Below are 56,974 nucleotides of genomic sequence, written 5' to 3' on the forward strand. Positions count from 1 at the left end.
TCCGGCCCCGGCCCGCCCCGGGGGGGGGGGGGGGGGCCCCGGGGGGGGGGGGGGGGCGCCCCCCCCCCCCCCCACCCCTCGGGCGGTGCCTACCCGTCCCGGAGGATGGCGGCGATGCCCCGGCGGGCGAGTTCCTCCTCGTGGCGGTAGCCCAGCCGGGGGGCCAACTCGAGGGCCTGCCGGTGGAGTCGCAGGGCCTCCTCGGGCAGGCCGGCGAGCCGGCAGGTCTCGGCGTAGGCGTTCAGGAAGCGGATCTTCCAGTGCTCCTCGAAGAGTTCGTCCAGCAGGGCGAACGCCTCCCGGTGGCGGGCCAGAGCCTCCTCGTAGCGGCCCATCTGCCGCAGCGCGACGCCGAGGCAGTTGAGGCACCACGCCTCGTTGTGCAGGTGCCGGTCCTCGCGGGACAGCTCCAGCGCCCGGTGCAGGTGCTCCACCGCCTCGTCGGGCGCCTCCCGGGCGACGGCCACCCCGAGGATGATCCGGGCCGTCAGGGTGGGCGGCCATGCGGGGTCGGTGTGGGGGATGTCCAGCACCTCCCGGGCCCGCTGCGCCGCCTCCTCGCGGTGCCCCAGCTGCAGCAGCGCCCACGCCTCCGCCGCGGCCGCATGGGCGGCACCCGCAGGGCAGCCGTCCTGCTCGTACAACTTCCCTGCCATCCGGAAGAGTTCGAGCGGTTCCTCGACGTGCCCCTCGTCCCATCGCAGATACCCGCGCCGCACGGCCAGTTCGGCCTCGGAGCGGACGTCCCCGCCCCGGGACAGCTGCGGCAGTGCGGCCTCGTACGCCGCGCCGGCCTCCGCCATCCGGCCCGCGTTGTAGCGGGCGAAGCCCAAGTCGCTGTGGGCCTCGCCCAGTTGCCGCGGATCGCCGAGCCGTTCGGCGGCGGCCAGCGACCGTTCGAAGAGGACGTTGAGGTGCGTGGTGCCGCAGCGCCGCGCGAAGTACGCCCGCAGGAACCGCGGCAGCTCGCAGACGTGCACGTCGGCCCCGACGGCGGCCGCCGTCTCGAAGGCGGCGATCATGTTCTCGTACTCCGAGGCGAGCCACCCGAGGGCCGCGTGCTTGTCCGCGAACCGCGGCAGTGCGGCCGGGGGCCGGCCCGCGGAGGGCGACCGGCCGGAGGACAGGAACGGCATCGCGGAGTCGGCGGCGGCCGCCGCGTGCACGTAGAAGTCGAGCACCCGGCCCAGCGCCCGCTCCAGCTCGGCCGGCCGGTCCTGCTGCCCGCAGGCCCGGCGCGCGTACCCGCGGACCAGGTCGTGCAGGCGGTAGCGGCCGGCCGTGGGCTGCTCCACGAGGTGGGCGTCGAGCAGGTCCTCCAGCACCGCCCGGGCGCTGTTCAGCGGCACGTCCGCGGCGGCGGCCGCCACGTACTCGTCGAAGGACGCCCCGGGCAGCAGGCCCAGCAGCCGGAACAGCCTGGCCTGGGCCCGGTCCAGCTGCCGTACGGACATGGCGCATGCGGCGTCGAACTCGTCCACGCCCTGCGACATCCGCTCGACCAGGATGCCCACCGTCCAGCCCGGCCGGTGCCGCAGCCGGGCCGCGGCCAGCCGCAGGGCCAGCGGCAGGCGGCCGCACAGCCGCAGCACCTCGGCGGCGGACTCCGGGTCGCGGCCCAGCCGGCTGTCGGGGCCGCCGGGGTCGCCGCTGGCCCGGGCCAGCAGCTCCGCGCTCTCCTGCGGGCTCAGGACGTCCAGTGACACCGGCGGCACCTCGTCGAGGCCCACCAGCCGGTTGCGGCTCGTGACCAGGGCGACGGACGGCCCGGCGCCCGGCAGCAGCGGGCGGACCTGCTCCGCGTCGGCGGCGTTGTCGAGGACGACGACGGCCCGCCGGCCGGCCAGCTCCGACCGCCAGCACGCCGCCAGCTGCTCGACACCCTCCTGCGGGACCCGCTCGGACGGGACGTCCAGCGCGCCCAGCAGCATCCGCAGGGCGGAGCCGGGGTCGAGCGGCTCCCGGCCCTCGGTGAACCCGTGCAGGTTCACGTACAGCTGGGCGTCCGGGAACCGGTCGGCGAGCCGGTGCGCGGCGTGCACCGCGAGGGAGCTCTTGCCGACGCCGGCCATGCCGTCGACGGCGACCACCCCGTGGCTCTCCACCGCGTCGAACACGGCGGCCAGTTCGGCCTCGCGCCCGGTGAAGTCTGGCAGGTCGCGCGGCAGATCGTTGCGGGGCCGCGGCTGCACCTGGCGGCTGCTCTTCGGCGGCGCCGGCAGGGGGTTCGAGGACCGCTCCCACAGCGGGCGCAGCGGGCGCGGGTCGCGCTTGACGATCCGGCAGAGGGCGACCACCGCGGGCCACGGCGGCACCGTCCGGCCGTTGAGGTACCGCGACAGGGACGACGAGCTCAGGCCGGTGTCCCGCGCCAGGGCCCGCACCCCGAGCCCGGACAACTCCTGGAGCAGCCGCAGCCGTTCGGCCAGCTCCTCCAGTGGTCCTGCCTGCGCAGCCCGATCCTGCATGTCCATCGGCCCCCCGTCTCGCACTGTCCCGTCCCGGCAGAAGTCTCCCCGGCCGGGTCGCCGCTGATCAAGGCCGTTCCGGGTGTCCCACGGTGTCCCACGGCCCTCGCCGGGGCGGCCCGGCCCGGCTGGAATGTACTCACACCCCGCAAGGACGGGGCACCGAAGCGAAGAGGAGCAGACCGAGATGCAGTCCCGCATGCAGAACCCCGCCGCCGTGCTGCCGGGCGCGATGCAGTCCATCCAGGAGCTGTTCAAGGCCGTGCACTCGGGCGGCGTGGACGGACAGACGCTCGAGCTGGTGCACTTGAGGATCAGCCAGATCAACGGCTGCAGCGCCTGCGTCGACGGCGGCGCCAAGTCGGCCCGCAGGGCCGGGGTGAGCGACGAGCGCCTGGCCGCGGTCGCCGCCTGGCGGGAGGCCCCGTACTTCACCGACGCGGAGCGGGCGGCCCTCGCCCTGGCCGAGGCGGCGACGCGGCTGGCCGACCGTCCCGACGCGGTGGGCGACGAGGTCTGGGACGCGGCCGCCACCCACTACGACGAGAAGCAGCTCGCCGCGATCGTCCTGATGACCGGCGTCACCAACCTGTTCAACCGGCTCAACGCCACGACGCGCCAGATCGCCGGCGCCTGGGGCTGACGGGCCCGCACCGCAGCACGTCCCTAGCATGAGAATCCTGCCCGCCCACGACCTGCACCCCGACCCGGAAGGACACCAGCCATGAACGACACCGAGAAGACCGAGGGCACCTTCGACGGCTTCACCGCCGAGGAGCGGCAGGCCATGAAGGAGCACGCCAAGGAGCTGAAGGCGGCCGCCCGCCGCGGCTCGCGTGCCGACAAGGCGGCGGAGGCGGAGGCCGCCGTGCTCGAGAAGATCGCCGAGATGCAGGAGTCGGACCGCACCATGGCCGAACGCATCCACGCCGTCGTCAAGGCCAACGCACCGGAGCTCGCGCCGAAGCTCTGGTACGGGATGCCCGCGTACGCCAAGGACGGCAAGGTGGTCTGCTTCTTCCAGAGCGCCCAGAAGTTCAAGACCCGGTACGCGACCTTCGGCTTCAGCGACCTGGCCAACCTCGACGACGGCACCATGTGGCCGGCCGCCTACGCCCTGGCCGACCTCACCCCCGCCGACGAGGCCAGGCTCGCCGACCTCGTCAAGCGCGCGGTCTCCTGAAGCCGTACGCGCCGGGGGTGCCCCCGGTGGTGCCCCGCCCGGTGCGTCCGGCGCACCCCGTCAGGGTTCGACGACGCGGAGGGTGGCCACGGCCGGGTCGGCGGCGCCGCGGACGTGGCCGGTGGGGGCCGCCGCCACGCTCTGCAGGAAGTCGACCAGGTCGGCGGTGATCTCCTCGCCGGGCAGCACGTTCGGAATCCCCGGCGGGTAGGCGGAGAGGGTGTCGGCGGAAACCCGACCGACCGCCTCGGCGGCGGGCACCGACCGGCCGGGGGCGAGGAAGGCCTCGCGGGCGGTCATCCGCACCGGCCCCGGCTCCGGCAGCACGAGGTCCAGCGGACGCCCCGAGGCCCCGGCCTCCGCCGGCAGCGCGTGCAGCGCCGCGGCGAACCGCTCGGCGTCCGGCCCCGCGCCGGCCCCGACCACGGCGACCACGGCGGCGTCGGTGGCGACCTCCACCAGCACGCCGTGCTCCTGCATCAGCCGGCGCCGTGCCTCGTGCCCGGTGATGCCGCCCGCCCGGACGTCCACGGACACCCGCAGCGGGTCGGCGGCCACGATGTCCCGGAAGCGTCCGAAGCCGTCGCTGACCACCTCGAACCGCCCGCCGGCGCGGACCGCCGCCCGCATGTCCTCGGCGGCCGCCAGCGAGGCCGAGATGCCGTCGCGTCCGCGGACCAGCGCCCGCCGGGCCTCGTCCAGCGAGGCGAGCAGCAGCGCGCTCGCGCTGGTCGACTGGGTCAGGTGGAACACCCGCTCCACCAGCGGCTCCAGCCGGTCCGCGAACGGGCCTTCGCCGAGGTGCAGCATGGCCGCCTGGGTGAGCGCCCCGCCGAGCTTGTGGGTGCTGGACACCACCAGGTCGGCGCCCCGGGCGAGGGCGTTCGCGGGCAGGTCGGGGTGGAAGCCGAAGTGCGAGCCCCAGGCCTCGTCCACGATCAGCGGCACCCCGGCCGTGTGCGCGACCCGGGCGAGGGCGGCGACGTCGGCGACCGCACCGAAGTAGCTCGGGGTGACCACGTAGGCGGCCGCGGCCTGCGGGTGCCGGGCGAGCGCGACCGCGAGGTCCCCGGCCGACACGCCGTGCGCGATGCCGGTCCGCCGGTCGACCGACGGCTGCACGAAGGCCGCGCCGAGGCCGGACAGCACCAGGCCGTCCACGACGCTGGAGTGCACGCTGCGCTGGACGACCAGCGTCCGGCCGAGGGCCTGCGCGACCAGCGCGGCGATCCGGTTGCCCTGCGAGGCGCCGTTGGTCAGGAACCACGTCCGCCGGGCACCCCACGCGGCGGCGGCCAGCCGCAGCGCCTGCTCCATCGGGTTGTCCGGGCCCAGGTCGATGCCCTCCAGCAGCGGCGGCACGTCCAGGCGCAGCACCTGTTCGCCGAGGTGGCCGGCCAGCCCGGAGAAGCGGGCGGGATCGGCGGCGTGGCCGGGGACGTTCAGCCGCAGCCAGTCGCCGGCGGTGCTGCGCCGCACGGCCTCGGCGTACGGGGCGTGCAGCTGCGCCGGGTCGGCGGAGGCCGCGGAGGCGGCGGAGACGGGAAGGGTCATGGTGCTCACCCCTCGACCGTCGCACCGCGCCGGCCATCGAGGAACCCGGTAGTTTTCTGGACATCTCCAGAAGACGTCGATAGCCGAGGCCCCGCCGTGCTCGAACTCCGGCACCTCCAGGTGCTCCGCGCGATCGCCCGCGAGGGCTCGCTCGCCGCCGCCGGCCGCGCCCTGCGGCACAGCCAGCCCACGGTCAGCCACCACCTGGCCACGCTGGAGGCGCACTTCCGCACCCCGCTGGTGCACCGAGGCGCCCGCGGAGCCGTCCTCACCGAGGCCGGCCTCGCCCTGCTGCCGCACGCCGAGGCGGTGCTGGGCCGGATCAGGGTCGCCGAGCGGGAGATCGCCGACCTGGTGGAGCACGGCACGTCGACGCTCCGCGTGGGCACCTTCCCGACCGCGGGCGCCCTGCTGCTGCCGCCGGCCGTCCGCACCCTGCACCGCAGCGGCGTGCACCTGGCCCTCACCGAGGGCGAGCTGCCGGCCCTGCTCGCGGGCCTGCGCAGCCACCAACTGCAGCTCGCGCTGGTCTACTCGCGGCCGGACGGCGGCCTCGACCTCGGCGACGAGTTCGTCGTCCACCCGCTGCTGGAGGACCCGCTGCAGCTCGTGCTGCCCGCCGACCACCCGCAGGCCGCCCGCGCCCGGGTGCCGCTGGCCGCGCTCCGCGACGAGGGCTGGATCCTCGGCGTCAGCGAGTCGGACCCGGTGGACCGGGTGCTGGTCCGGGCCTGCGCCGAGGACGGCTTCGAGCCCGTCCCGGTGCTGCGCACCGACGACTACGGCGTCCTCCAGGGCTTCGTGGCCGCCGGGATCGGCGTCGCCCTGCTGCCCCGGCTCGGCCTCGGCCCGCACCGGGACGACCTCGCGGTGCGCCCCGTCGACGGCCCGCAGCTCGCCCGGCGGATCGGGGTCGCCGCCCTGCGCACCAGCGATTCCGCCAATGCCCGCGCCCTGCTGGAAGCCCTGCGTGACGAGGCGGAACGACTGCGTCACCGCTGGTCCGAGGCCGATCGGGCCGCGGGCGGCGGGGGATGATGCCCCGTCAGCTCGGGTGGACTATGGTGCGACCATGGCACTGGAGTGGGAGCAGGTCGTCGTCGACTCCGCCGATCCGGTGGCGCTGGGCCGCTGGTGGGCCTCGGCCTTCGGCCGGGTGGTGGTCAGCGACGACGCCGACGAGTTCGAGCTCCGCCCGTCCGCGGACCCCCTGCCCGGCCTGGTCTTCCTCCCGGTGCCCGAACGCAAGCAGCTGAAGAACCGCCTCCACCTGGACTTCCGGCCGGACGACCAGGCCGCCGAGGTCGAGCGACTGCTCGCCCTCGGCGCCCGCCGCGCCGACGTCGGACAGGGCGGGGCACCCTGGGTCGTCCTCGCAGACCCGGAGGGCAACGAGTTCTGCGTACTCGGCCAACGAAGCGACCCCTGACGGGAGAACGAGCGATGCGATTCGGGATCATCGGCACGGGCACGGTGGGCCGCACCCTGGCCACCAAACTCGTCGCGCTGGGCCACGAGGTCACCCTCGGCTCGCGCACCAAGGACAACACGGCGGCGCTCGCCTGGGCGGACCAGTCCGGCCCGCACGGCCACGCCGGCACCTTCGCCGACGCCGCGGAGTTCGGCGAGGTGGTCGTCAACGCCACCGCCGGCACGGTGTCGCTGGACGCGCTGCGCCTGGCCGGCGCCGAGCGCCTCGCGGGCAAGGTGCTGATCGACGTCTCCAACCCGCTGGTCTTCTCGCCCACCGGCGAGGTCACCCTCGCCCCGGTGAACACCGACAGCGTCGGCGAACAGCTCCAGCGGGAGTTCCCCGAGACCCGGGTGGTGAAGGCGCTCAACACCCTCTCCGCCCCGCTGATGGTCGACCCGGGCCGGGTGCCCGGCCCGCACCAGCTGTTCGTGGCGGGCGACGACGCCGAGGCGAAGACCCTGGTGCGCGGCGTGCTGGAGCAGTTCGGCTGGCCCGGCGAGGACGTCGTCGACCTCGGCGACATCACCGCGGCCCGCGGCGTCGAGATGCTCATGCCGTTCTGGCTGAGGCTGATGCGGCACTACGGCCACACCGACTTCAACTACTCGATCAGGAGCGCCGACTGATCATGGCGGACCAGGCACCACCCCCGTTCGAGCCGGTCGTCGAGGACTGGCACACCGCGCTCGCCGTCGTCGCCCACCCGGACGACATGGAGTACGGCGCCGCGGCGGCCGTCGCCCGCTGGACGTCCCAGGGCAAGCGCGTCGTCTACGCGATGGCCACCAGCGGCGAGGCCGGCATCGACTCCATGGACCCGGAGACCTGCCGCGGCGTCCGCGAGGCCGAGCAGATCGCCTCGGCGAAGCTGGTCGGCGTCGAGGTGGTCGACTTCCTCGGCCACCCGGACGGCGTCGTCGAGTACGGCCTGCCGCTGCGCCGGGACATCGCCCGGGCGGTCCGGCGGCACCGGCCGGAGATCGTGATCACCACCAACTTCCGTGAGACCTACGGCGGGACGTGGCCCAACCAGGCGGACCACATCGCGGTCGGCCGGGCCACCCTGGACGCCGTCCGGGACGCGGGCAACCGCTGGGTCTTCCGGGAGCTGGTCGACGAGGGCCTCGAACCGTGGAACGGCGTCCGGCAGCTGTGGGCGGCCGCCTCGCCGGACGCGCGGCACGCGGTGGACACCACCGACTTCTTCGAGGCCGGTGTGGCGTCGCTGAAGGCCCACCGGGCCTACCTGGAGGGGCTCGGCGGCGACATGGCGGACGCCCGCGGCACGCTGGAGACCTTCGGCGCGATGGCCGGCGAGCGGCTCGGGACGCGCTACGCGTCGCCCTTCGAGGTCATCCCGCTGGGCTGACCGCCGCCCGATCCGCTGCTGTCCGACCCGCCCCCGCACGACCGGCCCCTGCCGGGTCCGTGCGGGGGCGGGTCGCCGTCCGCGGGGGAGCCGGCCGCAGGACCGTCGGCGCGGTGTCCGTCCGCGCCCGGGCCCGCCGTGTCCCGAGCGCTCGTGTCGGGACCGTCGGTACCCGGGCCGTTGATGTGTCGGCCGTCCGCGGGCCCGGCCGCCTGCTCGCGGCGCCGCCGCCGCAGCGCCCGCAGCACCATGAGGCCGGCGACCGCGCCCAGTGCGGCCAGCAGGTACACCTGGTAGCGCAGGGCGCGTTCGTAGACGGTGCCGATGTCGGTGCCCAGGACGTAGCCGAGGGTGGCCCAGACGCCCACCCAGAGCACGGCGCCGGCGATGTTGGCGGGCAGGAAGCGCCGCCAGGCCATCCCGGTGGTGCCGGCGATGATGCCGTTGGTCTGGCGCAGGCCGTCGACGAACCGGGCGACGGTCACCACCTTGCCGCCGTTGCGCTCGAAGAAGCCCTCGGCGCGTGCCATCCGGGCCGGGGTGAGCGCGACGTAGCGGCCCCACCGGTGGACGAAGGCGTGTCCGCCGGTGCGGCCGATCAGGTAGCCGAGGCAGTCGCCGACGACGGCCGCCGCGATCGCGATCGCGACCACCGCGGCGATGGACATCCGCCCGGTGCCCGCGTAGACGGCGGCGAGCACCAGGACGGTCTGGCCGGGGACGGGGATGCCGCAGTTGTCGAGCAGCACCAGCAGGCCCACTGCCAGATACCCGTAGTCGTCCAGCAGTGGGGCCAGGTAGGCCAGCGGGCCCGGCAGCGGGGGCGGGGGCAATCCCTTAGCGGCGTTCCTGCTGGTGCTCGATGACGCAGTCGGGGCCGGGGTAGACCAACCCGTCGTGGCCGTCCTCGAAGTGGACCAGGTACGGGGGCTCGCCGTCGACGCCGCGGACTTCGATGATCTCGCCCTTGCGGTCCACCATGCCGACGGACTTGCTGTGGATGTGGAGCCGGTCGCCTACGGTGGCTTGCATGATCATGCTCCTCGGTGACTCTCGGCACTGAACTGTGCTTCCACTCTGCGGCGCGCTCCGGACGCACGCAATGGGGGCAGATCGGGCCCAACCTTCCAGGTCTCACCGCTGATCACTTCCTTGCCGCCATGTCGCATCGAAATTGCAGGCTTCGATCGGCTTTTTGCGCACAGGTATGGACTTCCTGCGCTGCTGCCTCGTAGTCTCACCACGCCCGGCGGGAAGCCGCGGGCTGCGCCGACACGACGTCAACGCGGCGCGGCAGCCGGGAACTTGCCCCCACCCGGAGCACCCCCACGACCGGCAAGGATGTGCAGCCGCAGATGCAGCAACCACCACCCACTCCGCGCGGACGCCGTACCGTCGCGGCCCTGACCGCGACCGCCCTCGGCACCGTCGGCCTGCTGACCGCCGTTCTGGCGAACGCCGGTGCCGCGCACGCCGCCGCCGTGCCCGCCCTCTCCCCGACGAACGTCCCGGGCCGCGGTGCCACCGTGCCGTTCGTCGAGCAGGAGGCGGAGTACGCCGCCACCAACGGCACCGTGATCGGCCCGGACCGCAAGTACGGCAACCTGCCCTCCGAGGCGTCCGGCCGCCAGGCCGTCACCCTCAACGGGGTCGGCCAGTATGTCGAGTTCACCCTGACCGAGCCGGCCAACTCGATCGACTTCCGCTACAGCCTCCCGGACTCGCCGGACGGCAAGGGCCGCGACGCCTCGATCGACCTGCTGGTCGACGGCGCCAAGCTGAAGAGCGTCCCGGTCACCTCGAAGTACAGCTGGTACTACGGTGGTTACCCGTTCAACAACAACCCGGGCGACACCAACCCGCACCACTTCTACGACGAGACCCGTACGCTGCTCGGCCAGACCTACCCGGTCGGCACCAAGATCCGCCTGCAGGTCGCGTCGACCGCCCAGTCGCCGACCTTCACCGTCGACCTGGCGGACTTCGAGGAGGTCGCCGCGCCGATCGGCAAGCCGGCCGGCGCGCTGGACGTGGTCGCCGACTTCGGCGCCGACCCGACCGGCGCCACCGACTCCACCGCCGAGTTCCAGGCGGCGGTCAACGCGGGCGCCGCACAGGGCAGGACGGTCTACATCCCGCAGGGCAACTTCACCCTGTACAGCCACGTGGTCGTCGACCGGGTCACCCTGGTCGGTGCCGGCCCCTGGTACTCGGTGCTCGGCGGCCGCGACCCGATCAACCGCGCCAATGCGGCGGGCATCTACGGCAAGTGGGTGAACCAGGGCGGCAGCACCAACGTCAACCTCAAGGACTTCGCCGTCATCGGCGACATCCGCGAGCGGGTCGACGAGGACCAGGTCAACGCCATCGGCGGCGCCATGTCCAACTCCACCGTCGACAACCTGTGGCTGCAGCACACCAAGGTCGGCGCCTGGATGGACGGCCCGATGGACCGCCTCACCATCAAGAACAGCCGCATCCTCGACCAGACCGCGGACGGCGTGAACTTCCACACCGGGGTCACCAACTCGACGGTCACCAACACCTTCGTCCGCAACACCGGTGACGACGGCCTCGCGTCCTGGCCGCAGGACAAGCCCAACACCAACGACAGCTTCACCCACAACACCGTGGTGCTGCCGATCCTGGCGAACAACATCGTCACCTACGGCGGCCGCGACTTCACCATCTCCGACAACGTCATGTCGGACACCGTCTCCAACGGCGGCGGCCTGCACATCGCCAACCGCTACCCGGGAGTCAACTCCGGCAGCGGCACCGCCGTGGCGGGCACCGTCACCGCCGCCCGCAACACCCTGATCCGCACCGGCAACAGCGACTACAACTGGAACTTCGGCGTCGGCGCGGTCTGGTTCAGCGGCCTCAACGAGCCGATCAACGGCGCCACCATCAACATCACCGACACCGACATCCTGGACAGCTCGTACGAGGCCGTCCAGACGATCGAGGGCCCGGCGAACGGCATCAACTTCACCAACGTGAACATCAACGGTGCGGGCACCTACGCCGTCCAGGCGCAGGCCGCTGCCACCATGAAGTTCACCAATGTGAAGGCCACCAACATCGCGCAGTCCGCCACCCCGATCCACAACTGCGTGGGCAGCGGCTTCGTGATCACCGACGGCGGCGGCAACTCCGGCCTCACCGGCTCCACCTGCAGCGGCACCTGGCCCACCCCGGTGTGGACGTACAACGGCGTGCCCTCGAACCCGGGCACCTCCAGCCCCTCGCCGAGCCCTTCGCAGTCCTCGTCCCCGTCGCCCGGTCCGTCCACCTCTCCGACGCCGACCTGCCCGACCGGCACCGGCAACATCGCCCAGGGCAAGGCCGCCACCGCCTCCAGCTCGAACCAGAGCTACGGTGCGGGCAACGCGGTGGACGGTGACGCCGACAGTTACTGGGAGAGCGCCAACAACGCCTTCCCGCAGTGGGTGCAGGTGGACCTCGGCTGTGCGGTGGGCCTGTCCAAGGTCACCCTGAAGCTGCCGCCGGCCTCGGCGTGGAACACCCGGACGCAGACCCTCGCGGTCTCCGGCTCCACCGACGGCTCGTCCTTCACCACCCTGGCCGCCTCGGCGGGCCGCACCTTCGACCCGGCCACCGGTAACACGGTGACGATCGACCTCCCGGCCAACTCCGTCCGCCACCTGCGGATCACGGTGACCGGGAACACCGGCTGGCCCGCAGGCCAGCTGTCCGAACTCCAGGCCTTCGCTTCCTGACACCCGGAGACCTGGCAGCGGATGCCCGCCTCGCCGGAGGTGGGCATCCGCCCTTTCCGCTCCAGGAGCGGCCGTTCAGACTGCGGGGCGTTCGGCGAGGTAGCCGCGCAGCATCCGCTTGCACTCGCCGATGAGCGCCGGATCCCCCTCCGGGTCCACCCGGAAGGCCACCTTCAGGACGGCGTCCGCGCACTCCAGTGCCACCCGCAGTGACAGGGCGAAGCCCGGGTAGGCGAAGAGGTCGCCGCCCAGGGCGCCGATCCGTTCCGCCACCGCCGCGTTGTTGTCCAGGTCGCGGTCGAGCAGGTGCTCGTCGTCCCGCAGGTCGCCCGGCACCGCGCCGACCAGCCCGAAGTCCAGGTGCCCGAAGCCGGCCACGGTGCGCTTCATGGCCACGAACTCGTCCACCGCCAGGTCGACGAAGGCCGCGACACCCACCGGTGCGGCCCCCTCGATCCGGGCGGAGAGCCGGGCGAGGAAGCTCTCCAGGTTCCGTTCGGCCAGCGCGCCCAGCAGGCTCTCCTTGCCGGAGAAGAACTGGTAGAGCGTCCCGATCGGCACGTGCGCCCGGTGGGCGACCTCCTTGGTGGTGAGCGCGGTCGGGCCGACCTCGTCGAGCAGGCCTGCGCAGGCGTCCAGCAGCCGCTCGTACCGCTCCAGGCTGCGTTGCTGGACGGGCCGCCGCCGGACGGCCGTGGTCGGTGGCCGCTGGTCCGTCCCCGTCTGCGCCTTCATGGGATCACTGTGCCGCATCCGGCGGTACAGGCGCGAATCGCCAATAAGGGACAGGGGTACGGGGCGGACGGGCAGTCACACCGGGTGCGGGCCCGGGCCCGGGGAGTGCGTGCACGCCCGGGCCCGCACCCGCGGTTGCGGCGGAGGTCAGCCGCAGTGCTCCCAGTCGCTGAAGTACGAGCTCTGGTCGGACTCGCTGAACCAGCCGCCCCACCGCACGCACTTGCCCGCGGCGTACGCGTACACCGGGCCGGCGTACTTGGTGTAGGAGCCGGTGTCGTACTTCTCGGCGCTGCCCTGGACCTGGAGGCGGGCCGACATCTTCACCGCGGGGCCGCTCTCGCCGCGAACGGTGACGACGCAGTTGTAGCCGTTGGAGCTGTTGTAGAGCAGGTAGGTCCACACCTCCCGGTTGATCAGCTTCTCCGAGTCGACGACGCTGTAGCCGGAGCCGCAGAGCGCGGTCGGCGACGCGGCGAGGGCGGAGGCCTGCGGCGCGGACATCACGGAGACGGCACCGGCCATCGCCACGGCACCGAGGACTGCGGTCAGTTTCTTGAGCAAGGGAAGGTTCCTTTCGAGGACCGGAATTCCAGCCTGTTCACCCGCGGAATCCGGCAGCGGTAACTCCTGCCCGTTTCCTGCGGATCCACAGCCCGGATGCTAGGCAGCCCGGCAGCGGTCGTGCCAAGCGAAGCCCCTGATGAGGGCGGTCGGCGCGCCCTTTCGGTCAATCGTCGGAAATGGCGCGGCGCGGGCGGGAGTTCCGCGATCAATGCGGCTTCGGGACATGGTCGGCCGGGCTGCCGTGCCCCCTTGTCCCCGTTGATTCCGATGTAGCGGCGGAGTATCGCGCCGCAATTCCGGTATTGACGGAATGCCGTGCGTGTGGTGCCGGGGTTCCGGCAGCCGTTCCGGGCTGCCGGTTCCGCGCGGACATTGGCGTGAATCGGATGTCCGGGCGCCCCGGCCGCGGAGGCCTCAGTCGTTATGGGGGAGTCCGGCCTCGGTCAGTTCGGCGCGCAGCCGCGGCCAGGTGGCGGCGAATCCGGGGTGGAGGCGGAGCGCGTCGATGCCGGCGGGGAGGAACCACCGGTGGGCGCTGCCCTCGCCGTCGCCGCGGCGCGGGCGGAACGGCTCGGCGACGGCCGCGACGACGGTGCGGTACGCCCAGCCGCCGTGGTCGTCCACGAAGGTGTGCAGGTGCTGCAGGGCCGGGACGCCGCCGAGTTCCTCGGCGCATTCGCGGCGGGCGCCGTCCCAGGGGCTCTCACCCGCTCGCAGCGCGCCGCCGGGAATGCTCCAGGTGCGGCCGTGGTGGACCCGCCAGGAGCGGCGCTGCAGCAGCAACCGGGGCCCGTCGCAGAGGAGGAGGCCCGCGGCGCCGTACCGGCCCCAGTGCCGACAACCGCGCCGGTCCCGGACGAACCCCTCGCCGCTGTCGGCCATCCTGTCCCCCCGTCCGGTGTGCCTTCGGACATTCTTCACCCGTCCTGCCCGGGCAGGACGGGCCGTCCCGTCCAGGTGCGGCGCCCGTACCGGACGGAGCGGCTACGCCGCGCCCGGCGTCGGTCGGCCCATGGGCGGCCGGGTGTCGACCGGGTACCAGGCGGTATTGCCGGGTGCCGGGTTGAAGTCGTAGCGGATCCCGTTGCGGCCGAGTCCGACCAGTGCGAGCGAGGTGGTCGCCCAGATCCGCCCGGTGCCGAAGTCGCGGTGCTGGACGAGGGCGGCCGGATCGGTGCGGTCCAGCCCGTCGCCGTCCGCGATCGCCGGCCAGTCGCCCCACGCCTCGGCGGTCGGGGCGTCGGCGCCGTCGACGGGGGCGGTCGGCGGCTCCGGCCGGCGGACGGCCGCCAGCCGGGGCCGGAAGTGCGCGAGCCGGGCGGCCATCATCCGCGAGGCGCGCTGCGAGGACGTGCGGTGCGCGGCGAGGCCCTCCATCCCGTCGTTGATGACGGCGTGCAGCCCCGGCTCCAGCGCCCGGCGGGTCAGCTCGGTGCCGCTCCACCCCAGCATGGACACCGCGTCCGGCCCGGCGGTGATCAGGTGGAACGGGTCGTAGCGCGCCCAGTCGCGGTCGGCGAGGTCGTCGCCCTCCGCGGCCAGCAGCGGCAGTTCACCGCGCGAGAGCCGGTGCGCCGGGTCGGCGGGGAGCCCGAAACCGTTCAGGATGCAGGACAGGCGGGGGGTGCGGCCGGCGCCGCCGGGATCGACCGCCAGCCAGGTGCCGCCCGCCAGCAGGTCGAGGCCGCCCAGCAGCCGCGGCCGGTCCGGCCAGTGCCGGGCGGGCGGCAGCCAGGCCCGGTCGGCGTACTCGTCCCGTGCGGCGAGGACGACGACCGGCACCGGCGAGCCGGGATCGAAGCTGACGAACACGGTGCACACGGCGCATCCCCTCTCCTCGGCGGTCTCCTGCCTGCGATCCTCGCACGGGACCGGGCCGTCCCGTCCTGCTGTCGGGATCTGACGTGCAGTCCGGGCGGCCGAGCCCTCGCCGGCGCGGAGCGGCACGTCCGGGCGGCGGGCGGTGGTCACCGATGCGACGCGCCGGTGCGGCGGAGGACGGTCACGCCGCCGAGGTCGGCGGGTTCGAGTTCGATCGCGCGGCGGAGCTGTTCCATGCGTTCCGGCATCGGCTCCCAGCCGGGTTCGCCGGCCATGTCGATGTTCAGGCTCCGGATCTCGCGGACGTAGGCCCGGGCCAGGCCCCGGAAGTGCAGCGGCAGCCCGGGCCGGCTGTGCCCGCTGGGGGCGACGCTCACCCACAGGGCGTCGGTGGTCTCGTTCTTCCGGCTTGCGGGCTTCGCGGCGTCCCGCACGACCAGGCGGCTGCGGACGGTCAGCCAGTGCCGCATCGCGGCCTGTGTCGGACCGGACAGCGCGACGGTCTCGGTGGCCGGTACGGCCTGTGGATCGCGGTGCTGGGGAAGCCGGGTGACGCGGATTCTGCCCCGGCGGGCGTCGACGTCGCCCACGCGCAGGTGGCACAGCTCGCCGGCGCGGCAGCCGGTGTCCATCACCGTACCGATGATCGCGAGAATCCGGCTCCGGGCCTCGGACCGGCCCGGCCGGACCGCCCGCTCCAGGTGGCCCAGGAGGATGCCGCGGGGGCGGGCGGCCACCACCGGCCGGAGCACCACCTGCACGTCGCGTTCCGGAAGCACGACGGCGATCCCCGCCCCGGCACCGATGATCTGCAGGCAGACCTCCCGCACGCTCATGGACGCGGGGGAGGGCCGGTCCGGCCGGGCGGTCGGCTTGCGCCGCAGGAGGCCGAGTTCGGCTGCCGTCAGGTAGGCGGCGAGGGTGTCCGGCGCCAGCAGTTCCGTGAGGGAGCCGGCCGCCGCCGGTGGGAGCTCGCCCCGTTCCAGCGCGGTGCGGAGTTCACCGGCGACCCACCGCAGTTGCTTCGCCCGGGACTTGCCCGTGGGCGGTTCGCAGGCGCGCTCCACCACGGCGTCCAGCGCCCCGAGCGAGGGCGCTGCTTCCACCGGGACGTCTGCCATGCGGGCCACCTTAGTGCTGAGGGCGGGGCTTTTGTGATGATCGGCCAATAACTGGCCTGAAGCAAGATCATCGGGGGTCGGGTCGGCGGGGTCGGCCGTCCGCTTCGAACGATCCGTTCCGGCGTGGTGGCCGTCCTTCGGCGTCTGTCCGGGATTCCCGCGTCGCGACACCTGTCGCATGCCTCTGGTGTGCCTCATCGGCACCGGATTAACATGAGGTCGACTCATGTTCTTGTGTCGTGTTCTCTTGCCCCGTCCGTCGCCACCGTGATGCAGGGAGTCAGGCTGTGCCGAACCGACTCGACCTCCCGTCCGACTTCCGCTGGGGGGCCTCCACCGCGGCGTACCAGATCGAAGGGGCGGTGGACGAGGACGGGCGCGGCCCGTCCGTCTGGGACGTGTTCGCCGCCCGGCCGGGCGCCGTCCGGGACGGCCACACCGGGGCGGTGGCCTGCGACCACTACCACCGCCATCCCGAGGACATCGCCCTGATGCGGGGCCTCGGCCTGGACGGCTACCGCTTCTCGATCGCCTGGCCGCGCATCCGGCCCACCGGCGCCGGGCCGGTCAACCCGGCAGGGCTGGACTTCTACGAGCGCCTGGTCGACGCCCTGCTGGAGGCCGGCATCGCGCCGCTCCCCACCCTCTTCCACTGGGACCTCCCGCAGGCCCTGGAAGACGCAGGAGGCTGGCTGAACCGCGACACCGCACACCGCTTCGCCGAGTACGCCTCGGCGGTGGTGGACCGCCTGGGCGACCGCGTGCCCACCTGGATCACCCTCAACGAGCCCTTCGTGCACATGGTCTACGGCTACGCCCTCGGCATCCACGCCCCCGGCCGTGCGCTGATGCTCGACGCGCTGCCCGCCGCCCACCACCAGCTGCTGGGCCATGGCCTGGCGGCTGCGGTGCTGCGCGAGCACGGCCTGGGCGTGATGATCGCCAACAACCTCACTCCCGTGCGCCCGGCCACCGACGACCCCGCCGACATCGAGGCCGCCACGGCCTACGACGCCCTGCACAACCGGCTGTTCACCGACCCGCTGCTGCTCGGGCACTACCCCGACCTGTCGGCGTTCGGCCTCACCGAGGACCTCGACGGCACCGTGCGCCCCGGCGACCTGAAGCTCATCGCAGCCCCCGGCCTCGACGGCCTCGGCGTCAACTACTACAACCCCACCCGCATCGCCGCCCCCACCGACCCCGGTCTCCCCTTCTCCGAAGCCCCGATCGAGGGCGTCCCCCGCACCGCCTTCGACTGGCCGGTCGTCCCGGACGGCCTGCGCGAACTCCTCGTCGGCCTCCGCGACCGCTACGGCGCCGCACTCCCGCCCGTCACCATCACCGAGAACGGCTGCTCCGTCGCCGACCGGCCCGCCCCCGACGGCAGCGTCGACGACCCCGACCGGATCAGCTATCTCGCCGGCCACCTCGACGCCCTCGCCGCCGCCGTCGCCGAAGGCGTCGACGTCCGCGGCTACTACACCTGGTCCCTCCTCGACAACTACGAGTGGGCCGAGGGGTATCACCAGCGTTTCGGCCTGGTGCACGTCGACTTCGAGACGCAGCGGCGCATCCCGAAGGCGTCCTACGCGTGGTACCGCGACCTGATCACCGCCCATCGGGCAGGGCATTCGTAGGAGGTCGGGCACCTTCCCGGACAGGACGTGGTCGCCGTCGGCCGACGTGGGGTGACGGTGGATCGGGATTCCGGCCGCACCGAACGACGGCTCCGCCACGCGCTCGTCAGGGCTCCACCCCGCCGCTCGTGGGGAAGGGGCGCGCCTGCCGGGCGATGTTCGTGGGGCCGGCGGGCTGATCCGCCGTCCTACTTCGTCGCTCGGTCGCGGTTGGTGATCGAGTTCTCGATCGTGGCGGCGGTGGCTATGAAGGACTCGATGGCCTCTGCGTCCAGGTGCCGGGTGGAGATCTCCTCCAGGGCGGCCCACATGGCCTCGATGGGTTCGCTCATCGCCCTGCCCCGGTCGGTGAGCCAGACGTCCTGCGCCCGCCGGTCGTGCTCGTTGGGGCGGCGGGTGATCAGTCCGGCCTCCTGCATTCGGCGCAGGGATTTGGAGACGGTCGAGTGGTCCAGGCCGACGCTGTCCAGGAGTTCGGACTGGGTCTGGCCGTCCTTGTCGAACAGCTGCATGAGCAGCAGCTCCTGGCCCGGATGCAGGCCGAGGCTCCGTAGCATTCCGGCCGCGACGGAGCGGTGAACCCGCGCGAGGGCGAACACGGCGTAACTCAGGCGTCCGCCGTGTGCGGTGCGCGGAGGCTTCGAGGTTGACATGGGTTCGACCCGGCTTTCGTGGAGGGTTCGGGAAGATCGGGGCACGGCCCGGGCGGACCGGTGCCTGATCGACGAGAAGCGCGCCAAGGGGCGCCGTGCGCCTGCGGCACCCGGACGTGCGGCGTTCCACGGGCGTTCCGTCATGCCGTTCCCCGGATTCAGTGGCCAGCCACGTAAATGTAGCACGGAGCCGTATGGCGGGCCAGGCGCGCCTGCGGCGCCGCTTCAACTTTTATGTTGCCGGCCACATGAATTCGGGGTACGTTTATGTGGTCAGCCACATAAACGGCTGGATCGACACCACCAAGGAGTGCACCGTGACCGCGTCACCGATCTCCCGCGCGCCGGCCCGTCCGCCGTACGACCCGGAGCTCGACGTGCTGCTCGCCAACAGCCCGCTGCCCACCACCATCACGGCGGAGATGATCGAGCCGCTACGCGCTGCTCCGTTCACCACGCCGATCGAGGACGTGCTCAGCACTCGCAACCTGGAGCACGAGGTCGTCACCGTCCCGGGTCCCGACGGCGCTCTGACCGCCTCTGTGTTCACCCCGCGCGGCAAGACCGCCCCGGGGGCGGGCATCTACTTCCTCCATGGCGGCGGCATGATCATCGGTGACCGGTTCACCGGTATCGCCAACATCCTCGATTGGGCCGAGGAGCACTGCGCCGTGGTCGTCTCCCTCGACTACCGGCTCGCTCCCGAGCATCCGGATCCGGCTCCGGTGGAGGATGCCTACGCCGGGTTCGTGTGGACTGCGGCCAATGCCGCCGAGTTCGGTATCGACCCGGACCGCATCCTGCTCGCCGGCACCTCCGCCGGCGGCGGGCTGGCCGCCGGCGTGGCCCTGCTGGCCCGGGACCGCCAGGGGCCCACCGCCCTGGCTCAGTTGCTGATGAGTCCGATGCTCGACGACCGGGACGAGACAGTATCCAGCGGCCAGTACTCCGGCACCGGCTCGTGGAGCCGCGAGAGCAACGACACCGGGTGGAACGCCCTGCTCGGCGAGCGGCGCAAGACCGACGCCGTGAGCATCTACGCCGCACCCGCCCGCGCCACCGACCTCTCCGGGCTGCCCCCGGCCTTCATCGACGTCGGCTCCGCCGAGGTGTTCCGCGACGAGGACGTTGCCTACGCCTCCCGCCTGTGGGCTTCCGGCGTCCAGGCCGAACTCCACGTCTGGGCGGGCGGCTTCCACATCTTCGACGGAGCCGCACCCACCGCGGCCGTGTCCGTCGCCGCGCTGGGCGTGCGGACCGCCTGGGTGCGGCGCACTCTCGTCGCCTGACACGGCGGAAGTGGGCCGAGGACGGTGATGCCGGGAACTTGCGGACCTCATCGTCCGGCCCTCACCGCCCGTACGGAAAGGGAACAACCCCATGAGCCTGGCCTATCTGGCCCAGCGCGACCAACAGCAGAGACTCGAGTGGATCGACGGAGGAATCTTCTCCGTGCTGCTCGACAAAGACGCGACGGAGGGGCGGCTGACCGTCGGCCGATTCGACGTGGTCAGGGGCGAGGCGCCGCCGTTCCACCTGCATACCCGCGAGGACGAGGTGTTCATGCTCATCAAGGGCACCGCCCTGGTGTGGTCCGGCGACGAGGAGACCGAGCTGCGCGAAGGAGGCATCGTCTACCTGCCGCGCAACGTCCCCCACTCCTACCGCATCACCTCCGACCGCGCGGACCTCCTCATGATCGCCACCCCGGGTGGCATCGAGGGCATGTTCCGCCACGCCGGTCGCGACCTCAGCTCCCCCCGGCCCGAAGGCTTCCGGATTCCCACGTCGCTCCTGGCCGAAGCGTCGGAGCTGTACGGCGGTGTCATCCTCGGGCCGCCGCGCTGACCGGCACCCACCGCGGCCCCGACGCACCGTCCACAACATCCCGAGCCGGGCACGCTCCGCAGCCTTCGAACACGTCAAACTCCGGGCTGCGCACCGGTGCCGACCTGAACACCGCCGATCCGGCCCTGGCGCCGTCGGCCGACGTGCCCGGTCGCGCGACGATCCAGGGCCGGTCCGGGCCCGGCGCGCCGTCTGTGCCCGGCGCCTGCCATAGCCCCCTCCGAACAGTAAAAAGGAGACAAACCGCCATGGAGACCATCGCTTTCGACCGCTTCGGTGGCCCCGAGGTCCTGCACCAGGGCGAGACGAGCATTCCCGAGCCCGGCCCCGGGCAGGTCCGCATCCGCGTCAAGGCTGCCGGGGTCAACCCGCTCGACGGAAAGATCCGTTCCGGCGCCCTCGAAGCCGTCTTCCCCACCACTCTGCCCGCCGTCCCCGGACTGGAGATCGCCGGCGTGGTGGACGCCCTGGGCGAAGGAGTGGACCACGTGGCGGTCGGCGACCACGTGCTGGGGTGGGCCGACACCGGTGGGTATGCCGAGTACGCCCTGGCCGCCACGGTCGCGCCCAAGCCCGCAACGCTCACCTGGGAACAGGCGGCCACCCTCCCCGTGGCGGGCGAGGCCGCCGAGCGCGTGCTGCGCATGCTCGACGTTGCGCCGGGGGAGACCGTGCTGATCCACGGCGCGGCCGGCGCCGTCGGCACTCTTGCGGTGCAGCTGGCCGCAGCCCGCGGTGCCCGCGTCATCGCCACCGCCGGGCCCGGTAACCAGGCATACCTGGCCTCGCTCGGCGCTGTCCCCACCGTCTACGGAGACGGCCTGGTCGAGAGGGTCCGGGCCCTGGCTCCCGAAGGGATCGACGCCGTATTCGACGTCGCGGGCAGGGGCGCGCTCCAGGACTCGATCGAACTGCGCGGCGGCACCGACCGCATCGTCACGATCGCCGACTTCTCGGCCGGGCAATTGGGGATCGCCTTCGCCGCCGGACCCCAGGAACGGTCCTCCGCCCACCTCGCGGCCCTGGCCGAGCAGGCCGCCGAGGGCGACCTCGTCACTACGGTCGCCGCCACCTACCCGCTGGCCGAGGCCGTCGCCGCGCAGCGGATCAGCGACGCGGGCCACGTGCGCGGCAAGATCGTTCTGACCGTCGCCTGAACGGGGCGGCACACCATGCCGGTTACACGCTGCGGCCGCCGCGCTCGCGCTCCATGGCGGGGCAAGTCCTGGAGGGGGCAGGTGCTCGACCGGTTGGCGGCCGGAGGCGCCTGATGAGCGGTCGGTGTCCTCGGGGGTCTCGGTCGGACGAACCCGCCACCGCCCGGCATCCCGCTCGGCACCAACCGCTCAACGATCGCCGCCGCCTGCGGGTGCGCGCCGGCAGGCCGCCAGCTACCGCCCGCGCGAGCGCGGACGCAGAGCGTCCGGACCTACCCGGCACCGCGCCCGGAGCAGAGACCGGACAGGTGTCCAAGCCGGCGGGGCGGCCGATGCCGCCCCGGGCGCGTCACGTTCGTGCCCGTTCCAGTCCCGTGCCGTGGGCATCGGACATCTCAAGTGCCCAGCCGGCCCCGCCGGGCATCTGCCGGCTCACTCGTCCGGGTGAGTCGCGGAACTATGTGAGGTTCTCATGCGCATTCTGTTTTCCGGTACCCCGGCCTTCGGGCACCTGCTGCCCATGCTGCCCCTGGCGAGGGCTGCTCGACGGGCCGGTCACGACACGGCATTCCTGACGCACCCGTCGATGGCCCGGGCGGTGGCCCCGGCGCCGGTCCTTCCGGCAGGGCCGACCGTCGATGCCGTCCTTGCCGAGGTGGTCCGCCGAACGGGGGCGGACGCCACCACCGACATGACTCCTGCGACCCCTGCCGAGTTCTTCGGCAGGGCCCGGGTCGACCTGGGAGCCGACGAGGCGCTGGCCGTGACGGCGGCATTCGGTCCCGACCTCGTCATCGTAGAGACGGCCGACTACCTGGGCCGCCTCGCCGCCGCCGCGAACGGCGTCCCGTGGGTGTCCCACGGTGTGGGGATCGCACTCGACCACGTGCTGGCCCGCGCCATGGATGAGGCCGCTGCGGGCCGATTCGCCGCACGTGGCCTCAGGGCGACGGAGCGTATCGCATCCATCGACCCGTGGCCGGACAGCCTCCAGCGGGATGACTGGAAGCCGTCACCCGACCGCATCGTCATTCGTCCCGAACCGTACGACAGCGATGATGCCGCCTCCTGGTCGACGCCTCGCTTTCCCGGCCGTGAGGACCGCCCCCGCGTCCTGGTCACCCTGGGGACGATCGTCGACGACGACGAAGTCCTCGCCACCATCGTGGCCTCCCTCGAGCCGCACGACGTCAATGTCGTCGTTGCAGTCAATCCCGCTGCCGACGTCGAAACCCTGCGGGTGGACCGCACCCGGGTGCGTCCCGTCGGCTTCGTTCCGATGAGGCGGCTCCTGGACGGGGTGGACGTCGTGGTCTCCGCCGGTGGCGCCGGCACCGTGTTGTCAGCACTGCGCACCGCCGTACCGATGGTGCTGCTCCCCATGGGTCTGGACAAGCCCTTGAACGCCGAGCGCGTGGCCAATGTGGGGGCTGCGGTTGTGGTGCACCGACCCGAGGAGATCGGTGATGCGGTGGCCGGTGTGCTGGGTGACCCGTCCTTCAGGACGGCGGCAGCGGCCATGGCCCGGCAGATGACGGACACGCAGTCCGCCGCCGAGGTGCTCCGTCAGGTACTGGTACGCATGCCGTAGGCCCTGCTCGCATCGTGCAGCGCTGTGACCTGCGCCCGGCAATGGCGCGAACGCTCGCGGCGGTGAAGGCCGGCACCGTTGGACGGTGCCGGCCAGTCCCGTGCGCCGGGTACTTCCACCGGGGCGGATTCCCTGTCAGGCGGTCGTCCGGTTGAACGGCGCCCACTCCTTGACGGCGAAGTGGCTGCCGGAGCGCTGGACCTCGGCGGCCCCGGCGCCGGGGAAATGGGCGGGCAGGACGAGGGCGTTGTGATCGGCGGCCCACTCCAGGACGCGATGCCGCGTCGCGCCGGCAGCCTTCGGGTCCTCGTCGAAGCAGGTGTGCAGATCGGTGTCAAGAATCTGGACCGGACTGTGCATCATGTCGCCGACGAACACGGCCGAGTCCGTCCCTGACTGCAGGGTGAGGACCGCGGAGCCGGGAGTGTGGCCGGGCTGCAGATCCAGCCGCAGATTGCTGTCGATGGTGTAACTGTCCTCCCACAGGACGGCCTGGCCGGCGTTGTGGACCGGCGCGACACTGTCCTCGAACATGTTCTGGTTACCCAGGTGCGCGGGAAGGCCGAACGCGACGGCCTTGCGGTCGGTTCCGTTGATCGGGTTCCAGAAGTCGAAGTCGGTCTTGCTGATCAGGTACGTCGCGTTGGGGAAGGTCGGTACCCACTCCCGGCCGGACAGGACGGTGTTCCACCCCACGTGGTCGGCGTGCACATGGGTGTTGACGACGACGTCGACGTCCTCCGGCCGGACCCCGGCCTTGGCGAGGCTGTCGAGGAAGCCGGTGTTCAGCCTGCTGAAGGCGGGGAAGTAGGGGCGTTCCTTGTCGTTGCCCACCCCGGTGTCGACCAGGACGGTCTTGCCCTGACTGCGAATCACCCAGGTCTGCATGTGCGCGCGGTACAGACCGGTATCGGGCTGCCAGAAGTCCGGTGCGAGCCAGGAGCGATTCTCGTCCCAGAGCTCGGGGGTGCTGTCGGGGACGATGTCCAGTGCGGGGGCGACCTCGCCCTGCCACTCGATGACGCGGGTGATGCTGACATCGCCCAAGGTGATGGTCCGGTCCATTGATGGTCCTCAGAGAGAAGCGGCGAAGACAGGGGATTTCCTGTCCGGCGCTCAAGTTAGTTTGGCCAGGGAGTCGTATCCATGCTTCAAAAGCGCACATCTATACGTCTACGTCTCGGGATCCAGGTGCCTGGATGAATGTCCGATGGCCGCTCCATAGAGTCGCGTCCGGACCCAGCAGGCGCCTTCTCGGGAGGAAGAGACACCATGGACGACCACCGGGCCACGAAAGTCGGCACATCCCACGGCACCGTCCGCGGTACGCGGCACCTCGGTGTTCATGCCTTCCGAGGGATCCCCTATGCGGGGCCCCTCGAAGGCGCCGCGCGGTTCGACCGTCCCACGCGGCCCCGGCGGTGGGCCGGTGTCCGCGACGCGATGGCCTTTGGACCCGTCGCTCCAGGTCCGCCGCCCGGTGGCCGGGTGAGCGGTCTGGATCTGGCGGCGCTGACCGGCGACGGCCGGAATTCGGGGCCCGAATACCTCACGGTGAACGTGTGGACACCGGATCCGGGCGCGCACGGACTGCCGGTGATGCTCTTCGTCCACGGCGGCGGCTTCGTCGCCGGTACCGGCGGGGCACCGTTGTACGACGGCACCACGTTCGCCCGCTCCGGTGTCGTCCTGGTGACGTGCAACTATCGGCTCGGTGTTCCCGGTTGGCTCCATCTGCCCGGTCGGCCGGACAACCGCGGCCTTCTCGACGTGCTGGCGGCGCTGACCTGGGTCCAGGACAACATCGCGGCGTTCGGCGGAGAGCCCGGCAACGTCACACTCTTCGGACAATCCGCCGGCGCCACCATCACCAGCGCGGTCCTCGCCCACCCGGCTGCCCGTCACCTGCTGCGTCGGTCGATCAGCCAGAGCGGCAACGCCCTTGGTGCCCTCACAGCCGAACAGGCGGACCGTGTAACTCATGCCCTCGCGCGGGAACTCGGCATCCGGCCCGACGCCGCCGACTTCGCCGACATTCCCGACGCGGGGCTGGTCGCCGCCGCAAGCCGAATCACCGGCCTCGACCTGGCCACAGCCACCCGCCCCGACCCCCTCCTGGGGCTCACACCCTTCGCCCCCGTCCTGAGCGCCGGGACCCTGGAACACCAGCCTGCGGAAGCCGTGGCGGCGGGGGCCGGCGCCACGGTCGACCTGCTGGTGGGCACCAACGCCGACGAGGCCGCCCTCTATCTCGCGCCCACCGGAGCCCTGGCCGCCACCACCGATCACGACCTGCTCGCACTGGCCGCTCGTATCGACGGTGACCCGAAAGGCGTGCTGCGCGAGCGCCGCGTGCGAGAACCCGACGCCTCACCCGCACGGCTGCGCACGGCCATCATGAGCGACCATCTGTTCGGCTCCGGCAGCCGGCGCCTGGCCGAGGCGCACGCCCGGCATCCGGCTTCCCGTACCTACACGTACGAGTTCACATGGCGCTCCGGTGCCTTCGAGGGTGCCCTCGGCGCCTGCCACTGCGTCGAGCTGCCCTTCGTCTTCAACCGGCCCGACCTGCCGTCACTGCGAGGCACACGGGCACTGCTCGGGCCGGGTCCGACCCCGGCGCAGGAAGCGGCCGCCGTCCATGCTGCCTGGGTCGATTTCGCGTCGACAGGTGATCCCGGAGCGGCACCGAGCGCGGGTACCGTCGCGGGGTTCCCGCTGCAGATCACACGTGTCACTGCTCCGGCCCGGTAACCCGCGCTTCTGCCCGGCAGAGGCACCGCACCGGGGCTGCGACTATGGGGTCCGAGGCCGTGGGCCACCTGCCCGCCGCTTGACCGTCCGCCCTGCCGGGCAGTTCGGTCAGCCGAGGGCAGGATCGCCTTGGGCGCCGGTGCGCGGCTGTCGCCAGTGTTTGCGGTAGCCCCCTGCGGCCTGGCCGTACTCGCGTTTGAACGCGTTGGCGAAGGCGAACTGCGATGAGTAGCCCACGCGCGAGGCGATGGAGGCGAGTGGCGCGTCGTCCTCTCTGAGCATGCGGGCAGCCGTGGCAAGCCGCCACCAGGTCAGGTAGGCAAGAGGAGGCTGCCCGACCAGGGACGTGAACCGGCGGGCGAAGGCTGCCCGCGAGAGGCCCACCTGCGCGCCGAGGTCCTGCACGGTCCAGGCCCGGGCAGGGTCCCGGTGCATGCACTGGAGCGCGCTCGCGATGGCCGGGTCCGCCAGTGCGGCCGGCCAGCCGCAACTGCCCGGCTCGACGGCCCGGTCCTCGGCGTAGGTGCGGATGATGTACACCAGCAGGAGGTCCAGCAATGCGGTGAGGGCGACGACGCCGCCGAGACGCGGCTGTTCGAGGTCTCCGCCGAGAAGGTCGACAGCCGCGCGCAGCGCCGGCCGGCGCCCGACGGACGCCGGGAGGTGCACGAGGTCGGGCATCTCCGCGAGAAGGGGGTGTGTGCGTTCCTGGTCGAGTTGGTAGGCCCCGCACAGCAGATCCGCCGACACCCTGTCAGGCAGGCTGTCGGCCGCGGCGGTGGCGTCTTCGATCGAGGGGGAACGCCGGAGTTCGTGGTGCAGTCCCCGCGGGATGCTGTCCCACTGCACCTCCGGGGTGTGGCTAAGGGCGTGCTCCGACCCGCGGGGCAGGAGGACGACGTCTCCCGTCCCGAGCGCTATCGGTTGTCCCTGAAGCGGGATCAGCCAGCATCCGCCGCGCAGCACCACATGGAATCCCGCCCCGGGAAAGGGACCGTGACGCTCGCTCCAGGGACCGGACTTGCGCTCGCGCGCGGTGAGCGGGTGCCCGGTGCGCATCAGGGTGATGACGTCACTCAACACATCCATGAGATGCAGCCTAACGGGTCTCTCAGGAGACTGTGCAGCAAAGGAATTCGGAGAACTATACGCAGAAATGTCGCCTCTGGTACCGAAACCGAGGGCCTGTCGCGAACGGCCTACGGCTCGGTCGTGGTGCGGTTGCCTTCCCGCCTGGTCCGGCGCTGGGTGTGTGCGGAGTGCGCCGTCGGCCAGCCCGGGGACGGTGCGGTCTCGTGCGCCGGACCGGTGAGGACGGCTCGCAGGACGCGTTCGGTCTGCAGGTCGGCGGCCTCGGGGCCGTCGAGGATCATGAGGCCGTCGGCGAGAAGGGTGGCGAGTCCGTGGTCGACGAATGATCGCCGACGTGCTTCTCGACGACTTGGCCGACGGACTCGCCCGCATGCGACGACCACCCGTCACCCTGCTTGACGGACATGCCGGGGGGCGTCGCCGAACTTGCGTCTTCGCAGCTCAGCTACGATGGCAGGGCGTTCGAATGTGAGACGGAGCCGTTTGGCTGGACCGGCCCTGTTCCGGCGCCTACAGCCGGCTGAACACGGAGATCAGTGTTTCGATCTCCTGCGCGGAGAGCTTGTCGGTGAGGTGGCGGCGTACCGCGGTGTCCAGGCCGGGGTGTACGGCGGTGATGGCCGTACGTCCGGAGTCGGTGAGGGTGACGGTGACACCGCCGGCGCGTTCGCGGGTGACGAGTCCACGCTTGCCCATGCGGGTGAGTTGGTGGGAGATGCGTGTGCGGTCCCAACCGAGTGACGCGGCGAGCTCGCTCTGGCGCAGGCTGCCTCCCGCCTTGTCGAGGTTGGCGAGGATCGTCAGGTCCGGTTCGGACAGGCCCGCAGCCTCGGCGGTGTCCGCGATCACGCGGGCTCGGACGACCTCGTGGGCGCGCTTGAAGGCGCTCCAGAAATCGACGGGCTCGCACGCGGCGTCGGTCATGGCCTCGTCCGGCGCGGCGGCCTCTCCGTTCGATGTTGACATATCAACGCGCCTTTTCTTAGTGTTGAGATGTCAACGCTAACAGGTGGCTGCGCCCTCAGCAGCCCCCTGCCGGCCGCGTCCACCCTTCTCGCCCCGCAGGAGACACCGTGCAGACCCGACCCCTCGGAGCCTGCGGCCCGCAGGTCCACCCTCTCGCACTGGGCTGCGCCGGCATGTCCGACCACACCGCCCCCGCCGACGAGGCCGACGCCATCGCCACGATCCGCACGGCCCTCGACGCCGGCGTCACCCTCCTCGATACCGCCGACTTCTACGGCATGGGCCACAACGAGGACCTCATCCGCCGTGCCCTGCGCGCCGGCGATCGCGAAAAGGCGCTGTTGAGCGTCAAGTTCGGCGGTCTGCGCGGCCCCGACGGATCCTTCATCGGCATCGAGGGCCGTCCCGCCCACGTGAAGAACGCGCTCGCCTACTCGCTGCGCCGCCTCGACACCGACCACGTCGACATCTACCGCTCCGCCCGCCTCGCCCCCGACGCCCCGATCGAGGACACGATCGGCGCCATCTCCGAGCTGGTCCAGGCCGGGTACGTGCGGCACATCGGGCTCTCCGAGGTGGGGCCCGAGACCATCCGCCGTGCCCACGCCGTGCACCCGATCTGCGATGTGCAGATCGAATACTCCCTGTTCAGCCGTGATCCCGAGGCCGATGGCACCCTGGACACCTGCCGCGAGTTGGGGATCGGCGTCACCGCCTACGGGGTCCTTGCACACGGCCTGCTCACCGGCACCTACCGGCAACCCGCCGGAGGTGACCCGCGCGCCCACTGGTTGCCCCGCTTCCACCCCGACAACCTTGCCACGAACCTCACCCTCGTCGAACGGCTGCGGCCGCTTGCCGACGCGCGCGGCATCAGCGTCGCGCAACTCGCCACCGCCTGGGTGGTGGCCCAGAGCCGTGAGCGCGGCACCATCGTGGCCATCCTGGGCACCCGCCGACCCCACCGCGTCGCGGAGGCCCTGGCCGCGACCGACGTCGCCCTGACCGACGCGGACCTCCGCACGATCGACGAGGCCGTCCCGGCCGATGCGGTGGCTGGAACCCGCTACGCCGCACCCCTCATGGCTCTGCTGGACAACGAACGCGGCCCGAATCCGCCTGCAAGCGCACGGAACCGACCGCCGACGGCCGGCCGGACTTCGCGGCTTCCACGACATGGTCTCCGTCGGCATGCTCGGTGAAACCGGGCCGGAAGTTCCGCGGCACCTGCAACACCGCCGTGTCCTTCACGTCCATCTGCGGCATCACCCGCTGACCCACACACTCCGATCCCGTGCCCACCGGGCGCGGGTCTCCTGCCTCGGCGCCCTGCTCGACACACGGCCCTGCTTCCTATGACGGGGCCCTGTGGTCGGTCACTCCCTCACCGGGTCCATGGCCACTGTGAGCGACGCCGGTGCCCCATCTGACAGAGAACAGGCTGCGAATCATGAACACATCTGAGTCACTGCTCACCGAGCTGGTCCGGTCCGAGAAGCCGATCGGAGTGGGGATCATCGGACTCGGGGCGCACGGCAGCTGGGCCGAGCGCTCTCACCTGCCGGCCCTGCGCGCCGTCCCGGGTTACGAGCTGAAGGCCTTGAGCGCGAGTTCGAAACAGTCGGCGGAGCGCTCCGGACAGAAGCACGGTGTCTCTCGAACCTTCGGGACGGCGGCCGAACTGGCTGCCTGCGATGAGGTGGACCTCGTGGTCGTGGCAGTGAAGGTGCCGCGCCACCGGGAACTGGTGCAGACGGCGCTGAGCGCCGGCAAGAGCGTGCTGTGCGAGTGGCCGCTGGGCAACGGGCTCGCGGAGGCCGAGGACATGGCGCGGCAAGCGCGCAGCCGCGCTGTGCCGACCGTCGTCGGACTCCAGGCACGGTCGCATCCGGCCCTGGCTTATGCACGGGATCTCGTGGCCGACGGCTACGTGGGGGAGGTGCTGTCCACTACGGTCGTCGGCTCCGGCGGTGCCTGGGGCGCCACCGTCGGCCCCGGCGATCACTACGTGCTCGACGCCGCCAACGGCGCGACACTGCTGACCATTCCTTTCAGCCACACCCTCGACGGACTCGCGTCCGTCCTGGGAGAGCCCGAGGAACTGCGGATCCAACTGGTGTCGCGGCGTACGTCGGCCGTGGACACCGAGAGCGGACAGCCCGTGCCCATGACCGCCGCAGACCAGGTGGTGGCCTCGGGGCGGCTGCCGGGCGGCGCGGTGGTCACCTTCCACTACCGCGGAGGCACGTCCCGGGGCACCAACTTCCGCTGGGAGATCAACGGCACCGAGGGCGACCTCGTCCTCACCGCCCCGATCGGCCATCTCCAGCTCAGCCCGGTCACCCTCGAAGGCGGCCGCGGAACCTTCCCCGGACTCGCTCCCCTGACGGTGCCGGAATCGTATGTTCACGTCCCGCAACTGGACCCCCGAGCCGACGCGCCGCTCTACGCGGTCGCTCACGCCTACCAGCAGTTCCTGGACGACCTGCGCGAGGGCACGTCAGCGGTGCCCGATTTCGCGCACGGCGCCGCCCGGCACCGCAGCATCGAATCCGCCGTGACGACAGCCTGACCGGACGTGCCGGCCTCGGCCCGCCCACCAGTGGACTGCCGGACGAAGCCGGAGCATCGCGCGGATTTCGGACTCCGTCGGTGCCTTTCGGTTGAGGGGCCCGGTGATCTGGAGTTTCGGCCTGCAGCAGTCCGCCAAGCCCTTTGGTGGTACGGGGGTCGGGGCCGGCCGTTCGGCGTCGAGGCACTGCCGGGAGGTGTGGGTGGAGCTGGAACTGCTGACGCTGCTCGACGAGCGCGAGGAGACGGCCCGCGCCCGGTCGGAGGAGCGGCGCGTTCAACCGGCGGCGCTGCACGAGCAGATCGGGCGTGCCGGGGACAGGCCGTCCAGGCCGGCAGTCACCGGGGACTTCTCGCGGTGGTGCGGCCGTCGGTCACATGGTCGGGATGTTGCAGATCCATCCGATGCGGGCCGGGATCCAGGGTGCTGTGCCCGTACGCGGCCCTCCGTTCCCTTGCCCCGCGGGTCAGTGCCCCGGCGGTGCGGTGGTGGCCCGTTCGACGAGCCGGGTCGGGACCAGCGTGGTGCCCCGCTCCGCCGTCTGGTTGCGGATCTGTTGCAGCACGCCCTGGACGCACCGCCGTCCGACCTCGCCGAAGTCCTGGTGGACAGTGGTCAGCGGGGGGATGAAGTTGGAGGCCTCAGCGACGTCGTCGAAGCCGACCACGCTGACGTCCTGCGGGACACGCCGGGCGCGCTCGTGGAGGGCGCGCAGCAGGCCGAGGGCCATCTGGTCGTTGGCGGCGAAGACGGCGGTGCAGTCGGGCCGGTCGGCCAGGAGCAGACCGGCGCGGTAGCCGGACTCGGCGGACCAGTCGCCTCGGACGATGTCCGGAATGGTGGCGCCGGCCTCCTCGAGTGCGGAGCGCCAGGCGTCGGCGCGGCGCTGGGCGGCGAAGGATCCCTCCGGGCCCGCCAGGTGCCACACGGTGCGGTGGCCGAGGCCGAGCAGGTGCTGGACGGCCATCCGTGCGCCCTCGCGCTGGTCGGTGTCGACCACGCTGTACCGATCGCCCGCGTCGGAGTCGGCGACGACGACCTGGATGTGCGGCGGCAGTGAGAGGGAGGCGGTGTCGAGGAGGTGGACCTCCATGATCACGATGATGCCGTCGACGGCGAGCTCGCCGAGCCTGGTGAAGGCGCCGCGCACGCCGGTCTGGGTGGGTACGGCGACCGGCATGAGGGTGATGGCGTAGCCCTCCTCCGCGGCCGCTTCGGTGATGGCCTCCAGGGTGCGGACGTTGCCGGTCGTCGAGAGGGTGAACAGGATGACGCCGAGTGTTCGGAACTCGCCGGCCTTCAGGGCGCGGGCGGCGCTGTTGGGCCGGTAACCCAGCTCCTTCATCACCGCCAGGACCCGCTGGCGGGTCTCCTCGACCACACCGGGGCTGCCGTTCGAGACCCGCGAGACGGTCTGCGAGGAGACACCCGCGAGGCGGGCGACATCCGCCATCGAGACGCCTCGTCGCCGCCTGCGCCCACCCTCCGCGCCGTCCGCGGCAGCTCCGGGTGCCGCCGACGCTTCTGCCGTGCTCACGAATCCCCCTCAGGGTCTGTTCCGGTCCACCCGCCACGCCGCGAAAGAGCGGACCGAGGTTACCTCTTGACGCTCGTCGGGCGGCGGTGTCAACATCACGCTAATCCAATGTTTACGTAAACGTCCAGGATTCGCGGCGCTCGATGTTTACGTAAACATCGCCGCCCCCGCCCACCCGCACCCTCCACCACAGGACAGCCATGACGATCACTTCACCACCCGCCGCTGCGGGTCGCGCAGCAGGACTGCGCGGGCGAAGCAGGCGCGGCCTGGTCGGCTGGGGCTTCATCGGGCCGTTCCTGGCCGTCTTCGCCCTGGTCTTCCTCGCGCCCATCGGGTACTCGATCCACCTCAGCCTGTTCCAGAACCGGCTCATCGGCGGCAACAGCTTCGTCGGGTTCGACCACTACCGACAGGCGTTCGAGGATCCCCGGTTCTGGTCCGGCTTCGGGAGGGTGGCGCTGTTCCTGGCCGTCCAGGTCCCGGTCATGCTGGGCATCGCCCTGCTGATCGCCCTGGCCCTGGACAGCGGACGGCTCTACGGCAAGGGCTTCTTCCGGATCACCGTGTTCCTGCCCTACGCGGTACCGGCGGTGGTCGCCACGCTGATGTGGGGCTTTCTCTACGGCACCCGCTTCGGTCTGGTCGGGGACATCGACCGCGCCTTCGGCATCTCGGTGCCCGACCCGCTGTCACCGGACCTGGTACTCGTCGGCATCGGCAACATCGTGACCTGGGAGTTCGTGGGCTACAACATGCTCATCTTCTACTCGGCGCTGCGCGTCGTCCCCCGCTCCCTCTACGAGGCGGCCGAGATCGACGGCGCCGGTCCCTGGCGGGTCATCACCGCGATCAAGCTCCCGGCCATCCGCGGCGCGCTGGTCATCGCCACCATCTTCTCGATCATCGGCAGCTTCCAGTTGTTCAACGAGCCCAGCATCCTCAAGAGCCTGGCACCCAACGCCATCAGCACCTACTACACGCCGAACCTCTACACCTACTCGCTGTCCTTCTCCGGACAGCAGCAGAACTACGCCGCCACCGTGGCGATCGTCATGGGCGTCCTCACCATGATCGTCGCCTACGTCTTCCAGTTGCGCGGCATGCGAAAGGAGGCGTGAGCGATGCCGCGAACCCCTCGCCGACGGCACTCGGTCGACCGCCCGGCCCGTAGCCTGTCACTCACCCTCCTCACCGGCCTGGTGCTCGTCTACACGCTGGTGCCGCTGATCTGGCTGCTGATCAGTGCGACCAAGACCCAGCAGGACCTGCTCGGCTCCCCGGGCATCTGGTTCAGCGGCCGCTTCGCGCTGTGGGACAACATCCGGCAGACGCTCACCTACGGGGACGGCATCTTCGGCCGCTGGCTGCTCAACACCCTGCTCTACGTGGCGCTCGGCGCGGGCGGTGCCACCCTGCTCGCCGCGCTCGGCGGCTACGGCCTGGCGAAGTTCCACTTCCCGGGCAAACGGATCGTGTTCGCCGTGGTGATCGGCGCCGTGGCCGTGCCGGCCACCGCCCTGGCCGTCCCCACGTTCCTGATGTTCAGCAAGATGGGTCTGACCGACACGCCCTGGGCCGTCATCGTCCCGTCGCTGATCTCCCCGTTCGGGCTCTACCTGATGTGGGTGTTCGCCTCCGAGGCCGTCCCGGACGAGCTGCTGGAAGCCGCGCGCGTCGACGGATCGGGCGAGTTGCGCACCTTCTTCCGCATCGGTCTTCCGCTGCTCGCCCCGGGCATCGTCACCGTGCTCCTGTTCACCGTGGTCGCGACCTGGAACAACTACTTCCTGCCGCTGATCATGATCAAGGATCCGGACTGGTACCCGCTCACGCTCGGCCTCAACGCCTGGAACGACCAGGCGGCCACCGCCGGCGGCCAACCCGTGTTCAACCTGGTGATCACCGGATCCCTGCTCACCATCCTCCCGCTGATCGCGGCGTTCCTGCTGCTCCAGCGGTACTGGCAGTCCGGTCTCGCTGCGGGAAGCGTCAAGGAGTGACCGGCACCAGGCCCTCCACCCCCGGCTCAACCTCTCTCCGCCCAAACCACGAATCGGAGTAACCCCTGTGAGAACCAGCGCAATTCGCCACTCGCTCCGCGGCCTCGGCCTGGTCTGCGCGGCCGCGCTCGCCCTCTCCGCCTGCAGCAGCAGTTCCACCTCGTCCGGCGAAGGCGGCGGTCCGGTCTCCGCGGCCGGCCTGGACGCGGCCCTGGACAAGGGCGGCACGATCACCGTGTGGGCCTGGGAGCCCACCCTCAAGCAGGTTGTCACCGACTTCCAGGCCAAGTACCCCAAGGTGCACGTCAATCTGGTCAACGCGGGCACCGGCGACAAGCAGTACACCGCCCTGCAGAATGCGGTCCAGGCCGGCAAGGGCGCGCCCGACGTCGCCCAGATCGAGTACTACGCGCTGGGCCAGTTCGCGCTCGGCAAGTCCTTGCAGGACCTGTCCAAGTACGGGGCCTCCGACCTCTCCAAGCAGTTCTCGCCCGGCCCGTGGAGCGCCGTCAGCGGCAACGGCGGCGTGTACGCGCTGCCCATGGACTCCGGGCCGATGGCCCTCTTCTACAACAAGAAGGTCTTCGACCAGTACCAGCTCAAGGTGCCCACCACCTGGGACGAGTACGTCGAGGACGCCCGCAAGCTCCACGCCGCCAACCCGAACGCCTACATCACCAACGACTCCGGTGACGCCGGCTTCACCACCAGCATGATCTGGCAGGCGGGCGGCCACCCGTACAAGGTGGACGGCACCAAGGTGTCCGTCGACTTCACCGACCCCGGCAGCACCAAGTTCGCCGACACCTGGCAGCGGCTGCTCTCCGACCACCTGGTCGCCCCCGTCACCTCCTGGAGCGACCAGTGGTACAAGGGCCTGGGCGACGGCACCATCGCCACCCTCGCGATCGGGGCCTGGATGCCCGCCAACCTCGCCTCCGGCGTTCCCTCGGCCTCGGGCGACTGGCGGGTCGCCCCGCTGCCGCAGTGGCAGCAGGGCCAGACCGCCAGTGCCGAGAACGGCGGCAGCTCACTCGCGGTCATGAAGGCCGGCACGAACCAGGACCTCGCGTACGCGTTCCTGAAGTTCGCGAACGCCGGAGACGGCGTGCAGGCCCGGATCAAGGGCGGTGCCTTCCCCGCCACCACGGCCGACCTCAACTCGCAGGCCTTCCTGGACGCCCCGTTCCCCTACTTCGGCGGCCAGCAGGCCAACAAGATCTTCTCCGACTCCGCGAAGAACGCGGTGGCCGGCTGGCAGTACCTGCCGTACCAGGTCTACGCCAACTCGATCTTCAACGACACGGTCGGCAAGGCCTACGTGTCCAACAGCACCCTGTCCTCCGGCCTCAAGGCCTGGCAGGACGCCTCCCTCAAGTACGGCGGCGAGCAGGGATTCAGCACCAGCAAGTAAGGCCGGCCGAACGCCCGGCGGCGCGCCACGATGCGTGGCGCCGGGCCCCTGACGACACACGGAGCACCCAGCACCATGCCCGTCCTGCAGATCGAGGGCGACGACTTCACCCTCGGCGGCGAGCCGTTCCGGATCATCTCCGGCGGCCTCCACTACTTCCGCATCCACCCCGACCACTGGGCCGACCGCCTGCGCAAGGCACGGCTGATGGGCCTCAACACGGTGGAGACCTACGTCCCGTGGAACCTCCACCAGCCGCAGCCCGACACCTTCCGGCTCGACGCCGGGCTCGACCTCCCGGCCTTCCTCGACCTCGCCGCCGCCGAAGGGCTCCACGTCCTGCTGCGCCCCGGCCCGTACATCTGCGCCGAATGGGAGGGCGGCGGCCTGCCCTCCTGGCTGCTGGCCGACCCCCACATCCGGCTGCGCAGCCAGGACCCGGCATATCTCGACGCCGTGGAAGGCTACTTCACCCACCTGCTCCCGCCGCTCCTGGACAGGCTGGCCACCCGAGGCGGCCCGATCCTGGCGGTGCAGGTGGAGAACGAGTACGGCGCCTACGGCGACGACACCGCGCACCTCGCCCACCTCGCCGACCTCCTGCGCCGGCTGGGCGTCGACGTCCCCCTGTTCACCTGCGACCAGCCCGCCGACCTCGAACGCGGAGCACTCCCCGGCACGCTCGCGACCGCCAACTTCGGCAGCCACTCCCGGCGCGGCCTCGCCGCCCTGCGCGCCCACCAGCCCACCGGCCCGCTGATGTGCAGCGAATTCTGGAACGGCTGGTTCGACCGCTGGGGCAGTCACCACGTGGTCCGCGATCCCGGCCAGGCCGCTGAGGAGTTGGACGACCTGCTGTCGACCGGAGCCTCGGTCAACCTGTACATGTTCCACGGCGGCACCAGCTTCGGCTTCACCAACGGCGCCAACGACAAGCACACCTACCGGCCCACCGTCAGCTCGTACGACTACGACGCCCCCCTCGACGAGGCCGGCGATCCCACCGCGAAGTACCACACGTTCCGCGAGGTCATCGCCAAGTACGCGCCCGTGCCGGCCGAGCCGGCCCCCGGCCGCGGCCCGAAACTCGCCGTACCGGGCATCACCCTCACCGAGACCGCTCCGCTGTTCGACAACCTGCCCTTCCTGGGTACTCCGGTGCCGTCCGAAGAGCCACTGACGATGGAAGGGCTCGGTCAGGACTTCGGGTTCGTCCTCTACGAGACCGTCCTGCCCGCCGCGGGCCCCGCCGTACTGGAGCTGGAGGGCGTGCGCGACCGCGCGCAGGTCTTCGTCGACCGCCAGCCGGTCGGAGTCCTGGAGCGCGAGAACCACGAGCACGCCATCGCGTTCACCGTCCCACGGGCGGGCACCGTCCTGAGCCTGCTGGTGGAGAACCAGGGCCGGGTCAACTACGGGGCGGGCATCCACGACCGCAAGGGGCTCCTCGGACAGGTCCGACTCAACGGCACGCGGCTCACCGGCTGGACCAACCGGGCGCTGCCGCTCACCTCACTCGGCAGCCTGGCCTACGGCAGTGGTGGCCCACCCGCCGCCGGCCCGGCGTTCCACCGCGGTACCTTCGATCTGGACACACCGGCCGACACCTTCGTTCACCTGCCGGGATGGACCAAGGGCAACGTCTGGGTCAACGGCTTCCATCTGGGGCGCTACTGGTCCCGCGGCCCACAACGCTCGCTCTACGTGCCCGGTCCCGTCCTGCGCCCGGGGCCGAACGACATCACCGTGCTGGAACTGCACGCCACCCGCCTCGCCCGCACCGTCGACCTCCGGGAGGGCCCCGACCTCGGCCCGACCGAGGAGTAGAGACCGAGGCGGGGGCCTTCGGCAGCCCGCGTACTCCTCGGCGCGGCCCTCGCCCACCCGGACCCGTCCTCGTGGTCGACAACGGCATCCGGTCCGGCGGACCCGAGCCGGCCCTGCGACAGCTCCCGCACCTGGTGGCCGACGGGACGGGGTGAGGAGTCCTCCGGGCAGTCGGGTCCTCTGCTCGATCTGGGTGTGGACGTGGTCGTCCCGGCCGGGTGCTATCCGATGCTCCTGTTCGCCGGAGAGCGGAGCTTCGGGCTCGGCGGTGCCGAGGTGCTGGACGGGTTGCCGGTGGCCGTCATGGCCGTCGAGACGGCCGTCAGGCTCCGCCGCCCGAACGGCCCGGGTGCAAGCCGTACACCCGGGTCCGCGCTGCCGAGCCTTCCTGAGTCTCAGCGCGGTGCCCGGCGGAGCAAGCTCACGCTCGCTGACGCATTGGCTGAGCGCTGTCCCGGGACTGACTGTTCGCAGGCCGGATAGGGTGACAGGGCGTCCGACAGGCCGAGGGCCACCACCAGCACGTCGGCCTGGTCCACATCGACTTCGAGACCCGGCGGCGCACCCCGAAGGCCTCCCACGCCTGGTACCGCGACCTGATCGCCGCCTACCGGGATCGATTCACGAAGTAGGGAACGCCGGGCGACTTCCGTACCGATCCGGCCGGCCCGACCGCGGCCGGCTCGTCGGCGCCCTCCTCGGACTCCTCGGTGCGAGGTGTCAGCAGACGGCGGCGAGTGAGTCGACGAGGATGCCGAGTCCGTCCCGGGCCTCGTCCTCGCTGAGGGTGAGCGGTGGCGCCATCCGCAGGGTGTGGCCGCGAAGGCCGCCCCTGCCGATGAGCAGACCCCGTCGCTTCGACTCGTCCAGCACCCGGCCGGCCAGCGACGGGCTCGGCGCTCCCGAGTCGGGGTCGACCAGGTCGACGGCGAACATCAGGCCCTTGCCCCGGACGTCTCCCACGACCGGAAGCCCCTTCGCGGCGGTCCGCAGGCCGTCGATCAGCATGCGGCCGACCCGGTGCGCGTGGGACTGGAGGTCGTGCGCGAGCAGGTAGTCGAGGGTGGCCTTGGCAGCCGCCGTCGCGATCGGGTTGCCGCCGAAGGTGGAGATGCCGTTGGCCGGAAGCGCGTCCATCAGGGCACCGCCCGCGACGACACCGCCGATGGCGAATCCGTTCCCCAAGCCCTTCGCGAAGGTCATGATGTCGGGTGTCACGCCATGGGCCTGGATGCCCCAGAAGTGCTCTCCGGTACGGCCCCAACCGGTCTGCACCTCGTCCGAGACCAGCAGGATCCCGTACCGGTCCAGGATCTCCCGGTATCTCGCGAGGAGCCCGTCGGGTGCGGCGGTGAAGCCGCCGACACCCTGGACGGGCTCCGCGATCAGGCAGGCGACGTCGGTGGCGGTGGCGGTGTCGAGGACGTGCTGCAGATCGTCCGCGCAGAAGGCCAGGAACTCCTCGTCGGACAGCTGCGGGAATCGCGCGCGATCAGTGCCGTGCAGATGGTGCACGTTGACGGGCGAGAGCGAGGAGTTCTTCCAACTCCGGTTGCCCGTGACGGCCATGGCCCCGTACGAGCGTCCGTGGTAGCTGTTGCGCAGGGCGAGCACCTGGTCGGACCGGCGGGCGTTGGTGGCGAGCAGCAGCGCCGTCTCCGTGGCCTCGGTACCGGAGTTGGTGAAGAACACCTTGGCGTTCGCGATGCCCGACAGCTCCGCGATCCTCTCGGCCAACTCCACCTGGGAGCGGATGAGATACAGCGTGGAGGTGTGCACGACGCCGGTGCGCAACTGCCGCTCGACTGCCTCCCGGACCTCGGGCACGTCGTACCCGAGCATGTTGGTGAGGATCCCGGCGAAGAAGTCGAGGTAGCTCCGCCCGTCGGAGTCGGTGACACGGCACCCCTTGCCGCTCACGATCTCGATCGGCTCGTCGTAGTAGAGCGACACCCACGACGGCATGACCGCGCGATGGCGGCTGAGCAGGTTCGACATGCGAGGCTCTCACTTCCTTGCGACAGCACCGACCTCGCGCCGGCGGGCCGGCCACCACACGCGGACGCTCTCCGGCAAGCTACCCCAGACCGGGCCCGCAGGACGGTCAGGCGTGGCCGACGCGGGGGCTTCCCGCCGCGGTGCCCCGCACCGGACTCCAGCCGTTCAGCCGTTCGGCCGTTCGGGCCGCTCGTCGTACGGGGCCCTGCGGTCTGACGCACGCACCCCTGTGCCATGCGCCCGGGATGTCCCCGCCGACTGACATGATGGTTCAGTGGACGCCCAGAGGAGGACCGAGCCACCCCGCGCGGCCGACGAGCACACGACGCTGACCGGCTTCCTGCAGCACCAGCGCGAGACGCTGGCCTCGACCTGCGCGGGGCTCACCGCCGAGCAGCTGAGAGCGCGGGCGGTGAGCCCCTCGGGACTCTCCCTGATCGGGCTCGTCCGGCACATGGCCGATGTCGAGCGGACCTGGTTCCGCAACGTGGTTCACGGCGAACGCACCAAGCCCCACTGGCCCCGCGGCGAGGGCGGTGCGTTCGACGTCGACACGGCGGACCCGACCGAGGCGTTCGACGCCTGGCACGAGGAGTGCGCCCGGTCCCGCGCCATCGTGGACGCCGCCGAGTCCCTCGACGCCACCGGCCGCTTCGGCAGCGACGTCTTCTCGCTCCGCTACGTCCTCACCCACATGATCGAGGAGTACGCCCGCCACAACGGCCAGGCCGACCTTCTCCGCCAAGCCATCGACGCGGCCGCCGGCGAGTGAGCCGGCGAACGCCGTCGCCGGTTGAGACGGCCGGGCCCGGGAGGACCTCGGAGCGGGGGAGTCGGGCCGGCCTGTCAGATCACGGACTTGCACGAACTTCCTGACACGCCCCTGCGGTGAGCCCGGGAGGAATGCCTCATGCCGGCGCACCGGGCCGGGCCCCGGTGCGCCGACGGAGTTTGCGAGAGGGCACCGTCAGGAGAGGTACCACTGCTGGTTGGACTGGCTGTTGCAGGCCCACAGTTGGACCAGTGCGCCGTTGCTGGTGGAGACACCGGTCACGTCCAGGCAGAGTCCGGACTGGACTCCGGTGATCGTGCCGTTGGAGTTGAAGGTCCACTGCTGGTTGGTCTGGCCGTTGCACGGCCAGACGGCGACCTTGGTGCCGTTGGTGGTGCCCTTGCCGTAGGCGTCCAGGCAGAGTCGGCTGGAGCCGCTGTAGACCGTCAACTCGCCGTTCGCGGTGCGCGTGAAGGTCTGGTTGGTCTGGCCGTTGCAGTCCCAGATCTGGGTCTGGGTGCCGGGGGTCGTCGACGCGTTCGGTACGTCCAGGCACTTGCCCGCGCCCACGGCGTGCACTGCTCCGGTGGTGCCGCTGCCGCTCGTCACGCCCGCCTGAGCGATCACCTGCTGCGCCCCGGACGGCCAGTTGGTGCCGCTGACCTGGACGTTTCCGGTGAGGACGTTGTTGTGTGGAGCGCCGGTGGCGACTTGGGTGGCGCCGCCGTTGTACCAGTTGCCGGAGAAGGTGCTGTCGTTGGTGTTGTTGCTGCCGCTCGCGTTGGTGAAGGCCCACACGCCCGAGTCCTGGATCACGTTGTTGCTCAGGGTCTCGGAGCGGGAGCCCTCGTCGAGGTAGAGGCCGACGGTGTTCCTGTTGTCGTAGACGTAGTTGTGGTCGATGCTCGTGCCGGGGTTGGCGGACAGGGTGTAGATGCTGCCGCCGTCGTGGAACACCTTCTTGGTGCCGTGCACCTTGTTGTAGCTGATGACGGTGTTCTTCAGGGTCGTCGCCGTGGTGTAGACGGGCTGGTAGTTGTAGAGGCCGCGGTTGCGGTAGTCCTGGCTGCCGCCGACGTCGTTGGCTCCCCAGCCCCATCCGACGTCGATGCCGTCGTAGGCGAGGTTCGAGACCTCGTTGTGGGTGATGACGGCGTGGGTGACGTAGGTCGAGAGGATCCCGGCCATGTCCTTGTAGTCCTTGGCGACGTCGCTGATCCGGTTGTCCTGGATGGTGATGTTCTGGTTCGTCATCGCGGGGTCGGACGGGTGGTGGGCGTCGGGCTGCACGCCGCCGACGACGATGCCCGCCCCGGAGTCGTCGGTGAACGTGTTGCCCGAGACCGTGATGTCCGAGGCTCCCAGGCCGACGCCGGAGGCATGGGCGTTGGCGTCGTTGCCGATGCCGAGGCCGACCTGGCCCAAGTGGGAGAAGGAGTTCCCGGAGAAGGTGATGGAGGAGGCCGCCGAGACCTGCACGGCCGCCGGCACCTGGTTCCAGCTGTTGCGGGCGGCCTCGAACAGCTGGCATCCCGACTGGCAGGAGGTCATGAAGTCCGAGGGCTGGTTGAAGGCGCTCGCCAGGAACGCCCCGCTCTGCTGGTCGGCGTAGCCGACGTTGGTGCCGGGCTGCAGCCAGGTGGTGTGCTGGAAGGCGATGCCCTGGAAGGTGATGTCGTGCGCGGGGTCGGTGTAGCTGCCGCTGATCTGCAGCAGGGAGGTCAGCCGGGGCAGTTCGATGTCGTGGGCCGTGGCCTGCCAGCCCGCAGGGGCCTTGTAGTACAGCTGGCCCGCCTGCGGGTCCAGGTACCACTGCCCGGTGGACTTCAGGAACGCGTAGGAGTTCTCCAACTGCAGCGACCCGCCGGCGAAGGGCTTGGCCAGGGTGTCGTACCCCCAGTTGTTGTTGTTCCAGGCCGGCTGCTGCATGGTGATGGTGGTCCCGCTGATAGACTGCACCGGGGCGAAGCGGTCGGTGAAGGAGTTCTGGCTCTCCAGCTCGATCCGGTTCTGCTGCGGCAGCGTGGCGAGGTAGTTCAGCGCCGAGTTGACGATGGTCATCCCGGTGGCGGTGATGTTCACGTCGTTGCGCGAGATCGGGATCGCCGCCCGCGGCGCGAGCATCCCGTCGACGTACAGCTGCCGCGAGTCGACACCGGTCGGGACCGGCGCCGCGTAGATGTTGTTCGCGGAGTCCTTCAGGGTCCAGCCCGTCACCTGCTGCCCACCCGACAGCACCGGGCTCGCGCCCGGGGCGGCCTGCCAGATCACCCGGTGGCCGTTGCCGCCCGAGTCCGCGCTGCCGAGCGTGAGCGGCGCGGTCAGCCGGTAGGTTCCGCCCGCGAGCTGCACCACGATGTCACCGGTCATGCTCCCGTTGACGGCTTCCACGGAGGTCTTCGCCTGGGTCAGGGAGCAGGGGGCCGAGGAGGAACACGCGGTACCGCTGCCGGTCGGCGAAACGTACAGGGTGGTCATCGTCGCCGCCTGCGAGACCGCGGCGGGCGCGGCCACGACGCCGGCGGCGGCCAGAGCCGCGACGAGGGCCCCGCGGGTGAGGCCGAACGCCGGGAGTCTGCGTTGGGTGGGTTTCATGGAATTGCTCTCTCCTTGCATGGTGGTGGGCAGGGCGGGTGCGGCTGGAACACCGCCCTCTCATGGAGCCGTCCCCGGCCGGGGACGGGTTCGCGCGTGGGCTGGAACGCCGGTGGCGTCCCAGCTCAACTGCCGGTCCATCAACTGCGGGCCCATTTCTGGTTGCCGGCACCGGTGCACTGCCACAACTGGATCAGGGTGCCGTTGGCGGTGCCGTAGGCGCTGACGTCCAGGCACAGGCCGGACTGGATGCTGGTGACCGTGCCGTCCGCGTTGAGGTTCCACTGCTGGTTGGTGCCGCCGTTGCAGTCCCAGATGATCGCCCGGGTGCCGTTCGCGGTGCCCTTGGCCTCGGCGTCCAGGCACTTGCCGCCGAAGACCCGGAGCTCCTTGGCGCCGGTCTGCGTCCACTGCTGGTTGGTGCCGGTGTGGCAGTCCCACAGCTGCGTCCGGGTGCCGTTGCTCTGGCTGCTGTTCGGGACGTCCAGGCAGCGGTTGGCGCTGGTGCTGCGCAGCGGAGCGGCCGCGCCGGCGCCGGCCTTGCCGTAGCCGACGGCGGTGATGCCCGCCTGCACCGCGTTCTCGGTGGTGTCCGAGGGGAAGCCCGCGGTGATGGCGCCCTCGAAGAACTCGCCCTGGCCGGAGACGCTGTTGTCGCCCCCGGTCCCGAGCAGCAGGGAGCTGTCGGTCTTCATCGGCGAGTAGCCGTTGGGCAGTGCACCGGAGTAGGTGGTGGTGAGCCCGCCGCTCGCGGCGTTTCCGTACTTCAGGGTGAAGTTGCTGGTCCCGTTGTTCTTCTCCAGGGCGGTGACGAAGGGGTAGTGGATGCCCTGGTTGTCGGGGTCCTTGTTGGAGCCGGCGTTGGTGTGGAACATCCCGTTCTCCAGGTCGGCCTCGACCCAGGGGCCGGTGCCGGTGCAGCCGCCGAACCAGCAGGCGTTGCCCCAGTAGATGGCGTTCATGGTGGCGTTGCCGGTGTCGGTGTGGCTGTTCTCGCCGCTGCCGTAGTCGAAGCAGCACCACTGGTTGGTGAACTCGGACGAGGTCACCATGTAGATGCCCTCGGGCTGGGAGCCGGTGGGAGCTCCGTCGGCATGGTCGATGCGGTAGCCCACGCCTTGCGTGACCTTGACGCCGAAGACCTGGTGCCCGCCCGCCATGACGGGCAGCGCCGAGGCGTCTGCGCCCACGTCGGCGCCGTTCGGGCCCGGTCCCTTCCAGTAGCCGCCCCACGAGACGGGCAGGTCGTTGTGGTGGCTGGTCTGGTCGTAGATCTTGGTGATGGTGCACGGGGTTCCGGCGCAGAAGGACGTCTGGGCCGACGCGTCGGCGTAGCCGCCGACGGAGAGCAGGCCCACGTCGCGGTAGGTGCGGTCGGATCCGCGCTGGACCTGGTACAGCGGGCCGTTGTAGCCCGCGAACAGCGCCCGTGTGGTTGCGTGGGCCGCTATGCAGGGCGTGCCGCCGGCCGCGTAGAGGTCACAGGGCAGCGACGCTGCCGCGGCAGGGTTCGCCCCCGCGGCGGGACTGCTCGCGGCGGCCCGGCCGCCGACGACAGCCATCGCTGTCGCCAGGACCAGCAGCAGCACAGCGGCCAGTCCGACCGGGCGTAAGCCGGGGGAGAGGGAGGACGTGCGGTGGTGCATCGGAGCCTCCTCGGCGTAGGGACGCGGGTTCGGCACGGCGACTGCGGGCCAGTGGCGGGGCCCTGCTGTCGCCGAGGTCTGTCATTGGTACGACACTATCGGCGCGATGGATCAGTCTTATGTGCGGAGTACTGACCGCTCGGATGCTGCCCGGGTGGCTCGCCGGAGGACGCGGCTGTGGTGCGAGTTCGCGCAGGCAGCGGTCGGCCGCGCGGACTCCCGGCATCGGCCGGACGGAGCGGTCATTCAGCCAGCTCGGAGCCGTTCCTCGTGCCACAGGCACTGCCGAGAGGAGAGATGCCGCAGCTCCCTCATTGTGAGCGCTCACAATGAATGGAGGGGATCACCGGTGCGCACTGCGTGCCGCCTGGGACACCCGCGGCGGCGAAATGAGACTGACACATATGTCGGCTGTACTTCAAGAGATGTGCAATACAGGTCTTCGGTGGGGCGACGATGCCAATCGGGCCTGCTGGGAACTTGGTCGGCTCTCGGCCGTCTGTCGTGGCAAGACAGCAGGCGGAGATTCCGGCCGCACCGAACGATCACCCGGCAGGTCCGTCCGGCCCTTCTGTCGGAGGCCACGGTCACGCGGCGGACTGGATTCCGTCATCGGGTTCCGGGCGCCGCCCCGTTCCGTCGGGTGGCCGAACCCGAGGAGATCGCCGGAGTCGTCCTCCTCGTCGGCCCCGGTGCCGGCTGCACCGCCGGCGCTCGGATTCCGGTCGACGGCGGCTTCGGCGCCGTGAGCGGGCAGCCTCGCATCGAGATCCGAACAGGGCGGGAACCGGGTGTCGCGTTCGGCGCGTCCCAGGTGGCGGCGCCCTGCCGACCCCACGTCCCCGGGTCCTCCGTTGCCGGCAGAGCGCTTGACCGTAGATCGACAGGAGACCAGGACCATGGCCGACCGGGCCCGCCCAGCCCTGCACCGCGTGCTGACGGTGGTGGCCCTGTGCGGTGTGCTCGCCGCGGCCGCGAGCGGATGCTCGGCGTCCGACGGCGAGGACACCGCTGTGCCGGACCGGTCGTCCGCCGCTCCGTCGACCGCTGCCGCACCAAGCGCGAACGCCGGGGGCGGAGGTGCGGTGGTTCTGCCCGAGCCGGGCATCTCCTTCGACTACCAGATCGGCGGTGCCTACCCGCCGCCGCCCGGTGTGCGCGCGGTTTCCCGCGACCGCGCCGCGCAGCCCGCGCCCGGCCTGTACAACATCTGCTACGTGAACGCCTTCCAGGCCCAGCCGGACGCCACCGACTGGTGGCAGGCCCACCACCCCGACCTGCTGCTCCGCTCCGGCGACGCACCGGTCGTCGACCGGGACTGGCACGAGGCCCTGCTTGACATCTCCACGGCTGCCAAGCGCGAACAGCTCGCCGGGATCGTGGGCGAGTGGATCGACGGCTGCGCCGCAGCCGGATTCCAGGCGGTCGAGGCCGACAACCTCGACTCCCACGAGCGGTCCGAGGGGCTCCTGACCGCCGACCACGACCTGGCGTTCGGGAAGTTGCTGGTCGACCGGGCTCACGCACGCGGTCTGGCGATCGGTCAGAAGAACGCCGCGGGCCTGGCCCGGCAGGGGCGCGGCCTCGGGTTCGACTTCGCGGTCGCCGAGGAATGCGGGCAGTACGACGAGTGCGGCGCCTACGCCGACGCGTACGACGACCGGGTCTTCGTCATCGAGTACAAGGCCGAGGGGCTCGCCGCCGCATGCAAGTCGTGGGGCAGGCGGCTGTCGGTGGTCCTGCGCGACCGGGACGTCGTCCCGGCCGGGGACGGTGGGTACCGCCGCCGCACCTGCTGAGCCGGTCCGGTGCACGCGACGCCCGGTGTTGACGACGTCGACGGGCCTCGGTGAGGCTCAGCACGAATGCTCTCCGCGCCACGTTGACCGGTACCCCGTGCCCCCGCCGTGCGCAGCTGTTCGATGAAGGCGCGGCTGATGTCGGCCACCGCGGTCACGTCGGCGGCGATCTCCTGGCGCGGTCGTGCCGGGTCCGTGGCGTGGAAGGGGCGAAGGTGGCGAACCCGGCGTTGTCGATCACGCTGGTGACGTGCAAGGCCGAGCCGTTCCATGCGCGTGGTCAGCGCCTGTCCTGGGTTGTGCGGCGTTCCACCGCCTCCGGCACCCCGGTGAGCTCGATCGCCTGATCGACCCCGCGACCGACGGTCCCCGGTTCCGGAAGGGAGCTGACGTGGGTCGGGTGAGCCCGTGAAAGAACGTGACTGATCAAGGATCACGGAACCGGAAGGCCCGTGGCAGGCCCGGCCGGCGCGGGCTCCACATGCGCCCGCGCGCCGAGTTGAGCGCTCGGCGCACCTCGGGCACCCAATGCCCTGGCCAAGTTCCGGTAACTCGATCGTTACGCACGCTGGTCGGCGCGAGGGCTTGGCGGGCCTCATCACAGGCCGTATGTTGTCGCGGGCAACAAACAGGGGGCCGGCTGCTTCCCCGCTTCGTGCTCGTGCCCATCCCCACCCTTCATCAGCCACGCACGTCCGGCGCAGGTCGGACACGCCTCGAAAGGACCCTGCCCATGCGCAAGGGACTCCTGTTCGCCACCGCTGCCGTGTCAGCGGCCCTGCTCTCCACCGTCACCGCCTGCGGTTCCTCGGGCTCCGGGGGCGACTCGGCGGGCGCCAAGAAGCCGAAGATCGGCGTGATCCTGCCGGACAGCAAGTCGTCCGTCCGCTGGGAGACCGCGGACCGGCCGTACCTCGCCGCGGCCTTCAAGGCCGCCGGTGTGGACTACGACATCCAGAACGCCGAAGGCGACAAGCAGGCGTTCCAGACGATCGCCGACCAGATGATCACCAACGGTGTGAACGTGCTGATCATCGTCAACCTCGACAGCGGCACCGGCAAGGCCGTCCTCGACAAGGCCAAGTCCCAGGGCGTGGCCACCATCGACTACGACCGGCTCACCCTCGGCGGCTCCGCCCAGTACTACGTCAGCTTCGACAATGTCCAGGTCGGCAAGCTCCAGGGGCAGGGCCTGACGAAGTGTCTGAGCGAGGCGGGCGCCAAGAACCCCGTCGTCGCCGAACTCAACGGCTCGCCGACGGACAACAACGCCACCCTGTTCGCCAACGGCTACAACAGCGTGCTCGACCCGAAGTACGCCTCCGGGGAGTACACCAAGGGCCCCAACCAGTCGGTGCCCGACTGGGACGGCCCCCAGGCGCAGACCATCTTCGAGCAGATGTACACCAGTCGGCCGGACGTCGCCGGGGTGCTCGCGGCCAACGACACCCTGGCCAACTCGGCCATCGCCGTGCTCCGCAAGAACCACCGCAACGGGCAGGTGCCGATCACCGGTCAGGACGCCTCGGTGCAGGGCCTGCAGAACATCCTGGCCGGCGACCAGTGCATGACCGTCTACAAGGCGGTGAAGAAGGAGGCCGACGCGGTGTCGGCCCTCGCGGTGGAGCTGGCCGCCGGCAAGAAGAGCCAGACCGGCGCCACCGTCCACGACCCGACGGGCAACCGTGACGTCCCGTCGGTGCTGCTGGCCCCCCAGGCCATCTTCAAGAACGACATCCAGAGCGTCATCACCGACGGCTACGTCACCAAGGCGCAGCTGTGCACCGTCGACTACGACGCGCTGTGCACGAAGGCCGGCATCAAGTAGCGAGCGCTCGGCCGTACCAGTGGGCCCCGGCCGCCGGTGGCACGGGGCCCACTCCGCCAATCCCCAGGAGCCTCACCCATGACAGAAACACCGACTCTCGAGTTGCGCGGGATCGACAAGAGCTTCGGCCCCGTCCAGGTCCTGCACGACGTCGCGCTCAGCGCCTACGCGGGGGAGGTCACGGCACTCGTCGGCGACAACGGCGCGGGCAAGTCGACGCTGGTCAAGTGCATCGGCGGGATCCACCCCATCGATGCGGGGGACTACCTCTTCGAAGGCCGGCCGGTCCAGGTGCACAGCCCGCGCGAGGCCGCCGCGCTCGGTGTGGAGATCGTCTACCAGGACCTCGCGCTGTGCGACAACCTCGACATCGTGCAGAACATGTTCCTGGGGCGGGAGAAGCGCCGCGGCCTGGTGCTCGACGACTCGACCATGGAGGAGATGGCCGCCGCGACGCTCAAGGGGCTCTCGGTACGGACCGTCAAGTCCCTCCGCCAGAAGGTCTCCAGCCTCTCCGGCGGCCAGCGCCAGACCGTGGCCATCGCCAAGGCGGTGCTGTGGAACAGCAAGCTCGTGGTCCTCGACGAGCCCACCGCCGCCCTGGGCGTCGCCCAGACCGCGCAGGTGCTGGAACTCGTGCGCCGGCTGGCCGACAACGGCCTGGCCGTCGTGCTCATCTCGCACAACATGAACGACGTCTTCGCGGTCTCCGACCGGATAGCCGCGCTCTACCTCGGCCGGATGGCCGCCCAGGTCAAGGCCTCCGACGTGACTCACGCTCAGGTCGTCGAACTGATCACCTCGGGCCGCAGCGGCGACCTGGGCCCCCGGACCACCTCCAACGGAGCCGCCGTATGACCTCCGCCCTCGCCCCCCAGAAGCCCGAGCGGCCCAACCGCCCCACCGACTCCGCGGAAGGCCGGCCCGCAACCGCCGGCCTCGGGGACATCGGCCGCCGCTACCTCGACCAGGTGCGCGCGGGCGAGCTCGGCGCCCTTCCCGCCGTCGCCGGCCTGGTCGTCCTGTGCGTGTTCTTCTCCCTGCTGCGCCCGGTCTTCCTGTCCAACCTGAACTTCGCCAACCTGCTCACCCAGAGCGCGGGCAGCATAGCCATCGCCATGGGGCTGGTCTTCGTCCTGCTCCTCGGAGAGATCGACCTGTCCGCCGGGTACGCCAGCGGTGTGTGCGCCGCGGTCCTGGCCGTCCTGCTGACCAACCACGGCTGGCCCTGGTACGCCGCGGTGGCCGCCGCCATGCTGACCGGTGCGGCCATCGGCCTGCTCATCGGCACGCTCGTCGCCAAGGTCGGCATCCCCTCCTTCGTGGTGACGCTGGCCGCGTTCCTCGGTTTCCAGGGCATCGTCCTGATCCTGCTGAAGGAAGGCACGAACGTCTCCATCAAGGACCCCACCATCCTGGCCATCGCGAACGACAACCTCAGCCCCGCCCTCGGCTGGGTCCTGCTGGCCTGCTGCGCCGCCGGGTACGCCGCCCTGCAACTGCGCCGCAGCCGCGACCGGCGCGGCCGGGGCCTCGCCGGCACTCCGGCGGCACTTCTCGCCATCCGGACCGGCGCCGTCGTCGTGCTCGGCGGCGCGGCCGTGTACCTGCTCAACCAGGAGCGCAGCCGCAACATCGTCATCGGCTCCCTCACCGGCGTGCCCATCGTCGTGCCCGTGATCGGGGCCCTCGTCCTGCTCGGGACGTTCACCCTGCAGCGGACCGGCTTCGGCCTGCACATCTACGCCGTGGGCGGCAGCGCCGAAGCCGCCCGCCGGGCCGGGATCAACGTCGCCTTCATCCGCACCGCCGCCTTCGTCATCTGCTCCTGCCTGGCGGCCGTCGGCGGCATCATCGCCGCCTCCCGGGGCAACTCCGTGGACCCCAACACCGGCGGGAGCAACGTCCTGCTGCTCGCCGTCGGGAGCGCCGTCATCGGCGGCACGAGCCTGTTCGGCGGTCGCGGCCGCGTCGTCGACGCCGTGCTGGGCGGCCTGGTCGTCGCGGTGATCCAGAACGGCATGGGCCTGATGGGGTACAGCTCGGGCGTCAAGTACGCTGTCACGGGATCGGTTCTGCTGGTGGCCGCCGGTGTGGACGCCATGTCCCGCCGCCGCACAGCCCGACGATGAGGGTCGCCCGCCATGAAAGCCGGTCCTTCCCAGGAAGAGGTCCGCCAGCACAACCTGGGTGCCCTGCTGCGCCTCGTCCACTTCGACGGGCCGACCTCGCGGGCCGTCCTGGCGACCCGGCTCGGCCTCAACCGCAGCACCATCCTGGGCCTGGTCGGCGATCTGACGGCCGCGGGCCTGGTCCGCGAGGAGTTGCCGCAGGAGACCGGCCGGGCCGGGAGGCCCTCGCTGGTCGTCCGGCCGGAGTCCACCCGCGTGCACGTCCTGGCGGTGGACCTGGGCGTGGAGCGCCTGGCGACAGCCCTCATCGGACTCGGCGGCGTGTTCCTGGACCGTCGCGAGTGCCCGTGGCCCGACGGCCACCCGCAGGACCCCGCGCGAGTGGCCGCCATCCTCGCAGGATTCGCCCACGAGATGCTGGCCCGCGCACCGGCCGGCAGCTCGTGCGTCGGCGTCGTCGTGGCGGTACGCGGCATCGTCCGCCACCCCGACGGACTGGTCAGCCTCACCCCCAACATGGGCTGGAAGGGCGTCGACTTCGCCGGTGCGTTCGCCGACCGGCTCGGCCTGGACGTCCCGGTCCTCGTCGCGAACGAGGCCAATCTCGGTGCGCTCGCCGAGCACCGGCGCGGCGTCGGCCGCGGAAGCCAGAACCTCGTCTACCTCCACGGCGAGATCGGCATCGGCGCCGGAGTGATCATCGACGGTGAACTCCTGCGCGGCGAACGCGGATACGCCGGCGAGGTCGGCCACATGACCGTCAACCCGTACCGGGGACGGCCGTGCGGCTGCGGTGCCCGCGGCTGCCTGGAAGCCGAGGCAGGTGAGCGCGCCCTCCTGGAAGCCGCCGGCCGGGACGGCCGCCTCACCGGGGCCGACGCCGTGCGATCGGTGGTGACCGCCGCCGACCGCGGAGACGTCACCGCGAGGGAGGCTCTGCACCTCGTCGGAGACTGGCTCGGCATCGGCATCGCGAACGTCGTCAACCTCTTCGATCCGGACCTGGTCATCCTCGGCGGCACCCTCCGGGACGTCTTCCTCGGATCCGCCGCACAGGTGCGCAGCCGGATCAACACCAATGCCCTTGCCGCGGTACGGGAGAAACTTCGGCTGCGGGTCAGCGAACTCGGCGCTGACACCGTCCTGATCGGCGCCGCGGAACTGGCGTTCTCCGAGGTGCTCACCCGACCGCTGGAGACGCTCACCCGTGTCTCGGAGCAACGCCAGGCCCGCCCCACGACGCCGAGCCCGTCCGTGCCCGGGCCAACTGACGTTTCCTGAACGGTAGTAGACCGGCGGGCCAGGAGCCGCGGGTGGAGCCGGGCGACTCTGGATTGCCGACTCCTGCAACACGCGCCGCAGGCACAGCGAGGCCGACGGACTGCCTCCGGTGGAGTTCGAACGGATCATCAGCGAAGCACGCGCCGGCCGGCATCAGGAGGACCCGGCCGCATGACGAAGGCCTCTACGAAACCAGGGGATTGACATCGATACGAACGCCGGTGCCGGAGAGGTGCATGGACGACGGAATCCGAGCAGTCCGGGCCGGGCGCTCGCCGCGTGCGCTGGCAGTGACCGGCGGACGGCGTGCGGCTGACCGGCCGCGGACTGTCCGTTCGGGAGGTCACCGCAGGGCTGCCGGCCCGGGAGCTGCGGATCCCGCTGCGCCGCTCCTGACCGCCGGCAGGGCCTGTTCGGCCCAGATGGTCTTGCCGCGGGCGGTCTGGCGGCTGCCCCAGCGTTCGGCGACCTGGGCGACGAGCAGCAGTCCGCGTCCGCCCTCGTCGTAGATGCGGGCACGGCGCAGGTGCGGGGCGGTATTGCTGCCGTCGGAGACTTCGCAGATGAGGGCGCCGGCGCGGATCAGCCGCAGTTCGATGGGAGGGGCGCCGTACCGAATGGCGTTGGTGACCAGCTCGCTGACGATCAGCTCGGTGGCGAAGTCGAGCTCGGACAGCCCCCAGGCAGCGAGCTGCTCGCTCGCCGTCCGGCGCACCCCGGCGACGGCCGCCGGGTCCACCGGCAGCTGCCAGCTGCGTACCTGGTGGGCGCCGAGGGTGGCGGTGCGGGCCAGCAGCAGGACGATGTCGTCGGCCGGCGGGTCGGGCCGTACCTTGCGCAGCACTTCCTCGCAGATCTCCTCCAGGCCGGCGGCCGGGCGGCGCAGCGCTTCGCGCAGCAGGTCGAGCCCGGTGTCGAGGTCGCGGTCGGGGGCCTCGATCAGGCCGTCGGTGTAGAAGGCGAGCAGGCTGCCCTCCGTGAGGTCGATCCGGGCGGACTCGAAGGGGAGTCCGCCCAGGCCGAGCGGGGGCCCTGCGGGCAGGTCCACGAGTTCCGCGCTGCCGTCGGGGGTGACCAGGACGGGCGGCGGGTGACCGGCGCGGGCCAGGTCGCACCGGCCGGCGACGGGGTCGTAGACGGCGTAGAGGCAGGTGGCGCCGACCTCTCCGGAGGCCCCGTCCGCATGACCCCGCGCGTCCGGGCCCTCCTCCCGGTCGAGGCGGATGACCAGGTCGTCCAGCCGGGTGAGCAGCTCGTCGGGCGTGAAGTCCACGTCGGCGAGGGTCCGTACGGCGGTGCGCAGGCGGCCCATCGTGGCGGAGGCGTGCACGCCGTGGCCGACGACGTCGCCCACCACCAGTGCGACCCGGCCCCCGGACAGGGCGATGACGTCGAACCAGTCGCCGCCGATCTCGTCCCCCGCACCGGCGGGGATGTACCGGTGGGCGAGGTCCAGGGCCTGCACGCCCGGCAGGCGTTCGGGCAGCAGACTGCGCTGGAGGGTGAGCGCAGTACGGCGCTCGCGGGTGTAGCGGCGGGCGTTGTCGATGCTCAGCGCCGCCCGGGCGGCGATCTCCTCGGCGAGCACCAGATCGTCCTGGCCGAAGGGATCGGCGGTGCGGTGCCGCAGCAGGTGCATCACGCCGAGGGTGACGCCCCGCGCGCGCAGCGGCACCATCATCAGCGAATGGATCTTGAACCGCCGCATGCTCTCGACGCGGGCCGGGGAGGCCGCCAACCACTCGCGCAACCGCGGGTCGCCCACGCTGTAGAGGGCGCCCCGGCCGGTGATCAGCGCCTGGGCCGCCGGGGAGCCGGGAGGGTAGACGTCGGTGTCGCCCACAGCGACCGCCGACTCCGGGCACCCGGGAAGCACCGACCGCTGGGCGGTGCGGCGCATGACGACCGGCACGGTGGGCGGCACCGGTTGCGGCTCGTGCCCCTGGACGACCGACTCCAGCAGGTCGACGGTGGCGTAGTCGGTGAAGCCCGATACCGCCACCTCGGCCAGTTCCTCGGCCGTCCGGGTCACGTCCAGGGAGCCGCCGATGCGCACGCTGGCATCGTTCAGCACCGCCAGGCGGCGCCGGGCCCAGTACTGCTCGGTGATGTCGATCACCAGCGCCGACAGCCCCAGCACCTCGCCCGCCGGGTCCTTCAGCGGGGAGATGAAGATCGACCAGGCGTGGTCGCGGATCTCACCGGAGGCCCGGAACGGCTGCTCCTCACGGAAGATCATCTCACCCGTGCGCAGCACCTGCCGTTGCAGGCGGTCGATCTCGTCCAGCGGCGGGGTGGGATAGATCTCCCACAGGGTCAGGCCCCTCATCTCCTCCTGCGTCAGCCCCATGGCCCGGCTCATCACCTGGTTGCAGGCCACGAACCGGGCCTCCTGGTCGTAGATCGCCACCGGCAGCGGGAGCTGCGCGAGCGTGAGCTCCCACAGTTCCGCCGTCGCCGCCTCGGCGGGCCCGGTGGGGTAGGTCACCGCCGCCGGGGTGACGACCCAGTGGGTCCGGCCGGCCGAGTCCGCCAGCGGCGTGCCCCGCAGCTGGACCGCGACCCGGTCCCCGTCCCGGTTCCGCAGCGACAGATCGCTCGTCCAGGGCTCGCCGGCGGCCAGGTGGCGCCGCAGCGCCGACGGCAGCTTCTCGGCGACCAGCCGGCCGGCCGGCCGGCCCACCACCTCCTCGGGGCGGTACCCGAGCAGCCGCTCGGCCCCGGCGCTCCACACCAGGACTGTTCCGCGGGCGTCGACGACGGCCGCGAAGTCCTCGGGCGCCGCTCCGGCGGCCGCGCCGGGTTCTTCGTCCATGGCGGGTGTCCCGACTCCGTTCCTGCCGTGCCCCGGAATGGCGCTGCGAGACCGATCGGGGCGCTGCTTCCAGCATCCCGCGGCAGGCTGCGCCCGGCGACCCGCGAGGCGGGGGGCGTCCGACCGCCCGGCAGGGGCGGTTCGGACGGCCGCCGGACAACGACCCGGTTCTCACCGTCCAGGCACGACGACACCCGGACGGTGGGCGGGAGTGCGACCCGCACGGCCCGTCGAACCGACCCCGACGCGCTCGGCCCGTCGCACCGGAGAGGCACAGCGGGCCGAGCACGTGGGGCGCTCAGGAGCAGACCACGCCGTTCAGCGTGAACCGCGTCGGCAAGCTGACGTGGCTCTGCTGCACCTGCCCTTCGACTCAGCGGCCGGGCTCGACACCGAAGCCCTCTGCATCGAGGGACAGGTCGCGATCCTGCCGGCCTCGCACCCGCTCGCCAGCCGCTCCCAGGTCCAGATGGCCGACGTCACCACTGCCGGAGCTCCCGATCGCCCGCCGGCCCCGTCCCGGCGGCAGCTGTCCGGAAGGACCGGGTGCAGAGGTACGGAACCCGACACAGCTCTTCCGGCTGATCGCGCTCGGCCGCACCGCCGTGGTCATTCCCGAGTCGGCCGGCGCCGACCTGCGCCGGGACCTCGCCGCCGTGCCGGTCCTGGACGCTGTGCCCGTGACAACGGTGATCGCCTGGCCGCCGCAACAGGAGAGCGGCCACCCAATGACAGCCGCTACGCACCGAGTCACCCATCCGGTAGTGGACCGAATACCCGGCCAAGGCTGCGTGACAAGCCACAGGTGGTTGGCATTAGTCACAAATCCGTTGCCAGGTAGCCAAGTTAGAGGTTGATGGTAACTCGTGGTCAAGGCTTCGCTTGCGTGCCCACCGATATCGGAGTTCCGGCAGGGCTGATCGGTTACGAGTACCAGTCGCTTGGTGAGGCGGCACTCCTGGTCGGGATCGGTGAGATCGGGTTGGTCGCCTCGGGGGCAGCAGCCTGTTCGGACGGCTCGGCGTCGACGAGGCTTCGCGTCGGGTGGTGCACATCCCCAAGACACGGGCCACGACGGCCGGCTTGCTTGCCGGTGCTGGTGCTGGTGCCGGTGCTGCGGCCGGCGGCGACCGGGACCGTCAGGCTGTGGCCGAAGACGCCTCGGACGCTCCCGCGCCGAAATGCCGGCCCGCTGTCGTCTCGATCGAGCCGAGCCCGCCGGGTAATTCGCTCGCGCCGTATGATCCGCGCTTCCTACCATCGTGCTCACCACCAAGCGTTGGCGCTGGGGTGAAAGCGGGGCTGCATCCCCTGCTCTCTCCGGGATGGCGAGGTTCGATTCCTCGGCAACGCACTGGTCCGTAGCTCAGCTGGCAGAGCAGCCGTCTCCAAAGCGGCGTGTCGCAGGTTCGAGTCCTGCCGGGTCAGCCGAAACCGTCAGGCGGTGCTGGTGCTTCCGGTGCGTATGCGACTCGCTAGACTCCGCCTGCTTGGCAACTCCTGTGATGGTCATGGGAGTCGGGCCTGTTTGCATCTGGGGGGAGTTCATGAAACTGCTGCCGTTCGGCAGAAGAGTGCGACACAGACAGGGCAGAGGCGGCGCAATCGCCTCCGGTGCCCTGCTGCTCACCGTCCTGGCCTCGCTGGTCGGCCAGACCGGCCCCGCCCACGCGGCTGCGCCGTCGCCGGCGGCCACCAGCACGCCGCAGCCGGACAGCGCGGCGGCGGCCCCGTCGGCCGGAGCGGCGAGTGCCGCCCCCGCGGACTCGTCGCCGCAGACCGCGCCGAAGACGAAGGCCGTGCCGAAGCTCGACCCCAAGGCCGAGCACGAGGCCGTGGCGCGGGCGCTCCAGCAGACCGATCCAACCGGTCCATGTCCGGCGGCCCTTGACCCGCAGACCGTGGTCAGCTGCTCGATCGACCCGAACCAGACCGTCTCCTTCCCGGTGACGCTCAAGCAGAAGGACCTTGTCCTCGTCCAGGTCAGCTCGACGTCCTACTCGATCCACCCCTCACTGGTGGCTCCGGACGGAACCGCCGTGACCTGCGACAGGCCCGGCGTCAGCTCGAACGGCTGGCTGCGCTGCCCCACTGGCCAGGCCGGCATCCACACCCTGGAAGTGAGGAGCAACGACAGCCTGCGGACCGCCATCGCGGTCTCGTACGTTCCGCTGCTCTCCACGAGCGGCTGCAAGGGTGTCAACGCCGCCGACCGTACCCTCGCGGCCCCGACCGTCTTCCACGGCTCGCTGCCGCTCGGCATGGCGGCCGACTGCTACGACCTGAACATGGCGGCCGGCGAGGTGCTGCGCAGCCACAGCTCCTCGTTCCGGGTCGTCCAGACCGTCTACGACGCGACCGGTGCGAGCCTCTGCAACACGCAGTACGACCAGCGCACCAGCTTCGACTGCACGCTCACCGGCACGGCGCCGTTCCGGCTGACCGTCCAGCCGGTCTTCGGCGGGGCCGAGACCTATGACTACACCGCGGCACGGCTCTCCACCCCGGAGGGATGCGTGACGGTGGAGCCGCAGGCGTACGGCGACTCGCCGGACCTCACGGCCACCGCGCGCTGCCGCACCCTGCGGGTGCCGGCGGCCTCCCACTACTCCTTCAATTCGGCGTCGGCCGTCACGGCCCCCTCCGGCGGGCTGTTCAAGACCGACGGCACTCCGCTGACCGCCGGGGGGTGTGCGACGGGGTCCTGCGACCTCGCCGCCGGCGACTACACCTGGGCGGTCGATCCGGAGGTCGTCGACGCCGGTGCGTTCGGCATGGCCTTCCACTCGGCCACGGAGACCCGCGGCTGCACCGCGACCGCTGACAACGGTCTGGTGTCCGGCGCGGCCAAGGGCACGTTCGGCGGGCCCGGGCAGCAGCTCTGCCTGACTCTGCCGACCGCCGCCGGGAAGGGCCTGTACCTGCTCGACCGGCCGCCGGCCGACGGCACCGGCGTCGCCGTCGAGGTCGACGACGCGAACGGCGCCAAGCAGTGCGACAACGGGGGCCGCTCGTACGC

46 protein-coding genes, 1 tRNA gene and 2 pseudogenes (1 of these 49 cut by a window edge) are annotated in these 56,974 nt (G+C 71.4%); 31 read left to right on the plus strand and 18 right to left on the minus strand.

Annotation, left to right across the window (positions count from 1 at the left end):
- Positions 1-89: 89 nt before the first annotated feature.
- The gene (locus AB0M03_RS14000) at positions 90-2,474 is read right to left on the minus strand and encodes a tetratricopeptide repeat protein (RefSeq protein ID WP_363491641.1); all 2,385 of its coding nucleotides are present in this window, start codon (positions 2,472-2,474) and stop codon (positions 90-92) included.
- Positions 2,475-2,655: 181 nt separating this feature from the next.
- Here AB0M03_RS14000 and AB0M03_RS14005 point away from each other — a divergent pair, with 181 nt between their 5' ends.
- Both AB0M03_RS14005 and AB0M03_RS14010 read left to right on the plus strand, forming a co-directional pair.
- Positions 2,656-3,111: a carboxymuconolactone decarboxylase family protein gene (locus AB0M03_RS14005; protein WP_363491642.1), complete on the plus strand. Its 456-nt coding sequence runs from the start codon at positions 2,656-2,658 to the stop codon at positions 3,109-3,111.
- Between the two features lie 81 nt (positions 3,112-3,192).
- Positions 3,193-3,651, plus strand: a complete 459-nt coding sequence (locus tag AB0M03_RS14010; RefSeq protein ID WP_363491643.1) for a DUF1801 domain-containing protein — start codon at positions 3,193-3,195, stop codon at positions 3,649-3,651.
- Between the two features lie 60 nt (positions 3,652-3,711).
- Here the strand turns inward: AB0M03_RS14010 and AB0M03_RS14015 are convergent, their stop codons facing one another.
- Positions 3,712-5,205: an amino acid decarboxylase gene (locus tag AB0M03_RS14015; protein WP_363491783.1), complete on the minus strand. Its 1,494-nt coding sequence runs from the start codon at positions 5,203-5,205 to the stop codon at positions 3,712-3,714.
- Between the two features lie 96 nt (positions 5,206-5,301).
- On the opposite strand from AB0M03_RS14015, the gene AB0M03_RS14020 reads away from it, so the two are divergent.
- Genes AB0M03_RS14020 through AB0M03_RS14035 form a run of 4 tightly spaced genes read left to right on the plus strand, consistent with a single transcriptional unit; the run spans position 5,302 to position 8,048 of the window.
- Entirely contained in the window at positions 5,302-6,243 is a 942-nt protein-coding gene (locus AB0M03_RS14020; RefSeq protein ID WP_363491644.1) for a LysR substrate-binding domain-containing protein, read from the plus strand.
- Positions 6,244-6,277: 34 nt separating this feature from the next.
- A complete protein-coding gene (locus tag AB0M03_RS14025) occupies positions 6,278-6,634 on the plus strand; it encodes a VOC family protein (RefSeq protein ID WP_363491645.1) in 357 nt (118 codons plus the stop codon).
- Positions 6,635-6,648: 14 nt separating this feature from the next.
- Positions 6,649-7,305, plus strand: coding sequence for an NAD(P)-binding domain-containing protein (locus tag AB0M03_RS14030; protein WP_363491646.1), 657 nt, complete (start codon positions 6,649-6,651; stop codon positions 7,303-7,305).
- Positions 7,306-7,307: 2 nt separating this feature from the next.
- The gene (locus tag AB0M03_RS14035) at positions 7,308-8,048 is read left to right on the plus strand and encodes a PIG-L deacetylase family protein (protein ID WP_363491647.1); all 741 of its coding nucleotides are present in this window, start codon (positions 7,308-7,310) and stop codon (positions 8,046-8,048) included.
- On the opposite strand, the gene AB0M03_RS14040 is transcribed toward AB0M03_RS14035, so the two are convergent.
- A complete protein-coding gene (locus AB0M03_RS14040; RefSeq protein ID WP_363491648.1) occupies positions 8,012-8,881 on the minus strand; it encodes a DedA family protein in 870 nt (289 codons plus the stop codon). The genes AB0M03_RS14035 and AB0M03_RS14040 overlap by 37 nt on opposite strands.
- 4 nt (positions 8,882-8,885) lie before the next feature.
- Positions 8,886-9,080, minus strand: a complete 195-nt coding sequence (locus AB0M03_RS14045; protein ID WP_363491649.1) for a DUF1918 domain-containing protein — start codon at positions 9,078-9,080, stop codon at positions 8,886-8,888.
- Positions 9,081-9,403: 323 nt separating this feature from the next.
- Here AB0M03_RS14045 and AB0M03_RS14050 point away from each other — a divergent pair, with 323 nt between their 5' ends.
- Positions 9,404-11,791, plus strand: a complete 2,388-nt coding sequence (locus tag AB0M03_RS14050) for a discoidin domain-containing protein (RefSeq protein WP_363491650.1) — start codon at positions 9,404-9,406, stop codon at positions 11,789-11,791.
- A gap of 75 nt (positions 11,792-11,866) precedes the next feature.
- Here AB0M03_RS14050 and AB0M03_RS14055 read toward each other — a convergent pair whose 3' ends face one another.
- From AB0M03_RS14055 to AB0M03_RS14075, 5 genes are all read right to left on the minus strand, one after another.
- Positions 11,867-12,526: a TetR/AcrR family transcriptional regulator gene (locus AB0M03_RS14055; RefSeq protein WP_363491651.1), complete on the minus strand. Its 660-nt coding sequence runs from the start codon at positions 12,524-12,526 to the stop codon at positions 11,867-11,869.
- A 147-nt stretch (positions 12,527-12,673) separates the two neighbouring features.
- Complete coding sequence (locus tag AB0M03_RS14060) at positions 12,674-13,090, minus strand: acetyltransferase (RefSeq protein WP_363491652.1); 417 nt, start codon at positions 13,088-13,090, stop codon at positions 12,674-12,676.
- A gap of 417 nt (positions 13,091-13,507) precedes the next feature.
- A complete protein-coding gene (locus AB0M03_RS14065) occupies positions 13,508-13,975 on the minus strand; it encodes an NUDIX hydrolase (protein WP_363491653.1) in 468 nt (155 codons plus the stop codon).
- 102 nt (positions 13,976-14,077) lie between these two features.
- A complete protein-coding gene (locus AB0M03_RS14070; protein WP_363491654.1) occupies positions 14,078-14,914 on the minus strand; it encodes an NRDE family protein in 837 nt (278 codons plus the stop codon).
- Positions 14,915-15,060: 146 nt separating this feature from the next.
- Positions 15,061-16,035 carry a site-specific integrase gene (locus tag AB0M03_RS14075; RefSeq protein ID WP_363491655.1) on the minus strand — a complete coding sequence of 325 codons (975 nt, stop codon included), beginning with the start codon at positions 16,033-16,035 and terminating at the stop codon, positions 15,061-15,063.
- A gap of 287 nt (positions 16,036-16,322) precedes the next feature.
- Between AB0M03_RS14075 and AB0M03_RS14080 the strand changes: the two genes are divergently transcribed.
- Positions 16,323-17,675 (plus strand): GH1 family beta-glucosidase, encoded by a 1,353-nt coding sequence (locus tag AB0M03_RS14080; RefSeq protein ID WP_363491656.1) that lies wholly within the window; start codon positions 16,323-16,325, stop codon positions 17,673-17,675.
- 188 nt (positions 17,676-17,863) lie between these two features.
- Here AB0M03_RS14080 and AB0M03_RS14085 read toward each other — a convergent pair whose 3' ends face one another.
- Complete coding sequence (locus AB0M03_RS14085; protein ID WP_363491657.1) at positions 17,864-18,472, minus strand: MarR family winged helix-turn-helix transcriptional regulator; 609 nt, start codon at positions 18,470-18,472, stop codon at positions 17,864-17,866.
- 50 nt (positions 18,473-18,522) lie between these two features.
- Here AB0M03_RS14085 and AB0M03_RS14090 point away from each other — a divergent pair, with 50 nt between their 5' ends.
- From AB0M03_RS14090 to AB0M03_RS14105, 4 genes are all read left to right on the plus strand, one after another.
- Positions 18,523-19,617 carry an alpha/beta hydrolase gene (locus AB0M03_RS14090; protein ID WP_363491658.1) on the plus strand — a complete coding sequence of 365 codons (1,095 nt, stop codon included), beginning with the start codon at positions 18,523-18,525 and terminating at the stop codon, positions 19,615-19,617.
- A 91-nt stretch (positions 19,618-19,708) separates the two neighbouring features.
- The gene (locus AB0M03_RS14095) at positions 19,709-20,176 is read left to right on the plus strand and encodes a cupin domain-containing protein (protein WP_363491659.1); all 468 of its coding nucleotides are present in this window, start codon (positions 19,709-19,711) and stop codon (positions 20,174-20,176) included.
- A gap of 248 nt (positions 20,177-20,424) precedes the next feature.
- On the plus strand, positions 20,425-21,333 hold the full coding sequence (locus AB0M03_RS14100) for an NADP-dependent oxidoreductase (protein ID WP_363491660.1): 909 nt from the start codon (positions 20,425-20,427) through the stop codon (positions 21,331-21,333).
- A 472-nt stretch (positions 21,334-21,805) separates the two neighbouring features.
- Entirely contained in the window at positions 21,806-22,924 is a 1,119-nt protein-coding gene (locus tag AB0M03_RS14105; protein ID WP_363491661.1) for a glycosyltransferase, read from the plus strand.
- A 135-nt stretch (positions 22,925-23,059) separates the two neighbouring features.
- Here AB0M03_RS14105 and AB0M03_RS14110 read toward each other — a convergent pair whose 3' ends face one another.
- On the minus strand, positions 23,060-23,989 hold the full coding sequence (locus tag AB0M03_RS14110; protein ID WP_363491662.1) for an MBL fold metallo-hydrolase: 930 nt from the start codon (positions 23,987-23,989) through the stop codon (positions 23,060-23,062).
- A gap of 207 nt (positions 23,990-24,196) precedes the next feature.
- Between AB0M03_RS14110 and AB0M03_RS14115 the strand changes: the two genes are divergently transcribed.
- Positions 24,197-25,678 carry a carboxylesterase family protein gene (locus tag AB0M03_RS14115; protein ID WP_363491663.1) on the plus strand — a complete coding sequence of 494 codons (1,482 nt, stop codon included), beginning with the start codon at positions 24,197-24,199 and terminating at the stop codon, positions 25,676-25,678.
- Positions 25,679-25,786: 108 nt separating this feature from the next.
- Here the strand turns inward: AB0M03_RS14115 and AB0M03_RS14120 are convergent, their stop codons facing one another.
- Positions 25,787-26,767, minus strand: coding sequence for an AraC family transcriptional regulator (locus tag AB0M03_RS14120; protein WP_363491664.1), 981 nt, complete (start codon positions 26,765-26,767; stop codon positions 25,787-25,789).
- A gap of 206 nt (positions 26,768-26,973) precedes the next feature.
- On the opposite strand from AB0M03_RS14120, the gene AB0M03_RS14125 reads away from it, so the two are divergent.
- Complete coding sequence (locus tag AB0M03_RS14125) at positions 26,974-27,096, plus strand: hypothetical protein (RefSeq protein ID WP_363491665.1); 123 nt, start codon at positions 26,974-26,976, stop codon at positions 27,094-27,096.
- A 184-nt stretch (positions 27,097-27,280) separates the two neighbouring features.
- Here the strand turns inward: AB0M03_RS14125 and AB0M03_RS14130 are convergent, their stop codons facing one another.
- Positions 27,281-27,694: a MarR family winged helix-turn-helix transcriptional regulator gene (locus AB0M03_RS14130; protein ID WP_363491785.1), complete on the minus strand. Its 414-nt coding sequence runs from the start codon at positions 27,692-27,694 to the stop codon at positions 27,281-27,283.
- Positions 27,695-27,843: 149 nt separating this feature from the next.
- Between AB0M03_RS14130 and AB0M03_RS14135 the strand changes: the two genes are divergently transcribed.
- Together AB0M03_RS14135 and AB0M03_RS14140 are read left to right on the plus strand one after the other, a co-directional pair.
- Positions 27,844-28,938: an aldo/keto reductase gene (locus AB0M03_RS14135; protein ID WP_363491666.1), complete on the plus strand. Its 1,095-nt coding sequence runs from the start codon at positions 27,844-27,846 to the stop codon at positions 28,936-28,938.
- A gap of 248 nt (positions 28,939-29,186) precedes the next feature.
- Positions 29,187-30,308, plus strand: a complete 1,122-nt coding sequence (locus tag AB0M03_RS14140) for a Gfo/Idh/MocA family oxidoreductase (protein ID WP_363491667.1) — start codon at positions 29,187-29,189, stop codon at positions 30,306-30,308.
- A 466-nt stretch (positions 30,309-30,774) separates the two neighbouring features.
- Here AB0M03_RS14140 and AB0M03_RS14145 read toward each other — a convergent pair whose 3' ends face one another.
- Entirely contained in the window at positions 30,775-31,761 is a 987-nt protein-coding gene (locus AB0M03_RS14145) for a LacI family DNA-binding transcriptional regulator (protein ID WP_363491668.1), read from the minus strand.
- A gap of 284 nt (positions 31,762-32,045) precedes the next feature.
- On the opposite strand from AB0M03_RS14145, the gene AB0M03_RS14150 reads away from it, so the two are divergent.
- From AB0M03_RS14150 to AB0M03_RS14170, 5 genes and pseudogenes are all read left to right on the plus strand, one after another.
- Complete coding sequence (locus tag AB0M03_RS14150) at positions 32,046-32,966, plus strand: sugar ABC transporter permease (protein ID WP_363491669.1); 921 nt, start codon at positions 32,046-32,048, stop codon at positions 32,964-32,966.
- Positions 32,967-32,969: 3 nt separating this feature from the next.
- Positions 32,970-33,848 carry a carbohydrate ABC transporter permease gene (locus AB0M03_RS14155; protein WP_363491670.1) on the plus strand — a complete coding sequence of 293 codons (879 nt, stop codon included), beginning with the start codon at positions 32,970-32,972 and terminating at the stop codon, positions 33,846-33,848.
- Positions 33,849-33,915: 67 nt separating this feature from the next.
- Complete coding sequence (locus AB0M03_RS14160; RefSeq protein WP_363491672.1) at positions 33,916-35,262, plus strand: sugar ABC transporter substrate-binding protein; 1,347 nt, start codon at positions 33,916-33,918, stop codon at positions 35,260-35,262.
- A gap of 75 nt (positions 35,263-35,337) precedes the next feature.
- Positions 35,338-37,089 carry a glycoside hydrolase family 35 protein gene (locus AB0M03_RS14165; protein ID WP_363491673.1) on the plus strand — a complete coding sequence of 584 codons (1,752 nt, stop codon included), beginning with the start codon at positions 35,338-35,340 and terminating at the stop codon, positions 37,087-37,089.
- Positions 37,090-37,601: 512 nt separating this feature from the next.
- Positions 37,602-37,721, plus strand: a pseudogene (locus AB0M03_RS14170) (family 1 glycosylhydrolase); the annotation flags it as partial.
- A gap of 88 nt (positions 37,722-37,809) precedes the next feature.
- On the opposite strand, the gene AB0M03_RS14175 reads toward AB0M03_RS14170, so the two are convergent.
- Positions 37,810-39,087, minus strand: a complete 1,278-nt coding sequence (locus AB0M03_RS14175) for an aspartate aminotransferase family protein (RefSeq protein ID WP_363491674.1) — start codon at positions 39,085-39,087, stop codon at positions 37,810-37,812.
- Between the two features lie 274 nt (positions 39,088-39,361).
- On the opposite strand from AB0M03_RS14175, the gene AB0M03_RS14180 reads away from it, so the two are divergent.
- On the plus strand, positions 39,362-39,859 hold the full coding sequence (locus AB0M03_RS14180; protein WP_363491676.1) for a DinB family protein: 498 nt from the start codon (positions 39,362-39,364) through the stop codon (positions 39,857-39,859).
- Between the two features lie 195 nt (positions 39,860-40,054).
- Here AB0M03_RS14180 and AB0M03_RS14185 read toward each other — a convergent pair whose 3' ends face one another.
- A complete protein-coding gene (locus AB0M03_RS14185; RefSeq protein WP_363491677.1) occupies positions 40,055-42,454 on the minus strand; it encodes a ricin-type beta-trefoil lectin domain protein in 2,400 nt (799 codons plus the stop codon).
- A 140-nt stretch (positions 42,455-42,594) separates the two neighbouring features.
- Positions 42,595-44,100 carry an arabinofuranosidase catalytic domain-containing protein gene (locus AB0M03_RS14190; RefSeq protein ID WP_363491678.1) on the minus strand — a complete coding sequence of 502 codons (1,506 nt, stop codon included), beginning with the start codon at positions 44,098-44,100 and terminating at the stop codon, positions 42,595-42,597.
- 899 nt (positions 44,101-44,999) lie between these two features.
- On the opposite strand from AB0M03_RS14190, the gene AB0M03_RS14195 reads away from it, so the two are divergent.
- The 6 genes from AB0M03_RS14195 (at position 45,000) to AB0M03_RS14220 (ending at position 51,140) form a co-directional block, all read left to right on the plus strand.
- Positions 45,000-45,899: an endo alpha-1,4 polygalactosaminidase gene (locus AB0M03_RS14195; RefSeq protein WP_363491679.1), complete on the plus strand. Its 900-nt coding sequence runs from the start codon at positions 45,000-45,002 to the stop codon at positions 45,897-45,899.
- Positions 45,900-46,114: 215 nt separating this feature from the next.
- Complete coding sequence (locus tag AB0M03_RS14200; RefSeq protein ID WP_363491680.1) at positions 46,115-46,246, plus strand: hypothetical protein; 132 nt, start codon at positions 46,115-46,117, stop codon at positions 46,244-46,246.
- Positions 46,247-46,632: 386 nt separating this feature from the next.
- Positions 46,633-47,727, plus strand: coding sequence for a substrate-binding domain-containing protein (locus AB0M03_RS14205; protein ID WP_363491681.1), 1,095 nt, complete (start codon positions 46,633-46,635; stop codon positions 47,725-47,727).
- Positions 47,728-47,805: 78 nt separating this feature from the next.
- Entirely contained in the window at positions 47,806-48,585 is a 780-nt protein-coding gene (locus AB0M03_RS14210; protein WP_363491682.1) for an ATP-binding cassette domain-containing protein, read from the plus strand.
- A complete protein-coding gene (locus tag AB0M03_RS14215; RefSeq protein WP_363491683.1) occupies positions 48,582-49,859 on the plus strand; it encodes an ABC transporter permease in 1,278 nt (425 codons plus the stop codon). The genes AB0M03_RS14210 and AB0M03_RS14215 overlap by 4 nt, the downstream gene beginning before the upstream one ends.
- 12 nt (positions 49,860-49,871) lie before the next feature.
- A complete protein-coding gene (locus AB0M03_RS14220) occupies positions 49,872-51,140 on the plus strand; it encodes an ROK family protein (RefSeq protein WP_363491684.1) in 1,269 nt (422 codons plus the stop codon).
- A 343-nt stretch (positions 51,141-51,483) separates the two neighbouring features.
- Here AB0M03_RS14220 and AB0M03_RS14225 read toward each other — a convergent pair whose 3' ends face one another.
- Positions 51,484-53,955 (minus strand): SpoIIE family protein phosphatase, encoded by a 2,472-nt coding sequence (locus AB0M03_RS14225; protein ID WP_363491685.1) that lies wholly within the window; start codon positions 53,953-53,955, stop codon positions 51,484-51,486.
- A gap of 334 nt (positions 53,956-54,289) precedes the next feature.
- On the opposite strand from AB0M03_RS14225, the pseudogene AB0M03_RS14230 reads away from it, so the two are divergent.
- The 3 genes and pseudogenes from AB0M03_RS14230 to AB0M03_RS14240 all read left to right on the plus strand — a co-directional run.
- Positions 54,290-54,812: pseudogene (locus tag AB0M03_RS14230) on the plus strand (LysR substrate-binding domain-containing protein); the annotation flags it as partial.
- Positions 54,813-55,310: 498 nt separating this feature from the next.
- A tRNA-Trp gene (locus AB0M03_RS14235) sits at positions 55,311-55,383 on the plus strand.
- A 146-nt stretch (positions 55,384-55,529) separates the two neighbouring features.
- Positions 55,530-56,974, plus strand: partial view of a hypothetical protein gene (locus tag AB0M03_RS14240; RefSeq protein ID WP_363491687.1) — the beginning only. The gene runs 2,569 nt beyond the window's last position; only the first 1,445 of its 4,014 coding nucleotides appear in the window; the start codon lies at positions 55,530-55,532; the stop codon falls past the right edge of the window.

Source organism: Kitasatospora sp. NPDC051914 (assembly GCF_040680995.1).
In the GTDB taxonomy this organism is placed as follows: Bacteria; Actinomycetota; Actinomycetes; order Streptomycetales; family Streptomycetaceae; genus Kitasatospora.

Bases quoted from the DNA above. Each gene is read 5' to 3' on its own strand.
- AB0M03_RS14000 (WP_363491641.1), bottom strand. From the start codon at position 2,474: ATGGACATGCAGGATCGGGCTGCGCAGGCAGGACCACTGGAGGAGCTG.
- AB0M03_RS14005 (WP_363491642.1), top strand. From the start codon at position 2,656: ATGCAGTCCCGCATGCAGAACCCCGCCGCCGTGCTGCCGGGCGCGATG.
- AB0M03_RS14010 (WP_363491643.1), top strand. From the start codon at position 3,193: ATGAACGACACCGAGAAGACCGAGGGCACCTTCGACGGCTTCACCGCC.
- AB0M03_RS14015 (WP_363491783.1), bottom strand. From the start codon at position 5,205: ATGACCCTTCCCGTCTCCGCCGCCTCCGCGGCCTCCGCCGACCCGGCG.
- AB0M03_RS14025 (WP_363491645.1), top strand. From the start codon at position 6,278: ATGGCACTGGAGTGGGAGCAGGTCGTCGTCGACTCCGCCGATCCGGTG.
- AB0M03_RS14030 (WP_363491646.1), top strand. From the start codon at position 6,649: ATGCGATTCGGGATCATCGGCACGGGCACGGTGGGCCGCACCCTGGCC.
- AB0M03_RS14035 (WP_363491647.1), top strand. From the start codon at position 7,308: ATGGCGGACCAGGCACCACCCCCGTTCGAGCCGGTCGTCGAGGACTGG.
- AB0M03_RS14045 (WP_363491649.1), bottom strand. From the start codon at position 9,080: ATGCAAGCCACCGTAGGCGACCGGCTCCACATCCACAGCAAGTCCGTC.
- AB0M03_RS14050 (WP_363491650.1), top strand. From the start codon at position 9,404: ATGCAGCAACCACCACCCACTCCGCGCGGACGCCGTACCGTCGCGGCC.
- AB0M03_RS14055 (WP_363491651.1), bottom strand. From the start codon at position 12,526: ATGAAGGCGCAGACGGGGACGGACCAGCGGCCACCGACCACGGCCGTC.
- AB0M03_RS14065 (WP_363491653.1), bottom strand. From the start codon at position 13,975: ATGGCCGACAGCGGCGAGGGGTTCGTCCGGGACCGGCGCGGTTGTCGG.
- AB0M03_RS14075 (WP_363491655.1), bottom strand. From the start codon at position 16,035: ATGGCAGACGTCCCGGTGGAAGCAGCGCCCTCGCTCGGGGCGCTGGAC.
- AB0M03_RS14085 (WP_363491657.1), bottom strand. From the start codon at position 18,472: ATGACGGAACGCCCGTGGAACGCCGCACGTCCGGGTGCCGCAGGCGCA.
- AB0M03_RS14090 (WP_363491658.1), top strand. From the start codon at position 18,523: ATGGCGGGCCAGGCGCGCCTGCGGCGCCGCTTCAACTTTTATGTTGCC.
- AB0M03_RS14095 (WP_363491659.1), top strand. From the start codon at position 19,709: ATGAGCCTGGCCTATCTGGCCCAGCGCGACCAACAGCAGAGACTCGAG.
- AB0M03_RS14100 (WP_363491660.1), top strand. From the start codon at position 20,425: ATGGAGACCATCGCTTTCGACCGCTTCGGTGGCCCCGAGGTCCTGCAC.
- AB0M03_RS14105 (WP_363491661.1), top strand. From the start codon at position 21,806: ATGCGCATTCTGTTTTCCGGTACCCCGGCCTTCGGGCACCTGCTGCCC.
- AB0M03_RS14110 (WP_363491662.1), bottom strand. From the start codon at position 23,989: ATGGACCGGACCATCACCTTGGGCGATGTCAGCATCACCCGCGTCATC.
- AB0M03_RS14115 (WP_363491663.1), top strand. From the start codon at position 24,197: ATGGACGACCACCGGGCCACGAAAGTCGGCACATCCCACGGCACCGTC.
- AB0M03_RS14120 (WP_363491664.1), bottom strand. From the start codon at position 26,767: ATGGATGTGTTGAGTGACGTCATCACCCTGATGCGCACCGGGCACCCG.
- AB0M03_RS14130 (WP_363491785.1), bottom strand. From the start codon at position 27,694: ATGACCGACGCCGCGTGCGAGCCCGTCGATTTCTGGAGCGCCTTCAAG.
- AB0M03_RS14140 (WP_363491667.1), top strand. From the start codon at position 29,187: ATGAACACATCTGAGTCACTGCTCACCGAGCTGGTCCGGTCCGAGAAG.
- AB0M03_RS14145 (WP_363491668.1), bottom strand. From the start codon at position 31,761: ATGGCGGATGTCGCCCGCCTCGCGGGTGTCTCCTCGCAGACCGTCTCG.
- AB0M03_RS14150 (WP_363491669.1), top strand. From the start codon at position 32,046: ATGACGATCACTTCACCACCCGCCGCTGCGGGTCGCGCAGCAGGACTG.
- AB0M03_RS14155 (WP_363491670.1), top strand. From the start codon at position 32,970: ATGCCGCGAACCCCTCGCCGACGGCACTCGGTCGACCGCCCGGCCCGT.
- AB0M03_RS14165 (WP_363491673.1), top strand. From the start codon at position 35,338: ATGCCCGTCCTGCAGATCGAGGGCGACGACTTCACCCTCGGCGGCGAG.
- AB0M03_RS14175 (WP_363491674.1), bottom strand. From the start codon at position 39,087: ATGTCGAACCTGCTCAGCCGCCATCGCGCGGTCATGCCGTCGTGGGTG.
- AB0M03_RS14185 (WP_363491677.1), bottom strand. From the start codon at position 42,454: ATGAAACCCACCCAACGCAGACTCCCGGCGTTCGGCCTCACCCGCGGG.
- AB0M03_RS14190 (WP_363491678.1), bottom strand. From the start codon at position 44,100: ATGCACCACCGCACGTCCTCCCTCTCCCCCGGCTTACGCCCGGTCGGA.
- AB0M03_RS14195 (WP_363491679.1), top strand. From the start codon at position 45,000: ATGGCCGACCGGGCCCGCCCAGCCCTGCACCGCGTGCTGACGGTGGTG.
- AB0M03_RS14205 (WP_363491681.1), top strand. From the start codon at position 46,633: ATGCGCAAGGGACTCCTGTTCGCCACCGCTGCCGTGTCAGCGGCCCTG.
- AB0M03_RS14210 (WP_363491682.1), top strand. From the start codon at position 47,806: ATGACAGAAACACCGACTCTCGAGTTGCGCGGGATCGACAAGAGCTTC.
- AB0M03_RS14215 (WP_363491683.1), top strand. From the start codon at position 48,582: ATGACCTCCGCCCTCGCCCCCCAGAAGCCCGAGCGGCCCAACCGCCCC.
- AB0M03_RS14220 (WP_363491684.1), top strand. From the start codon at position 49,872: ATGAAAGCCGGTCCTTCCCAGGAAGAGGTCCGCCAGCACAACCTGGGT.
- AB0M03_RS14225 (WP_363491685.1), bottom strand. From the start codon at position 53,955: ATGGACGAAGAACCCGGCGCGGCCGCCGGAGCGGCGCCCGAGGACTTC.